Raw genomic sequence first — 57,671 nt, 5'->3', positions numbered from 1 at the left:
CTTATTTGCCAAAGGCGCAAACGTCGGCGCCCCGCCAGACCCCTGGGCTGAAGCCGGTCAGAATTGGGGGTTGCCAGCGCTGAATCCAATTAAAATCAAACAGCACAACTACGCGTATTTTCGCTCACTGGTGCGCAGCAACATGGCATCATTTGGTGCGCTGCGTATTGATCATGTGATGGCAATACGACGTTTATGGTGGTGTTTTGAATCGCAGGGTAAGCAGGACGGGTGCTACATCTATTATCCCTTTGAACATTTACTGGCGATTTTAAAGATCGAATCTCATCTGAACCGGGCCATGGTGATAGGTGAAGATCTTGGCATAGTGCCGCCGGAAGTCTCTGCTGCTATGAGTGATGCCAATCTCTACGGCAACATTTTAATGTATTTTGCCAAAGATCACCTGGGTCAGTTTAAACCAGTCGAGCAGTATCGTGCAGATACCTTACTAATGGTTGCTAACCATGATGTGGCACCGTTTAGCGCTTGGTGGTGCCATACTGACATTAGTCTCAAACAAGATTACCAACTGTGCAGTGAACATGAAGCAAAAGAGATGATCAAAGCGCGCGAAGATGATAAGGCCAGGTTGCTTATCTGGCTGGGGCTAGGTGGTGCGCATGATGCACATCAGCTCAGTGATGCAAACAATATTTACGCTGCCATAGTTAAAAAGCTTGCGGCAAGTCCGAGTAAATTGCTGGCAATCCAGTTGGATGATCTGGAGCAACAGCAGTTACCAGTGAATATTCCCGGTACAGATCGTGAGTACCCCAACTGGCGCCGTCGACTGGCAATCCCGGCTGAGCAGACTTTAGAACAAAACAGTCATTTAATGAAAGAGATAAAAAGGATCAGAGAGCAGGCATGAATTCAGCAAGTAAATCGCCCATTATTACCCATGACTACGCAGCACAAATTTCGGCCCTGGATAGCGGGTGTTTTCGTGATCCCTTCTCTTTTCTTGGTCTGCATAACAGCGCAGAAGGCTCTGTTATTCGTGTATACATGCCCGGCGCACTGACAGTATCAGTCAATGTTGACCACCAAACCAGCGCCATGCAGCGAATTGGTGATTCAGCTTTGTTTGAGCTGGCGTTCAGCACTAAGGTGTCCTCAGGGTACCATTTGACGATTGAATTTCCCGATACTGTCATTACTACACGCGATGTCTATGACTTTAGTAGTGCGCTGGACGAGTCTGCGATGTACTTGTTCAATGAAGGATCGCTTGAGCATGGTTACTTGCATTTTGGGGCTCGTCCGCTGACTCACCAGGATTGCGAAGGCACGCAGTTTTGCGTCTGGGCACCGAATGCGCGCAGTGTCTCTGTGATTGGCGAGTTTAATCATTGGCAGCCGTGCCAGCACTTTATGCGTTTTCATCCCGCCAGCGGTGTGTGGGATTTGTTTGTGCCGCATCTCAAGGCTGAGCAAGGCTACAAGTACGCCATCGTCGGTGTGGATGGTGAGGTGACTGAGCGTGCCGACCCTTATGCGGTTAAGATGCAGCAAGCCCCCGGTACCGCCAGTGTGATCCAGCCGGCTCAACAGAGCATGCCGCTGAGTGATGCCGAGCAGACACGGCGTCGTCAGCGCAATGCGATTGATGCGCCCATTGCCATTTATGAAGTGCATTTGGGCTCGTGGAAGCGCCGGGATGATGAGGATAACCGCTATCTGACTTATCGTGAGCTGGCAGATGATTTATTACCTTATGTTAAGGCGCTGGGTTTTTCTCATGTGCAGCTGATGCCGATCAGCGAGTATCCCTTTGATGGTTCGTGGGGATATCAGCCTGTGGGGCTTTTTGCGCCGACCAGCCGTTTTGGCTCTTTGGAGGACTTTCGCTATTTCGTAGCTCAGTGTGCAGAGTTAGACTTGGGCATTTTGATTGACTGGGTACCGGGTCACTTTCCGTCAGATCCCCATGGCTTGCATCGCTTTGACGGTACGCACCTGTATGAGCACGCGGACAGTCGCCAGGGCTATCACCCCGACTGGAACACATATATTTATAACTACGAGCGCCCGGAAGTAAAAAGTTACCTGCTCTCCAATGCCAACTACTGGCTTGACGTGTTTAAACTGGATGGCTTAAGAGTCGATGCGGTTGCCTCTATGCTGTATCTAGATTACTCGCGCAATGATGGTGAATGGATCCCCAACCAGTTTGGCGGCAGAGAAAACCTTGGCGCGATAGACTGTATCAGAGCAGTTAATACCCGCAGCTATGGTCGCCATCCGCACATTATGATGGTCGCAGAAGAGTCTACAGCCTGGCCAGGAGTGACTCAGGCGGTGGATCATAATGGATTAGGATTTGGCTATAAGTGGAACATGGGCTGGATGAATGACAGCCTGAGTTACATGCAAAGAGATCCCATTCACAGAAAGTATCATCATCATGAGATGACCTTTTCTATGGCCTATGCTTACTCAGAAAATTATATTTTGCCCCTGAGCCACGATGAAGTCGTGCATGGCAAGGGCGCGCTGCTGAGTAAAATGCCAGGTGACGACTGGCAACAGTTTGCCAACCTGCGCGCTTACTATGGTTTTATGTACGCACATCCGGGCAAGAAGCTGCTGTTTATGGGCAGTGAGCTTGCGCCACGTTCTGAGTGGGATCATAACCGGGGGTTGGACTGGTCTTTGCTTGAGTCGCCGCCACATATGGGGGTTTATCAGACAATCAAGACGCTCAATCACCTCTACCGTGATACACCGGCTTTGTATGAGCTCGATAACTCACCATGTGGTTTTCAGTGGATTGATTGTCACAACGGCGAGCAGTCGGTGTTGAGTTTTGCCCGCTTCGGCAAATCCAGCAATGACTTGCTGGTGGTCGTTAGCCATTTTACCCCAGAGGTTCTGCACAGCTATCGTATTGGGGTACCCCGTGGTGGTATTTATCGCGTGGTGTTTAACTCCGACGACAGCAATTTGTATGGCAGTGGTACAACGCCGGTTGCACACCAACAGCAAATGGTCCAGAGCAAGGCCATCGCCAGCCATGGTTTCGAGCACAGCATTGAAATCACCATCGGGCCATTGAGTACCATCTATTTGCAATATATGAGTGCAGACGCCTGATGTTAACATCACACCGGGGTCAACCTTCACCACTGGGCAGCTCACTGCATGATCAGGGAGTTAACTTTGCTGTCTATGCCCCAGGGGCAAAGGAAGTGCAGCTGTGCCTGTTCGATCAAAGTGGCCATAGTGAAATAGCCAAAATCACTATGTATCGCCATGAGGGTGGACTGTGGTCTGTGTTTGTCTCGCCTCTGCGCGCTGGTGCTTTGTACGGATTTCGCGCCGCAGGCCGGTATGCGCCCGAAAAGGGCCAGTTATTCAATCATAATAAGTTGCTGTTAGACCCTTATTGCAAGGATTTTCATGGTGAATTTACCTGGAGTGAACGGCATTTTTGCCATTTACCAGTAGGTACACTCAACTCAAGTGACAATGCCGTCGATATGCCCAAATCTTGCGTTACGGATATTGCCCGATATGAAGGTGCCAGGCCGGACATACCTTGGTCAAAAACCTTAGTCTATGAGTGCCACGTCCGAGGAGCCACGAAACAATGTGAGTTTGTGCCTAAGCCCCTGCGTGGCAAGTTTCTGGGTCTGAGTCACAGCAACTTTATAGCACACCTGGCCAGTTTAGGTGTGACAACCATTGAGTTATTGCCTTGTCATACCTTTATTTCAGAGCAGTTTCTGACAACCAAGGGGTTGAAAAACTACTGGGGTTATAACTCTTTGAGTTTTTTTGTACCGCACAAAGACTTTCTGGTCGACGGGAATATTAGCGAGTTTCAGCAAATGGTTCGCGAGCTTCATCGCGCCGGGATTGAGGTGATCCTGGACGTTGTCTACAACCACACTGCGGAAGGGGGCCTCGATGGACCCACTTTGTCGCTCAAAGGGCTCAATAATACGGGTTATTATCGTATGGTGGGTGAGCAAGCCCAATACATAAACGACACTGGTTGTGGCAACACCCTCAATATTGACGACCCCTATACCCTGAAACTGGTGATGGACAGCCTGAGGTACTGGGTCGAATTTATGGGCGTCGATGGCTTTAGATTTGACCTGGCAACCATACTGGCTCGCACTGAGCATGGCTTTAATTCGCAGCACAGCTTCTTACAGGCAATGGCACAAGACCCCGTACTTAGCAAGGTTAAGCTAATTGCTGAGCCCTGGGATGTGGGTCCCGGTGGGTATCAGTTGGGCGGATTCCCTTCTCCCTGGCGGGAGTGGAATGACAAATACCGGGATACGGTAAGACGCTTTTGGCGTGGCGACGCCGGTACTTTGTCTGAGCTTGCGAAACGCGTTCATGGCTCTCATGAATTATTTGAACATAATCAACGCGGGCCGCTCAACTCGGTCAACTTTCTCACCAGCCATGATGGCTTTACGCTTGCTGATTGGGTGAGCTATGAGCAAAAACACAACTTTGCCAATGGTGAAGACAATCGTGATGGCCACAGCGAAAACATTTCATTCAACTGTGGTGTAGAAGGTCAAACTGAGCATCAACACATACTGGCATTAAGGCACCAAATTCAAAAAAGTGCGCTCATTACATTAATGATGTCTAAAGGGGTGCCTATGTTAGCCGCGGGTACGGAAATCGCGCACTCGCAGCAGGGCAATAATAATGCGTATTGTCAGGACAATCAGATCAATTGGCTGACCTGGCCTCAGAGTATCTCTGAGCGTTGCAGCCAAAACCGAAGCGCAAAAGGCGGCTGGGGCAGCGACGAAGCAAGTACCTTGTGCGCCTTAATTGCACGGCTTCAGGAAATACGCTGCCAGTACGCGATATTTCATCACCCGTTTTATATTCACACTCAGGATGAGCGGTTCAATATCAGCTGGTTTAACAAAGACGCACACCCAATGACTGAAGGGGACTGGCACGACAGCCACAATAAAACCCTGATCTATATGTTGACCGACACGCTAAGAAAGCAAAATTTGCTGGTGATTTTACATGCTGGCAGTGACGATGTGGCTGTGAAATTACCTGTGATAGCGGGGATTGTCTGGAGGCTAACACTTAGCTCTGCGCCCCCCACAGAAACCATTGAAGAAGGCCACCAGACCCAATCTCTGAGTGCGCATAGCGCCTGGGTATATCAATCTCATAATGAGGATCTTAAGAATGACTAAGAAAACGTCAAATGTGTGTGTTGTAAAGCATTGGCAGGAAGCCCCAAAACTGGATGAAAGCACGCTGGCTGATGATTTAATGCGGCATTTTTACTACACCCTGGGGCGCGACAAGGTTGGAGATTCTAAACATTATTTGTTCCAGGCACTGGCGTTGACGGTCCGGGATCGTCTAGTTGCAAGGTGTAGGGCAACCAATCAGTATCTGGCTGACAACCAATGTAAACGGGCGGCCTATTTATCCCTTGAGTTCTTAATGGGCAGGGCTTTGGGCAACGCGGTACTGAGCCTGGATCTGGAAAAGCAAACCCGAGAAGCGCTCAAAGAGTATTGCACTGAGTTTGAATACGTCGAGCAGGCTGAACATGATGCGGGCCTCGGTAATGGTGGTTTGGGTCGTCTGGCAGCCTGTTTTTTGGATAGCTGTGCAACACTCGGATTGCCTGTTATTGGCTATGGGATCCGCTATGAATACGGCATGTTCAATCAGTCGCTGGATCAGGGCTTTCAGGTCGAGCAGCCAGATAACTGGTTACGTGAAGGACACCCCTGGGAAATGCCGGCACCAGAGCAAGCCAGAGTGATCAAGTTTTTTGGTCAGGTTGAGGCGCATCAGGACAAACAGGGTCGTACTCATCGTATGTGGGTGAGTACGCAGGATGTGCTGGCGGTACCTTATGATGTGCCTATTCCAGGGTATCGAAATGGCGTTGTGAATACACTCAGATTGTGGAAGTCAGAGGCGACGGACGAGTTTAATTTGAAGGAGTTCAACGCCGGTAGTTATTCCGAAGCCGTTGCGAAGAAAAACCTGGCCGAGCAAATCACTATGGTCTTGTACCCCAATGACAGCAGTGAAAATGGTAAAGAGCTAAGACTCAGACAGCAGTATTTTCTGTCCAGTGCCAGCTTGCAGGACATACTACATCAGTGGGTTGAGCAGCATGGCTCGGACTTTAGTGGTTTTGCTGACTTGCATGTTTTTCAGCTCAACGATACGCACCCAAGCATAGCAGTCGCTGAACTGATGAGGCTGCTGGTGGACGAGCATGAGCTTGAGTGGGAGCAGGCCTGGACTATTACGACCTCTACTATGGCATACACCAACCATACTTTGCTGCCTGAGGCACTAGAAAAATGGTCTGTGTCTTTGTTTGCCCGTCTGCTGCCGAGATTATTAGAAGTCATCTACGAAATTAATGCGCGCTTTTTGTCGGAGGTGGCACTGATGTGGCCCGGAGATATGGAAAAGCAACGTGCGCTGTCTTTGATAGAAGAAGGCGACCATCCGCAGATCCGCATGGCTTATCTGGCAATTGTAGGGAGCTTTTCGGTCAATGGTGTGGCGGCGCTGCACACTGAGTTACTTAAATCGGGGCTGTTCCATGATTTTTACCAGCTCTGGCCTGCCAAATTTAACAACAAAACCAATGGCGTTACCCCCAGACGCTGGCTAGCTTATTGTAACCCTTCTCTGGCGCAGTTAATTACCAGCAAAATTGGCGAGACTTGGCAAGCGGATTATGCCGAAATCAAGGCGCTGCGGCGTTATTATGATGACAGAGCTTTTCAGAGCCAGTGGCAAGCAGTCAAGCAGGGTAATAAAGAAAAGCTCGCAAAACTGGTGCAGGCACGCTGTGATGTGGAGTTCGACCCCAGCATGATGTTTGATGTTCAGGTCAAGCGCATCCACGAATACAAACGCCAGCTGCTTAACATCCTGCATGTGATTTCATTGTACGACCGTATTCGTCGTGGTGAGACCCAGGGCATGGTACCACGCTGCGTCTTGTTCGGCGGCAAGGCGGCCCCCGGCTATGCCATGGCCAAGCTGGTCATCAAGCTGATTAATAACGTGGCGAACGTAGTCAACAAAGATGCCCAGGCCAGAGCGCTTTTGAGAGTCGCATTCTTCCCAAACTACAATGTCACCGCGATGGAAACCATCTGCGCCGCAACCGATCTGTCTCAACAAATCTCGACAGCAGGTAAAGAAGCCTCAGGTACGGGTAACATGAAGTTCATGATGAATGGGGCACTGACCATAGGTACGCTGGATGGCGCTAACATTGAGATTAGAGAGCAGGTGGGGGCGGATAACTTTTTCCTGTTTGGTGCCACCGCGCAACAAGCCGACGAAGTACGTCAGTACTATGATCCTAATGCCATTATTCAATCCAGCCAGGCACTAAGCAATACCATGGCGCTGCTGGAAAGTGGCCACTTTAATTTATTTGAACCCGGAATTTTCAACGACATCATTGCCGCCATTCGTAGCCCTCACGATCCCTGGTTGGTTGCACACGACTTCGACAGTTATCTCGAAGCGCAACAACGTGCCGCAGAAACCTATCAGGATCAGTCCCAGTGGTTGCGTATGAGCATACTTAACACGGCCGCTAGTGGCAGTTTTTCTAGCGATCGCACTATTCAACAATATTGTGACGATATTTGGCGCTTAACCCCAATGCAGTAGATCGTAGATAGACTTTTTAATGGAGATAATGAATGCCCAGTTATGCAAACCGATATATTAGTAACCTGACCAGAGAAACCTATGCACTGATCCTGGCGGGTGGTCGTGGTAGCAGGCTGCATGAGCTGACCGACTGGAGAGCAAAGCCCGCGGTATATTTTGGAGGCAAACACAGAATAATAGACTTTCCGTTATCAAATTGTATTAACTCGGGTATTCGCCGGGTTGGCATAGCAACACAGTACAAGTCACACTCTTTGATCCGCCATGTTAATCGCGCCTGGGGTCACTTTAAGAAAGAGCTGGGAGAATCGGTCGAAATTTTGCCGGCCTCTCAGCGCTATGGAGATGAGTGGTACTGCGGTACCGCAGATGCGGTATTCCAGAACATGGATATCATTCGTCACGAGTTACCTAAGTACGTCATGATCTTGTCCGGTGACCATGTCTACCGAATGGACTACGGTGCGCTGTTGGCTAAGCATGTCGAAACCGGTGCGGATATGACGGTATGTTGTATTGAAGTGCCCTGTGAGGATGCGGCAAATACCTTCGGGGTTATGACCGTTGATGAAAACAAGCGGGTGCGTCGCTTTGATGAAAAGCCAGCAGCACCGAGCGAAATCCCAGGTAAACCGGGGGTATGCCTGGCGTCAATGGGGAACTATGTTTTCAATACCGAGTTTCTATTTGAACAGTTGAAGGAAGACGCCGAGCGCGAAGGGTCTGGTCGCGACTTTGGCCATGATATCATCCCGGCTATTATTGAAGAGCATAATGTATTTGCATTTCCGTTTCGTGATCCCAGCCATCCGGGCCAGCCTTATTGGCGGGACGTTGGTACCATAGATTCATTCTGGGAAGCGAATATGGAGCTGGTGTCGCCTCAGCCTCAGCTTGATTTGTACGATCCGAGCTGGCCAATCTGGACCTATCAGGAGCAATTGCCGCCAGCAAAATTCATTTTTGACGACGACGAGCGTCGCGGCATGGCGGTCGACTCTACCGTCTCTGGTGGGTGTATTATTTCAGGCTCCAGAGTACGTAAATCTCTCTTATTTTCAAATGTTCACGTGCATTCGTACTGTGAAATTGATGGGGCAGTTGTGCTGCCTGGTGTGGTGATAGAGCGTCATTGTCGGATCCGAAATGCGATTATTGATCGTAGCTGTCATATTCCTGAAGGAATGGAAATAGGCTATGACCAGGCGAAGGATAAAAGAAACGGTTTCAGAGTCTCTAAAAACGGCATAGTGCTGGTGACCCGTGATATGCTAGCTGCATTAGAAAAGCAACAGCAGCTGTTGGCGGGTCAAAACCAGGAAACGGCGTAAAGGGACAAACATGCATGTAGTTATGGTGGCAGCGGAAAACGACCGTCTGCCAAGTTGTAAAGTCGGTGGTGTTGCGGATGTGATCCGCGACATTCCTTATGCACTGGCAGAGCAGCAGGTCCGCTGCTCTGTGATTGTGCCAGATTATGGTCAGTACGCGCTGAACCGCGAATTTGTTGCAGACATTGCGGTGCCATTTAAGCAGCACTTAGAAACAGCAACTTTATGGCGGGTGGCCAGCGACTCAGGTGTTGAACAATATGTGGTCTCTCACTCATTGTTCTCGCACCACGGTGGGGCTATTTATTGTAATGATGGCGACCAGCCGTTTGCGACAGATGCGAATAAGTTTGCACTGTTTTGCGCTGCGGTGAGTGAGCTGTTAGAACATCATATGATAGGGCCGGTTGATATACTGCATTTGCACGACTGGCATGCGGCTGTGGTGGCGGTACTGAAAACCTTCAGCCCCCGGTTTGTGAATCTAAAGCAAATTAAAACCGTCTATACGGTACATAATCTGGCCTTACAGGGGATCCGCCCGTTTAAACATGATGACTCCAGTCTGGAATCCTGGTTTCCTACTTTGAGCTATGACGGCAGCCGGATCTGCGACCACATCTACCCACATTGCTTCAATCCAATGCGCGCAGCAATCAACCTGGTCGATAAAGTACATCTGGTATCGCCCACCTATTGCGAAGAAGTACAGCACAGTAGCGACCATGAAAGCGGCTTTTTTGGCGGTGAAGGGCTCGAAAACGATATGCAGGCAGCTGCCAGGTCAGGCAGGCTGGCAGGGATCCTCAATGGCTGCATCTATCCGGGCCATGAAGAATCACAAGCGCTTACCTTAAGCGAATATTGTGATTTGGCTGAGCAATCGTTATTTGTCTGGATGTCTAACGGGGGAGCGCTGAAGCCGGCTCATTATATTGCCCATCAAAGGGTCATTCAGTGGCGTCAGCAATCGACGTTTCGCCGTCCACTGGTGACCAGTGTCGGGCGTTTGACGGATCAAAAAGCCCTGCTACTGAGACAGCCAAAAGATGGTCAGCTCATTTTAGATAGTGTAGCGGCCTTAGTTAATGAGTACGGCGGGGTGCTGGTTATTTTGGGCTCTGGTGATCCACATCTTGAGTATCTGTTTACTCAGGTTATGGCAAGAAACGATAATGTCTTGTATTTACAAGGGTATGGACAGGCATTGGGCGATCATTTGTATGATCTTGGTGATTTGTTCCTGATGCCCAGCTCGTTTGAGCCTTGTGGTATTAGTCAGATGCTGGCAATGCGTGCGGGCCAACCTTGTCTGGCCCATCAGGTTGGTGGACTTAAAGATACCATTGACCACGAGCGCACCGGGTTTTTGTTTGCTGGCAGGACGCTGGAGGAACAAGCGCAGCAGCTGCTGGAGAGTTTACGCCAGGCGCTCAATATTCACCGTAATGAGCCCCAAAGATATCTTGAAATTAAGGCCAATGCGGGAGCGCAGCGTTTCAGTTGGGATACCATTGCCAGCCAGTATATCGAAAAATTGTATGGGTAGGTGTTTGCCTGCTCGCTCAGCTATCGACTATTCTAATACATTAATGTTTTAGTTTGATGTTTTTTCTAATGAAATGTGGTTAAAATATTCCCCATTAAGACAAACTAATAAAACAAAAGTGCTATTAATTGAGCAGTAGATAGCTGGGAGCAGTGATTTGAAAGTGTTTGTGGCAAGGCAGGCCATCTTTAATCGGAAGAAACAGGTGGTTGCGTATGAATTGCTGTTTCGAGATGGTAAACAAAATTGCTTCCCCAACATTGCTGATGATGCCGCAACGGCGCGACTGATTATGGATAACCAGCTTAATCTGGGTACACGTTATCTGACATCGGGTAAAAAAGCCCTGATCAACATAGGCGAAGAATCGCTTAACCAGGAGCTTGCCCAGTTTTTGCCCAGCAGTGATGTGATCCTGGAGCTGCTGGAGACCATTCCCCCGACAAAAGACAATTACGAGCGGGTCAGGGCACTGTTCCATAATAATTATCGCCTGGCCCTGGACGATTTCACTTACTCGAAAGACTGGGAGCCGTTTCTTAAGCTGGTGCGCCTGATCAAGTTTGATTTAGTCGAGAGCCCGCTGGAGACAATCGCGCCACTGGTGGAGCAGCTAAAAAAGCGCAAAAACCTTAAGTTATTGGCCGAAAAAGTAGAAACAGAAGACGAGTTCATCGAAGCGAAAAAAATGGGGTTTACCTTTTTCCAGGGGTATTTTTTCGCCAAGCCAACTATGATCTCGCAGCAGGACATTGAAATAAACTACGCCATTGTCATGCTAATTTATGCTGAAGTTTTGAAGCCACACATGAATCTGGGGCGGATCTCTGAATTGTTTGCACAGGACACCGCGCTTGCTTACAAGCTACTGCGGCTGATCAATTCCGGTGTTTTCCCTATTAAGAGTCGTATCGAATCCCTTAAGCAGGCGCTGGTCTATCTGGGTAATGAGCGCGTACTAAAGTTCGTTAATCTGATCATGACAGCCCATGTTGCCACCAATAAGCCCACGGAGCTGACCCGCCTCAGTATTGTTCGCTCGCGGTTTTGTGAGTTAATTGCGCAGCAAATTGCCCCTGGGGTTGCCAGCATGAGCTTTTTGGTCGGGCTGTTTTCTTTGCTCGACGCCATCCTCGATAAACCGATGGAGCTGCTGGTTGGTCGACTGCCTTTCCCTGAGATTATCCATGATGCACTGTTGGGTAAGTCCAATACCTTGTATTACATTTTGAATGTGGTCAGGGCTTATGAAAGCGGCAGCTGGTGGGCACTGCAAGAAGCCTGTGCCTTGCTGAACATGGAGGATGACAATCTGCCCGAGTTTCACGCCTCTGCGGTAACCTGGGCTGATATGTACCGTGAACACGTATATTGATGGTAAGAAACCCGTATATAGACAGCGTCAGGGGCTTTGCATTACTCGGCCTGACCCTGACGAATCTGTTTTTTATGGCCAACTTTGCCTACGGTTATGTGCCCCCGGTTAATCAGGATTGGCTTGAATCTGGCTTATCGCTTGTGACCACTGTGTTTGCCGATGGCCGTTTTCGTACCTTGTTTTGCCTGGTGTTTGGTGCTGCGCTGGTAATGCAATACCAGCAGTGGCAAAAGGGCGATGACGCGCTCTTTATGATAAAATCCCGACTGTGTATTTTGGCTGTGTTTGGCGTACTGCACGGATATTTACTGTGGCCCGGAGACATTTTGCTCAATTATGCCTTGTCCGGGTTATTGGCATTGATGTGGCTCAACGCCAAACACAGGTTACTGACAGCAGCCTTACTGACTTTGCTACCCGTGGGTTTGCTGGTGGTACTTAGCCTGCTTGTTCGTGAGCCGAATATTGACCGTGCCAGCGCCGAGTATGCCACTTTGATTACGTCGATGCCGGTTAATTATGCCGAGCTGCTGAGCCAAAATGTCAGCCACTTTAACATGATGATCTTGCTTATCCCACTCGCGACTTTGTGGAATACCTTAGGGTTGATGTTATTTGGTATGGAGCTCTATGAGCGAGGCTGGTTCAGCGGACAACGCGCTCTGCCGGCAAAATGGGTGTGGATACTGTGGTGTGCGAGTGCGTCTGTGTCGCTGCTGCTGTGGCTCAATCGTGATACAACCACAGGTCAGGTGTTGGAAACCATTAACTGGTTGGCGGCTCTCCCTATGGCGCTGGGTTATCTAATGCTGTTGCAGGCTATTACTGCCAATCTGCCTAGGGTTAGCAAAATACTGGCCATCGTTGGGCGCTATTCTTTGTCGCTCTATTTACTTCAGTCTTTGATTGGTATTGGGGTGTTTCATTTTGTTTTTCCTGCTGCCCGTGTCTTATTCACGCGCCCGGAGTATTTTGTGTTTTTTCTGGCTTTGACCCTGGTTCAGGTGATCTTAGCTATACTGCTTAACAGGGCTAAAAAAACCGGCCCTGCCGAGTTTATATTGAAACGTTGCGTGCGGCATCTTAGCCGTGTGTGACATAACGAAAGGCTGTGTATCGTGAAGTTGTTGCAGTGTGTTTTGCTAACCTGTCTGTTGTGTTTTGCCCCTCTGAGCTGGGCAAAGGCCGATTTTTCAGTACTTTTGGTTAATCCGTCTGTGTCAGGCGAGCCGTTTTGGCAGAAGGTTGAGTCCATTGCCAAAGCTGCCAGTAAACAGCTCAATGTTAAGCTCGATGTGATTTATGGTGACGGTAGTCGCTACATCCAGCTGGCAGAGCTGCAAAAATATTTGGAATATCGCGCAACTCCGGATTATGTGGTGTTAATGCTCTATCCGGGCAATGCCGAGCAACACCTGGATCTGCTGGAAAAGTACGGGATCCAGTATCTGACCTTAGAGCAAACCATTAGCGGCCCGGAGCAGTCTGAGATTGGCAGACCCGCACAGAGATACAAAAACTGGCTGGGTGAAATTTATTTTGACAATTTTCGGGCCGGTGCCGATCTGGCACAGGCGTTAACAGAGTCATTACGCGCGAACAATCCTGGGGCCAAACCCCAGTCGATAGCAATCAATGGTCACTATGGCAGCGAGTCTGATGCGCGCAACCAGGGGGCGCAATCGTATTTTGGTAGTCAGGGGGTTGCCCTGCAACAGTCTATTTATGCCAGCTGGTCCAAAACACAAGCGATGGAGAAAACCCAGCGACTGCTGAAACGATATCCGGATACTAATATCATCTGGAGTGCGTCAGACCTTATGGCCATGGGTGCACTCAGTGCGGTAAAACAGCGTGCCGCAAAGGAGCAGGCCTTTGTTGCGATAGGGGGCTTCGACTGGTTGAGTGACACGCTCCGGCTCATAGAGCAAGGCGAGTTACAGGCGTCTGTTGGTGGACATTTTATTATGGGCGGCCTGGCTATTTTGTCTTTGTATGACAGGTTTCACGGTCATTCCTACTGGCAGACTCACCAGTCTATTACGTATCCACTGGAGGTTATCAGCCAGCAAAATGTGCATCGCTACATCTGGCTGGCCGACAAAACTGACTGGACAGGGGTGGACTTTAGCCAATTCAGCCTGCTAAAAAACAAACAGGCGCAATACCTGGTGTCACCAGCATTTTTAGCCAAAGACAATCCCTAGGTTAACCCCACAGACTGGGCGCTGCGAGAATCAGGCGCTCTTAAGCCCCACAGGCGACGATGAAACATTTCTACTGGCGCAGAAAGTTTGTTACCATGCGCCCCCTGTAACTTGCCTGATAGATAAGCACACCGCACTTAAGCCAGAGTGCCGGGGATCGGGCATTTGATTATATGCACAGGAACAGATAAGTGCCCCTTTATGAATGAACTTAAGCGATTAAACAAATACATCAGCGAAACCGGATTTTGCAGCCGCAGAGAAGCAGACACTCTGATCAGCGATGGCCGCGTCTCAGTCAACGGAGAAGTTGCCGAAATGGGTCTCAAAGTGAGCGATGATGATACTATCCTGGTTGATAATAAGCCGCTCAAAGCCAAGCCAAAGCGCGTTTATATCGCTTATAACAAGCCGGTTGGCGTAACCTGTACGACCGAGCGAAAAATAAAGAGCAACATCGTCAGTGCGATTCAGTATCCCGAACGCATCTTTCCTATTGGGCGGCTCGACAGGCCCTCAGAAGGGCTGATATTCCTGACCAATGAAGGCGATATCGTTAACAAGATACTGCGTGCTGGCAATAATCACGAAAAAGAATACGTAGTTACCGTCGACAAGCCTGTTACTGATGCATTTATTAATGGGATGCGCTCGGGCGTGCCAATCCTCGGCACTGTGACCAAAAAATGCTTTGTGAAGAAAACCGCTGCGAAGCAATTCACCATTATCCTTACCCAGGGTCTCAATCGTCAGATCCGACGTATGTGTGAGTACTTTGATTATGAAGTACAAACACTTAAGCGTGTGCGGATCATGAACGTTAACCTCAATGGTTTACGACCCGGACAGTGGCGTCACCTCAGTGAATCTGAGATGGCAGAGATTAATGCGTCGATTGAAGGGTCATCTAAAACCGAAGAAGCTTCAGTGGATCAGCGCAAACGCCCGCAGCGCCAGACGGCAAAGCCGCGACAAACAGAAGCGGATTTAACCGACAGACGTTCCGGCAAAAGAAGCGAACATGAGCACAAGCGTGCACGGGGCACTAAACCAGGTGCTGATAAAACTGCGCAACGGGGTAAACCACAAAACCGTTCGGGCGCTAAGCCTAAGGGCAGAGTAAAAGGGACCTTGTCTTTGAAAAAATAACTCAATAAAGAAAAAGGCCGCTCAATGCGGCCTTTTTGCTATTTGGGGGCTGTTACTTTAAAGAACAGACAATATATTACCGGCAGCACTATCAGTGTCAGCACGGTGGCAAAACCGAGGCCAAACATGATCGTTACGGCCATCGATTTAAAGAACACATCGAACAGCAGCGGGATCATGCCCAAAATTGTGGTCACGGCCGCCATAGACACAGGTCGCACACGGCTTACCCCGGAATCAAATACAGCCTGGTAGGGGTCTTTGCCACTATCCAGCTCCAGATTAATTTGATCCATCAGAACGATTCCATTCTTAATCAACATGCCCGATAGGCTTAATAACCCAAGCAGTGCCATAAAGCTAAACGCTGCCTGGAAAACTACCAGACCTGCGGTTACGCCAATGATGGCAAGTGGTACTGTACTCCAAATAACCAGTGGCTTACGGACCGAGTTAAACAGCAATACAGTGATCATAAACATCGACAAGTAGCCCAGCGGTAACGAGCCAAAAATGGCTTTTTGTGCTTTACTGGACGACTCAAATTCGCCACCCCACTGCATTTCATAGCCCTGCGGCAGCTCGATTGCTTCGATATCGGCGCGTACCCGGTTAAACAGTTTGGCCGGAGTTTCGTTGCCGATCACGTCATGATCTGCCATCACAGTAATGGTGCGTTTTCGGTCGCGACGCATGATCAGGCTGTCTTCCCAGACTACTTCAACGTCATCGAGGATCTGGCCAAGTGGCACATACACATTGAGCACTGGGCTAAAAATTTGCAGATCAACCAGGTTTTCAACGCTGCGTCGTTCAACTTCCGGTGCTTTGGCTACGATAGGCAGCATTTTGGTGCCATCTCGATACAAACCTACCGTATTGCCCGACACGCTGGTCAGTAATAACTGGTCGAGGTCGGATTTGCTGATCCCAAGTCGGCGTGCCTTCTGCTCATTAAAAACCGGCTCCAGTACTTTGGCACGCTGACGCCAGTTGTCACGAATATTAAATGAGCCCGGGTCCTGCGCCAGAATATTTTTGGCCTGATCTGCCAGCTGTCGCAGTACGACCGGATCTGGCCCAGAGAAGCGAGCTTCAATTTTGGCATCGGTAGAAGGACCAATTTCCATGCGCTTCACTTTGAGTTTGCCATCCAGCTCGTTGTGCGCAGCAAAGTCTCGTACTTTCGCAATCATAGTGGCCACCGCATCCCGGTCGCTAACCCGAATGATCAGCTGGCCATAAGAGGCATACTGTTTTTCCGGACTATATGTGAGCATAAAACGCGGTGCACCTTGCCCTATGGTGGTGGTTATCTCTTCAACCAGCTTGTCTGCTTGTAAAAAGGCCTCCAGCTTCTCCAGGTTCTCTGCGGTGCTGCGAATGTCTGCGCCCTGATAATGCCAGTAGTCGACATAAAACATCGGTGTATTGGACGCAGGGAAGAAAGATTGCTTCACTGATTTGAACCCAACCAATGCGCATCCCAGCAATGCCAGCATGGCGATGATGGTGGCCCAGCGGAATCTCAGGCACAGGCTGAGCAGGGCCTTGTACGCAGTAAAAATAATGCCCTGATAGGGATCGTCAGTTTCTTTGCCTTGCTGGATCTCTTCTTTGAACAACATGTTAGCAAAGTAGGGTGTCAGGGTAATGGCGGTAACCCAGCTGAGCAGCAAAGAGATCAGCAATACCCAGAATAAAGACCCGGCAAACTCACCACTGGCATCCGAACTCAGGCCAATTGGTGCAAAGGCGGTAATGCCAATCACGGTCGCGCCTAACAAGGGCCATTTGGTTTGTTCCACAATATTGACTGCAGCTTTGACTTTGCTTTGTCCGCGCTTGAGGTTGATCAGGATCCCTTCAGTAACAACAATGGCGTTGTCGACCAGCATACCCAGTGCAATGATCAGCGCACCCAGGGAAATTCGCTGCAAGTCGATAGCGAACATTTTCATAAAAATGAAGGTACCGAGCACGGTGAGCAACAAGATACCTCCGATAAGAATACCGCTTTTTACACCCATAAAGATCAGCAGTACGATGATCACGATAGCCACGGCCTCGAGCAGGCTGACAATAAACCCGTCAACAGACTTTTCGACTTCCTTAGGCTGGTTGTACACCGTGTGAACAGACATGCCCAGCGGGCGCTGATACTCCAATGACGCCAGGTGGCTGTCTATCGCCTTACCGACTTCTACCACATTAACGCCTGAGCTAAATGAGATACCAAGTAATAAAGACTGATCACGATTAAAACGCGTAATGTGTGTTGGGATCTCGGCATATTCACGCTTTACCGTGGCTACATCGCCAAGGTAAATCAGCTCTTTTGCTCCGGGCTTAGAGATCAGCAAGTCTTCCAGTTCAGACACCTGATTAAACTCGCCCGTAGGGTGAATTCGGATGGATTCATCACCGACACGGATTTTACCAGCATTGGAAACACTGTTCTGGGTTTGCAGCAATGAGAAAATGCGGTTATGCGATATGCCCAGCTGCGACAACTTTTGACTGGAGATTTCAACGGTGACCTGGGCCTGCTGCTCACCAGCGATAGTAACTTTACTCACGCCATCGACCAGTACCAGCTCTCGTTTGAGGTAATCAACGTATTCTTTGAGTTCCTCATAGGAGTAGCCATCACCGGTTACGGCATATAAGACACCATATACGTCGGCGAAGTCATCCATTACCTTTGGCGCATAGACGCCAGGTGGCAAATTGGGTTTCAGGTCGTTTATTTTGCGTCTGAGTTCATCCCAGATCTGCTTTAAATCTTCTTTGCGGTAGGTGCTTTTCATCTCTACGGTGATCTGCGACTGACCGGGTGAAGAAATAGACGTCACATAATCTACGTACGGCAAACTCTGGATGGCGTTTTCAATGGGATAGGTGACTTCCTCTTCAACCTGTTGCGGAGAAGCGCCCGGATAGACTGTGATCACCATGGCTTTTTTGAGCGTAAATTCAGGGTCTTCCAGTTGCCCAAGTCCAAAGTACGACACCGTGCCCGCCAAAAACAGCAGCAGAGCGAACATCGCACTGATCACTTTATTTTCAATCGACCATTTGGCAAGACTCATTATTACAGGCCTCGCTCTTTAGTCCATGGGCGTACCTTCAGGCCCTCTTTTAGGTGATGAACACCGGCAGAAACGATGATATCGCCAGGCTTAAGGCCGCTTTGGATCTCAAAGCCTTGCTGGCGTAACTGACCCGGTTGAACCGAGCGTTTTGAAACCAACTGAGTGTCAGGGTTATAAACCCACACATAGTGGTTGCCCGCAGCCTCCTGAGTTTGTTCTGAGAAGACGGCTTCATTAGGCACAATGATAGCTGACGTACTTTGATTCGTGATCTTACTCGGGTCGACATAGACATGGCCAGTCATTCCGGCCAGCAAGTTAAAGTCTTGCGGAATTGGCAGCGAGAAAACCACTTTGTAGGTTAGCGTAACCGGATCGGCCTGGGTATCCCACTCTTTGATGTTCAAAAGATAAGATTTGTCTGGGTAGCCATCAAATATCACGGTCGGATGATAGTCGAGATCTTTATTTACCCGGGCAACCAGTTTTTCCGGCACCTGAATGACCACGTCCATACGGTCGCGCGTCTCCAGGCGTAAAATATTCTGTTTGGCGACAATGTTCTCAAAGTTCTTCACAAACACCTTGGCAATGGTGCCGTCGAAAGGGGCTCTGAGTTCACTGTTTTCAAGATTGGTCTGAGCGATTTTAAATGCAGACTCGGCAACTTGCTTGTTTGCCAGCGCCTGATCATATTCGGCTTTACTGGTAATCGACTTTTCATACAAAGATTCGATCCGGTTAAGCTGAGCCACCGCCAGTTCGAATTGGGCTTTGCGCTGCTGATACTGAAGCTCGAAGTCTTCCGGGTCGAGTTTTGCCAGTAGTTGACCCTTTTTCACTTCCTGACCGGCTAGCACCGGAAACTCCATCAGTTCGCCGTTGACCCGAAAGGCAAGGTAAGACCCCTGGTTTGCGACGACTTCGGCAGGAAAGCTGCGTAACTGGCCGGCCTGTGGATCAGCAACGGTATGCAGTTTTACTGGACGTATGACCTGGCTTGTCGTGGTTTGCTGCACAGCGTCCTGACAAGCTGACAATAACAACAAAGCTGGAAAAAAGAGTGCGAGTTTATTCACCAAAATTACTCCCTCAGACTAAAATTTAGTGCAGGATAATGAATTTAGGCATAAAATAAAAATTATTAAAACTTTGGTATAAAATAAATTTTATTTATGAAGTTGGCAGATATTCAGGTACTCGATGCTGTGGCAAATGCACAAAGCCTGAGCGCAGCGGCAAAACGATTATATAAGTCACAACCGGCTGTCACGCAAGCCTTAAAAAGGCTGTCTGATGAATTGGGTTTTGCGCTGGTGACGCGCGAGGATTATCGTATTCGTCTGACCGAGCAGGGAAAGCGCTTTCATCAGCATGCTCAGAAGCTGCTGGAACAGCATAATCACCTAAAAATTTTGGCGGATGAGTTTTCTCAGGGTAATGAGGCAAAATTTCGCATTTGTTATGAACCTATGTGCCACCAGGAAACGTATAACACGCAGATTAGTAGCACCTTTAAGCAATTTCCTTCGACTGAATTGGTGATTTCCAGCGGTCGGCGCTTTGTCGCGTTGGAGCAGGTAAACGCCGGTGCCGCCGACTTAGGGATAGGGCCCTGGTTTGATTTGTTTCACGCCACCGGTGAGCTGGAGTCCATCGCCATCGGAGAAACCAAATTGGGCGTTGTTGCTAAGCGCGGTCTGTTGCCAAAGCGCATGTACTATGATGAATTGAGCTTATATCCTTGTTTGGCCATGGTTGAGAGTGGCTTCGACTTTGACAGCGAACGTTTGGCCTATTCCCGTGGACTCCATGTCATGAAATTGGATGACGTCAGCACCATTAAGCTATTCTTATCACAGGGCGTTGGGTTTGCACTGACCAGTCTTAATACCTGTCGTCAGGAGCTTGAAAGCGGAGAGCTGGAACGCATTGAGATCATCGACCGTCAACATGAGTTCACGGCGGCCATTCACGCTTTTCGACGTCATCAGAGTCATTACGGCCCGGTAGCGCGACATTTATGGCAACAATTCTCGGCATTAGGAGCGCAGTTTGCAAACGGAAACTAAAGAAGAGTTTAGAGTACGGGTATTTACCCTGATTGGTGCAATCCCCGAGGGAAGCGTCGCCACTTATGGTCAAATTGCGGGGCTTGCCGGTGCGCCTAAACACGCGCGAGCCGTTGGTTATTTATTAAAGCACTTGCCGGCAGGCTCAAGTCTGCCGTGGCACAGGGTAATTAATAGTCAGGGAAAAATTTCTTTTCCACCCCAGAGTGAAAAGTTCAGACAGCAAAGCGAATTATTACGCTCGGAAGGGGTGCAGGTACAGGGTGGCAAGATTGCCTTGCGCCAGTACCAGTGGTGCTAAATCTATCCGTCATTTTTAAGTTATGGAGAGAGCAATGATAGAGCAAGCTTTTAGTTTCAATTCCCCCATTAAAATAGGTATCAGTGCCTGTCTTGCTGGTGACAAAGTGCGCTTTGACTCGGGGCACAAACGCAGCAACTTTTGTATGGACGAACTGGCCGACTACGTGGAATACGTGCGTTTTTGTCCTGAGGTGGCAATAGGTTTGCCCATTCCCAGAAAAACCATTCGTCAGGTGAGGGTTGAGGATGTCATTAAGGTTGGGCCGGCGCATGGTGATGAAGATTACGCACCGGATCTTGCTGAATATGGCAAGAAAGTATCTGATGAACATGGTGAGCAATTATCTGGTTATATTTTTTGCGCGAAAAGTCCCAGCTGCGGCATGGAGCGGGTAAAAATCTACAACGAAGCTGAAACTGGCAATACCTCTGAAGGGGTGGGCATATTTGCAGAGCAGATCATGGCACGCAACCCTTTGCTGCCGTGTGAAGAAAATGGCCGCCTGAATGATATGCATCTGCGAGAAAACTTTGTGATGCGTGTTTATGTCTATAAAAGCTGGCAGGAGCTGGTCGCCACTCAACCTGGGTTACACGAACTGACTAATTTTCATGCACGTCACAAGTACTTGCTAATGAGTCATAACTATCAGGCGTATCGCGACTTGGGCAGGCTGCTCGCTGAGGGTAAAGGAACACCACTGGAGGAACTCAGAGCGAATTATATCAGCGGCCTGATGGCTGCTCTGTCGCGTCCCGCCAGACGCAAAGATCAGGCGAACACGTTATCCCATTTACAGGGCTACTTTAAAAAAGTACTGGGTAAGGTTGAGAAGCAAGAGCTGTGCAGGGCGATTGATGACTATCGGGTCGGTCAAGTGCCGTTGCAGGTCCCGTTGACCCTGCTTCGCCATCATCTGATCATGCATCCAAATGACTATCTTATGCAGCAAGTCTATTTCCATCCTTATCCGAACGAACTTAAGCTGAGGTATGCAATTTAATGTCTGCGTTATTCTGGTTTCGCCGCGATTTAAGGGCCTATGGCAACGAAGCGCTTATCGAAGCGGTTGAAAATGGGGCACGTGATGCGCTCTTTATATTGTGTGAGCAACAATGGCAACAGCACAATGCTGCGCCTGTGCAAGTAGATTTACTGAAACGCCGGGTAGTCTGGTTGGGCCATAAGCTGGCCGAGTTGGGGATCCGACTACATGTGCTTGATGCTGGTGACTTCACTAAGGTGCCAGCTCTGCTCGCCCAGTTCTGTCAGGAAAATGGCCTGCAACAGGTTTATGCTAACCGGGAATACGAAGTGAATGAGCAGGCCAGAGATCTCGCGTGCCTGGAAGCCGGCATAGAGCTGAAGCTGTTCGACGGTGATTTAATCGCGCCACCCGGCAGTGTAACAACGGCCAGTAACGAAATGTATAAAGTGTTTACGCCATTTAAAAAGGCCTGGCTTAAACAGTATGAGCAACAACACTTTTATCTGCCGGGCTGGCCCGAGCTTGACCTGTCGCCGCAACAGTGGCAAGCACCTGAGCAGCTTCAGGGTGACGCATGCTCCGAAAAATGGCCGGTCGATGATGAAACGCTGGTAAAAGTCGTGCAGACGTTTATTCAGGACAAAATGGCTGATTATAAAGACAACCGCGATTTTCCGGGCGTCAAGGGCACCTCCGGGCTCAGCCCGTACCTGGCGCTGGGGATAGTCTCGGTTAAGCAATTACTTGCTGAAATTCAGCTGCATTTTCCTGAGCTATTGCAAATGACCAGCGCACCGGCGTTTAGCTGGGTCAACGAATTGATTTGGCGCGAATTTTACCGCCACCTAATTTGCGCCTATCCAAAGTTGTGTAAAGGATTTAATTTCAATGAAAAGTACAATGACGTTCGTTGGCGCGAGGACGAGGTACAGTTTAAAGCATGGTGCGAAGGAAAAACGGGGTACCCGATAGTGGATGCGGCAATGCGGCAGCTCAACCAAACAGGCTGGATGCATAATCGCCTGCGAATGATAGTCGCAAGCTTTTTAACCAAGCACCTGTTGATTGACTGGCGCAAGGGTGAGCATTACTTTATGAGCAAGCTGATAGATGGCGACCTGGCGAGCAATAATGGCGGTTGGCAATGGGCGGCTAGCACCGGGTGTGATGCACAACCTTATTTCCGGATTTTTAATCCAATTAGCCAAAGTGAAAAGTTTGATCCGCAAGGGGACTTCATTCGCAAATATGTCCCCGAGCTTAGTGATGTACCGGCGAAATCGATTCACTTTCCCCATGATTATTTGCAGGCATTTACCATTGATGGCTATGTTGATCCTATCGTCGAGCATAAGGCGGCGCGTGAAAGAGCCTTGACGGCGTTCAAGGTTTAATCGATAGGGCGTTTGCCTCTCAGGCTCAGGCCTGGTGCGGGCTAAGGTGCGGTGGCTAAAAAGCAAACAAAAAGTGTGTGTTTTTGTGCCTGTTATGTTTACACCCGCGTCAGATAAGGCGAAATAGCGCAAATATTTTAGTTAAAACGGGATTTTAGGCTTGCACAAAGAAAAAAAATGGATAACCATAGAATCCGCTTCGGCAAATTATAAAAACATAGGAATTATACAATGAATAAAGCTCAACTAGTTGAAAAGATGGCGGCTGACGCTGAGATCTCAAAAGCTGCAGCGACTCGCGCGCTTGAAGCATTCACTGGTGCTGTAACTCAGTCTCTTAAAGATGGTAACTCAGTGGCACTGGTTGGTTTTGGCACTTTCTCTGTAAAAGAGCGTTCAGCACGTACGGGTCGTAACCCGCAAACTGGCGCTGAAATCCAAATTCCAGCGGCAAATATCCCTTCATTTAAAGCGGGTAAAGGCCTTAAAGATCAGGTTAATCCTTAATAAAAAAAGGGGCTTTAGCCCCTTTTTTTAACCACTCGTTTTATCATCCCCTGAGCGCTTTATCGCCTCGCCCAATACCCACAGTACCAGAACGCACCATCTCAATAATATCGCTTTCGTGTCTGAGCATATCCAGAAATGACGCAATTTTATCGCTGCTGCTGGCAAGCTGCACCGTGTAGCTACGCTTGCCCATATCCAGTATCATGCCGCCAAACACATCGGTGACACGCGTTACAGAGGCTCTGGTTTGTTCATTGCCAGCAAATACTTTGACCAGTAACAACTCCCGTTCAATATGACTGGTTTCGGTCAGGTCAATGATCTTGAGGACATCAACCAGCTTGTTAACTTGTTTCGTTATTTGTTCCACCACTCGGTCGTCACCCTGGGTGGTAATGGTGATACGAGACAGGGTTGTGTCGTCTGTGGTGCCCACTGTCAGACTATCAATGTTATAGGCACGCTGAGAAAATAAGCCCACAATGCGCGACAATGCGCCCGGTTCGTTTTCCAGTAAGATGGCCAGTATTCTGCGCATTATGCTTTTACTCCCTTTTTCAGCCACATCTCATCAATGGCCCCTAATTTAATTTGCATTGGATAAACGTGTTCATTTTCGTCAACGCGGATATCCAGAAACACTAGTCTGTCATTGATAGCAAATGCGCGCGCCAGTGCATCGTCCAGTTCATCGGGATGATCAACACGGATCCCAACATGGCCATAGCTTTCAGCCAGTGCCACGAAGTCGGGTAGGGATTCCATATAGGAGCTAGAGTGACGGCCGCCATACATCATATCCTGCCACTGACGTACCATGCCCAAAGAGCGGTTGTTTAGAGACACGATTTTGACATTCAAGCCGTACTGTAAGCAGGTAGAGAGTTCCTGAATGTTCATCTGTATCGAGCCGTCTCCGGTAACGCATACGACGTCGGAGCCAGGGTACGCCACTTTAACGCCCATCGCCGCAGGCAGACCAAAGCCCATAGTACCCAGGCCTCCTGAGTTGATCCATTGTCTTGGGTGTTTGAAAGGGTAGTACTGCGCCGCAAACATCTGATGCTGACCAACATCAGAGCAGATGTATGCGTCTCCCTGGGTAACCTGATAAAGCTTCTCAATGACCGTTTGCGGCTTTATTTTGTCATCTTGTGTGTCATAAGCCAGGCAGCGTTGTTCGCGCCACGCTGTAATTTGTTGCCACCAAGATTCTTGTGCAGCGCGGTCAATACGCAGTGCGCTTTTTTCTATCGCATGTTGCAGCTGTGCAAGGACTGTGTCCAGGCTGCCAACAACCGGAATATGAGCCTGGATTGTCTTGGAGATAGAAGTTGGGTCAACGTCCACATGAACTATGGTGGCGTCTGGGCAAAACTTCTTCACGTTATTGGTGACCCGATCATCAAATCGCGCGCCCAATGCCAGGATTACATCGGCATTGGCCATGGCCTTATTGGCTTCGAGAGAGCCATGCATACCCAGCATGCCAACAAAATTGGGGTGTGTGCCACTGATCCCGCCAAGTCCCATCAAAGTGTTGGTGATAGGCGCGTTGAGTGTTTCAACCAGCTCCGTCAGTTGCTCAGAGGTGTTTGACAATATGATACCGCCGCCAGAGTAGACGACCAGCCTTTTAGCGCCCAAAATAGCATCTACCGCTTTTTTAATTTGTCGTGAGTGACCCTTGGAGCTTGGGTTGTAGGTGCGCATCTCAATACGTGTGGGCATGTCATAATCAAACTTGAGCTGCGGATTAAGTATATCTTTTGGCAACTCAACCACCACAGGACCTGGTCTGCCCGAGTTGGCCAGGTAGAATGCCTTTGCCAGCACGGTTGGGATCTGTCTTGCATCACGACAGTTAAAGCTGTGTTTAACAATCGGCCGCGAGCAACCGACTATGTCTGTTTCCTGGAAGGCATCATCACCAATCAAATTGGATGGCACCTGACCTGACAGGACGACCATGGGGATACTGTCCATGTAGGCGGTCGCAATCCCTGTTACACAGTTGGTTGCACCAGGGCCCGAGGTTGCCAGTACAACCCCCGTTTTGCCGGTGCTTCTGGCATAGCCATCGGCCATATGGGTGGCAGCTTGTTCATGGCGGACCAGAATATGTTCAATGTCATTTTGCGCAAACAACGCATCATACAAGTCCAGAACAGAGCCGCCCGGATAGCCAAAAATATACTCAACGTCCAGCTCGGTCAGCGCCTTTACTACCAGCTCCGAGCCATTAAATTGCTCACTCATTACCTCATTCCTCAGCAAAATTTAAATTAAAGGCAAAAAAAAACCCCGCTGGTGCGGGGTCTGTGCAAACATTCGCTCACAACGGCCCCGCCGGACTTAGCACTAAGACCAGTACGAGTACCACAACTGTGAAGAATAATGTTTGCATGTTTAATATCTGCGTAAAAGTTTAATCTGATGCTCTTATTTAAAGGTGAATCCGTGAATGTGTCAAGGCTCAAAAATGTCCAAAGTGCATTATTATGCCTATTTGGTATTTTAAATATTGAAACATAGTGTTTCATGGTGGCAATTTTGAGTTTGGGTGAATAATTAATGCATTTTTAGACGGTTTGAGCGAGTTTAGAAATATACTCATCAACCTGCTACTATCGTCGCTATCAACAAATCGGGTAAATCAGCATGAAATTCAGCCTTTTAGTTCTTCTTTTTGCCGTTATTGCAAATCCGGTGGTGGCTTTGCAACTGGATCAACAGCAACTGCGTTTCTGGCTTGAAAAGCAAGCCGGGCGGAGCTTTTCTGACTATGAGGCCAGACAGCGGATCTCGGCGTATTTATCAGGGTCCTACGGACCTGCAATCAGATCCCCGTACACAGGCAAACCGCCGAGGCAGCTTATGTCGCTCAGAGGCTATCAGGGCGCGTCAGCACTGCCAATGCAAGGCGCTAAAATACTGGCGATCCTTATCGATTTCCCTGATCTCCCTCATGACGATAACCGCCTCGTGCAGGGCGATTCGGATATGTTTTACCCCAAATATCCAGCTAACCATTATCAGCAGCTCATTTTTTCACAGCAGGGTTTTGCAGCCCCTGACGGCACACTTTTGAACAGTGCAAATCAGTACTACCAACAGGCGTCTGGTGGCAGCTTTGCTTTGTCGGGAGAGGTATTTGGTTGGTTAACCGCGGCACAGAACGCAAGCTATTATGGACAGAGAGTCGGCAACCGGCGCGATAATAAGGCTGCAGAGCTGGTCAAAGAAGCTGTCGAGCTGGCGGTAGAGCGTTATGCTATTAACCTGAGTGACTATGACCTCACCGACTTAAACGACCGCGATGGCGATGGCATTTTGAATGAGCCTGATGGCGTTGTTGACCACATTATGCTGTTTCATTCAAGCATTGGTGAAGAAGCCGGAGGAGGTGTTTTGGGCACCGATGCTATCTGGTCACACCGGTTCTTGGTGGCTGACGACGGTTATACGCCTGTTAGCATTACAAATAGCGACACACGGATCCACAACTACACCATTAATCCAATCGATGCGAGTGTGGGGGTGGTGGTTCACGAGTTCGGTCATGAGCTAGGCTTAATAGATGAGTATGATCTCAACAATGGCACGATTGGAGAGCCTGTCGCAAACTGGTCGGTGATGTCCAGCGGTAATTGGTTAGGTCCGCTGCGGGGCGCTCAACCCGTCTCTTTCTCACCCCGTAATCTGGTTAGGCTACAAAACAAGTTTGGTGGCAACTGGGTTAACCAGGTTGAAGTCGACGTCGCGCAGTTGCGTGATGGTTATCAGGCCAGCCTCAGTCATGTAGGTGAGTTCTCAGGGCAAACCGATCAGCTCAAAGTAACACTGCCTGCCAGCCTTGAGTATGTCGGAGAGCCAATATCCGGGCAGTATCAATACTATTCTGGCCAGGGAAACAACACATTGAATCTGGCGAGCATGACACTGGCGTTGCCGGACTCAGAAACGTTGACCCTGAACATGCGGGCCCGATTTGACATTGAACGTGGCTACGACTATTTCCAGATCAGAGCAAATCAGCAGCCACTTGTTGGTAACCTCACTCAGACACAGCATCCGCTGTATCCCACAGTGATGCACTATATCGATGGCCACAGTGGACAAACTGCAGGTGGCGCGAACGGGAGTCAGGTTACTGAGCTCAGCTATTCGCTCGCGGCGTTCGCCGGAGAAACTATTACTCTGGAATTCCTTTATCAAACCGACAGTGTGGAATACGGACTTGGGGTCTTACTGGATGATATCACCATCTCGGACGAAGAAAATATTATCGTAATGGTTGATGGAGAGTCTGCTGAGCAACTGTCTTTGCATGGCTTTAGCAGAATAAGCCGGTATCGAGAAGGACTCGAGCAGGCCTACTATCTGCAACTCAGGTCGCACCATGGCATAGACGCGGGATTGCAAGGCGCCAGCTATATGCCAGGCGTACTAGTTTGGTATGCCAACGAGAATTTCGACAATAATTCAACATCATTACATCCGGGCGAAGGTAAAATATTGGTGGTAGATACTGATCAGGGCATTATACCCAGGACCACCAGCGAGACTCCTGCTGCTACCCGGATCCAACTCAGAGATGCCGCACTGAGGTTGGAGGATCAAAACCCCGGGCTTGGTGATAATCAGCTACAAGCCATTTATACGTTCAGTGATGCGCAGGACTATAGTCACCCTCAGCAGCCTGTTTCTGGTGTGACCTTGCCCGAGCATGGTGTAACCATTGAGCTACTTGAGGTCACCGATCAGTACAGGCAAGCACAATTACAATTGACGGCTTCACCCAAAGCAAAAATTCGTACAGCTGTAGATGGACTTACCGTGAGCTTCTCTGTTTCAGGACTAACCTTAAATACGTCTGATACCTTTGAATGGCACTTTGGTGACGGCAATCGTAGTGAGTTGCTTGCGCCTTCTCATCAATACAATAGTCGAGGCACTTACACCGTGACATTTACCCGCAAAAACGCCGCTGGTGAAACGCAATCGGTTGAACAGCAGTTCACGCTGGCCGCGCCATTAGAGCTGCTAGATACCAGCATCAAGGGTGAAGACGGTAATATTATTGCCAGTGCGCAGTTTCAGGGTGGAGCTGCGCCTGTAACCGTGCGCTGGGAGATGGGAGACGGGACTCAACTAGAAGGGACACAAGTTCAGCATCAATACAATTTATCCGGGCTCTACCGCATAGTCGTGTTTCTGGAGGATGCCAATGGTAGCAAGGTAAGTAACACGATTGAGAAAAGTGTCACTGTTCCTTTGAGCGGCGAGATCACCGCTGCACAAAGTGGTTTGACTGCCAACCTAAGCCTGTCGATGCGCGGTGGCTCGGGTAATTACGCGGTTAGCTGGGCGTTTGGGGATGGCCAGAGCGCAAATGGTGATGCCGTCAGTCATACCTATCAGGGCGCCGGGCGCTATCAGGTGACAGCGACGATGACTGACTTGAATGACAATCAGCAGGTGATGGTGACCAAGGATATATCAGTGTCTGAGACAGCCAGCTCAGGGCAGGAGGGATCAGCAGGTAGTTTGTTTGGATTAAGTATGTTGCTAATGTTGTTAATCAGGATAAGAAAACGCCCTGCATAAGCAGGGCGTTGGTATTCAATCAGACCGATTGATATTACAGGCGCTCGATAACCGCTTGTGTAAAGTCAGTCGTGCCGTGGTTACCGCCTAAGTCGCGAGTAGTACGGTCACCTGATTTGATCACATCAGCAACGGCGTTGCGGATTTTGTCTGCTGTCTCACCCATGTCAAGGTATTCAAGCATTTGAATAGACGCCAGGATCACAGACGTTGGGTTTGCCAGGTTTTTACCAGCGATATCTGGCGCACTGCCGTGTACTGCTTCGAAAATTGCCGCGTTTTCGCCGATGTTCGCACCAGGCGCCATGCCCAGACCACCTACCAGACCCGCACACAGATCAGAAATGATGTCACCAAACAGGTTAGTTGTTACAACAACGTCAAACTCTTCTGGCGTCATAACCAGTTTCATACACGTTGCGTCTACGATCATTTCCGCAGACTCGATGTCAGGGTAACGCTCGCCAACTTCACGTGCTACTTTAAGGAACAGGCCAGAAGTTGACTTCAGGATGTTCGCTTTGTGTACCGCAGTTACTTTCTTACGGCCTTCACGCTGTGCCAGATCGTATGCAAATGTTACGATCTTCTCTGCACCTTCACGCGTGATTTTAGACATAGCTTCTGCTTCGCTGCCATCTTCAGAGACAACCTGCCCCAGACCAGAGTACATGCCCTGAGTGTTTTCACGTACAGTGATGATATCGATATCGTCGTAACGCGCTTTAGTGCCTTCGAAAGATTTAACCGGACGCACGTTAGCGTACAGGCCGAAGTGCTTACGCAGTGTTACGTTGATAGATGTAAAGCCTTCGCCAACTGGAGTTGTAAGCGGGCCTTTCAGCGTGATTTTGTTGCGTTCAATGGCTTCTAACGTCTCAGGAGGCAGTAGCTCACCGGTTTTTTCCAGTGCTGCCAGTCCTGCGTCAACGTACTCGTAGTCGAATTCGCAGCCTGCTGCATTTAAAATTTCAATTGCCGAGTCGATGATGCTTGGACCGATGCCGTCGCCACGGATCACCGTGATAGTTTGCTTAGCCATTTATGTTTCCTTTATCAAAAGTAAATTCACATCTGAGAACAATTCTAACCAAGTGTAGTAGAGCTGTTCGGGTGATGTTGGATCGCTTGAAAATTTAAGCGCGTTTTATAGCAATTTATTCCTTTATATTCCAGTCAGGAATGGATAAATGCCATAAATATAGTGAATGCTCGGTATGCATTATATTTATCGTGTAAATATCACTCAATCAAATTATACAAACCAAGAGATTGCAGATGTGCCAGCAGCGCGTTAAGACTTTGCCAGTCATGGAGCTTAGCCTGATCATCCAGTACCTGTCGTTGCCAGGCGGAGGTTTGGAAGTTGGCGTCACTGATTTGTAAAGTCAGGATCTTTACTGCGGTAAAGGTCAGAGACAGGCCTTTGAGCTTTGATTTTCTGTACAACTCGGACTGTTCAAAAGCGCGGTGTGCGTCGCTATTGGCAAAGTGATTATGGAAGTAGTGCTTAAACGCCTCTTCATCAAATGCCACAAAACCATACAAGTTTGCCAGAGAAACAGGGTGAGGGTTATCTGCACACTCGCTTGTGTGCACAAAGCGTTTTATGTCTACGCTGTGATGTTTAAGCATAAAAGCGATGGCTGCACTGACCGGTGAAAGTATATGCTCATAGTGATGACCATAATTTTGCTGTACGAGCGCAGCCAGGACCTGGGCAAATAACTGGTATTTGTGCCAGATATCTTTGGCGAAAGGGTGCTTTAGTTGCACAATGAGCTGCTCAACCAACACGCGCTGACAAAGCAGTGCCGCAGCGTCCAGACCAACCATTGTCAGGCAGTGGCGTAAGTTGGCGCCTTTTTGCGCTTCCCGGTTGTAGAGTCTTGCAGCTTGCGATAAAGCCGTTTCAATTTCTCTAAATGGGGCGATGGTTTTTTCTATTGCTCTGAAGCTACTAAAATTTTCCCCGCCCAGTTGTTCGACTACATGCAGCGCTTCCGTCATTTGATCTGAAGTTGTTGCAAGGGGCTGGGGCGGGATACGCGACCAAACCCGATACAGCAGTTGTGCATCAGACACCCGGACTGCCTGGTAGCGTTGCGGGTGACGCCTTTGTGTTTTAATTAAACGGGTGATCTTACCTGACTCAATAATGGCCAGAATGGCATGCTTATCCTCTTCGCAAAGTAGCAGCGCCTGGTTACCTTGATGCTGTTGTACGGCGCCGGCCGGGTAGGCAGCTAGCTGACGAGCGACCAGTTGTAAGCTGGCCTGCACAAAAGTATGGGTATTGTTCAAATATAATTGTTTGATGACAGCGGGCAGGGAAGCGCGCTGATGCTTTTTCATCAAAGCATTGGCAATTTGGGTCGCGATGGCAACCAACAATGTAACATTGTCGTACAGTGGGGTGTTGCTCTTGCGACTGATGGACAATTCATAGCCACTGAGCCGGGCCAGGATCCGCGTTATCTGGGGCGACTTTAGCTGACCGGCATCAAGTACCTTAACTGCGAGCTGATGGCGCAGCTTGAGTTTTTGCGATTCTACCTTAGACAATGGCTTATCGGTTGCCTGCTTGTCATATTCGCGATTGGCGCACAGCACGCTTGCAAAGCCCGCGACTAACAGCTCATGGATCATCTGCTCAGTATAACCATGGGCATACCCAAGCATACATAGCACAACAGACTGCTTCACAAGCACATTGGTTGAGTGACGAAAGGGGACAGAGATAAAATGCAAATGTGCATGCAGGGCATTGGGAGCCTGTCGGTAAAGGCGGGTAAATTGCTCCGCCAGCTGAGACAGTGTTACGTCAATTTTAGGCCAGCTGCTTTTGTCATAGTATAGCGACAATACTGACTCAGACTGAGTCAGGAGTTTGTGTAGTTGTCTTGCTATATCCTCATTGACCGTCATTCAAAAGCCTTGTCATACGCCACAATTGCGCCTGCGCCCCAAAGCGTCAGCTTACCATTTTCAAACAGCAGGCCTGTGCACTCATCTTGCGTGGTGATCCCATCCGGTTTAACTAGCTGTGTTCTGTAAAACACGATTTGTACGACACGATCGCCCTCTGATTTGACATAGGTCAGGTCCGGACTGCCAAGCGTTTCCAGCACTTCATCCAGTTCGATTAGCATATCGGGTTTAAGTTTACTGATATAACGCTTGTTAAAGGCTTCCCTGTCTTGCCAGATCATCGCTTGCGGGTCATCCTTATAAAAATTAATGACCAGATAGACTATGACCCCATATACGGCAAGGCCGAGAAAAACGTATTGTAAAACCTTTTTAATCATTGAAATACACCAAATACTCCCGAAGCTAGCGTAACGGAAGCGCTGCAACACAACAAGCTATTTGCGCTCAATAACCCTGAGTTGACTTAAATTAAAGCCAAGATTGATGTCAGTTTGTAGCGAAACGAGTGTTTTACTTAAAATAAAGTTATCCAGGTCCTGTTCCAGTTTACGCCGCGTTGCGCTCGCAAGTGTTGTTGCATTGAGTGCATGCTCAACCTGACCAAATTCTGAGATTAACTCAATAGCGGTTTTCTTTCCGATGCCTTTTACGCCAGGAATATCATTGGTCTTATCCCCCATCAGTGCCCACAGCTCAGTCAAAGCATGGTAGGGAACTGAGAACTTCTCTTCAATCTCTCTGTGACCGGTGAAAGACTTCGAAAAGTAATTATAAATGTCGATGTTTTCACAGCACAGGGGTAAAAACCCTTTATCGGTCGACACAATGACCGAGTGAACCTGATTATTGCTGGCTTTGCTCGCCAAAGTCGCAATGACGTCATCTGCTTCATCCTGCTCCGGGAAAAACGCAGTGATACCGCATTCTTTAAATCCTTGTGCAATAAACGGCAGATTTTGTTTTAGCTGTTCAGGCATGGGTTTTCGGCTGTGTTTGTAATCAGCATAGTAATGATAGCGCCAGCTGCGTTCACCATCAAAAACGGCAATTGCATGACTGGGCTCGATGCGCCTGAGCAGCTTACTGCAGGCATTGTGGACTCGGGCTTTGCAAGATTGCATGATCTGCTGCTCACTCGCACCCTGATCGACATCAATTGCATAGATCCGACGGATCAGGTTCAGTGCATCAATAAGAAGTAATTTTGCCATGTAACTCTTTAGCGGTATGTCATAGAAGTTTAGTGTGTCGGGGTAAGGTTAACCCTTACCCAGCACAGGTTAAGATTTGATTTGATAGCAGGGAACGTAAGCGCTGCCCGGTAATTTCATTCTGCCTTGTGCGACAAAAGCGCGTAGCAGTTTGTCCATATCAGTCATTAGCGACGTGTCACCGCTCAGTATGTAAGGGCCTTGCTGTTTTATGGCTGCGATACCTTGCTCTTTTACATTACCGGCCACAATACCGGAAAATGCCCGGCGCAGATTGGCTGCCAGATTCTGTGTAGGTTGCGCCAGATGCAAATCTAGCTCTGCCATATTGTCGTGTGTGGGCTCAAATGGGTGCTGGAATTGCTCTTCAATTTTCAGCGTCCAGTTAAAGTAATAGGCATCGCCCTGCGTTTTACGATATTCACGTACCTGCTCCATGCCGTGGCTTAGCTTTTGCGCAACTAACTCTGGTTGATCAACCAGCACCTCAAATTTACTCAACGCTTCTTTGCCTAAGGTTTTTTCGACAAAGTCACAAAGTTCATCAAAGTAAGCCTTAGATGAGCCAGGGCCAGTCAGAATAACCGGCAACTGTTGTTTGGCGTTTTCGGGGTGCAACAGGATCCCAAGTAAATAAAGCAGCTCTTCGGCCGTGCCGGCACCGCCAGGGAAGATAATAATGGCATGTGCGCTTCTGACAAAGGCTTCGAGGCGCTTTTCAATATCAGGCAGGATCACCAGTTCATTGACAATTGGGTTTGGCGGCTCGGCCGCAATGATACTCGGCTCAGTCAGGCCGAGATAACGATTGCTGGTGATCCTTTGTTTGGCATGTCCTATGGTGGCGCCTTTCATCGGGCCCTTCATGGCGCCTGGTCCACAACCTGTGCAGATATTTAGACCGCGCAGTCCAAGCTGGTAGCCAACTTCCTTGGTATATTTGTATTCTTCTTCATTAATGGAATGGCCGCCCCAGCAGACCACCATATTTGGGTCTGTATTGACTTCGAGTGCGCCGGCATTGCGCAGCATATCGAAGACCATGTGAGTAATTTGTCTGGGGTCGGTGAGTTGTTCTTCGTAACGCTGGCAAATAAACAAGATGTCGCGGATCACAGAGAAGATATGTTCGTGTATCCCCGCGATAATTTTACCGTCTACAAACGCAGATTCTGGCGGGTTGGTCAGCTCTATTTTTATGCCGCGCTCACGTGCCAGGAGTTTAATATCAAAGTCCCGATATTTGTTGTAGATTTCGTAGCTTGAGTCGGTATGACTGCCTACATTAAGTACCGCTAAAACACAATTTCTGAACAGCCTGTATTTTTCAATGGTCGATGTCTGTTGCAGCAGATCAACTTCCAGTTTAGAGAGTAAATTAAGTACGCCTGTTGGGTTTAACTGGACATGCATAGGCAATCTCCTTGTTATTCACGCAAGCAAAGTTTGTCTCTGCCGCTGTTTTTAGCCTCGTATAGCGCTTCATCCGCACGGTCAAAGGCGGTGAGCTTGGAGTCGCCTTCTTTGAGTTGTGTCGCGCCTAACGAGATAGTGATCCGCACCTCTTTGTCTTTAAAGCGAAATGGGATCGATTTAACGGTTGCACGGATTTTTTCAAGCGGTGCATAGGCTGCTTCAATAGGCATGCCCGGCATTAGGATCACGAATTCCTCGCCGCCATAACGCGCTATAAAATCGGATTTACGAATAGACTTTTTCAGCGCCCGGGCAATCACCTGCAGTGTTTTATCGCCCGCACTGTGGCCATATTTGTCATTAATTGATTTAAAGTGGTCGACATCCACCACGACTAAAGTGACATCGTTGCCCTGGATTTCAAACAAATGAAACTCCTGGCTGTAGCGATCGTCAAAGGCAGAGCGGTTAGGCAGTTTCGTCAGGCCGTCGAGCAGGCTTTTGAATCTTTGTTCATTGAGCCGCTTTTTATAGGTGTTCACTTTGTTTTCGAGCACATTAATGCGGCTGTTGATGGTATCAAAGCTCTCAAGCAGGGCTTCTTTATCACGTCGCTCAATGTTTTCTCGCTCCACCAGATCTTTACTAATCTGCGCCAGTTCGTCATCGACCAACCCTTTAAGCTCAGAGATAGACGAAGCCTTTTGGGTGTTTTCTGTCAGTCGTTTAATTTTGGCCTCAATGCGCTCATTCAATGCATTGAGCTCTTTGTTGATAGACTTAGAGTGACTGGTGGTATCAACGATGGATTTGTGGAGCTCTTCAAGCGTTTGGTTTAGCGATACCAAAAAACCCTGAGCGGATTGTCTTTCCCGCGCAATGGATTTTGCAAAAATGCGAATAACGGCGATGGCATTGCCCAGCAATGAATCGATACTCGAGTCGGTAGAAATGCTGTGCTTGATGGCCGTGACCTCATCGGCCACGTCGTCCTCAAATACTAACTCGTTGGTCAGGCCCAGTAACTCAGTTGCCAGCTCCGGATCGTTTTGTTGCGCCTCGCTATCAATCTCGTACTTGGCATCAAACACTTGCAGATAGAACTGCAATAACTTATCCAATAAAGGCACGAACTCTGGGATAGCATCAATATCACCGAGTTCATGATCCAGTAAATGACGTAATTTACGGCGTGTATTTTCAGGCACACCGCGCAGCTTTTGGAGTTGTTTTCCGGCGCTTTGGATGTGGGTTACCAGATCGCGTTGATTTGCAGAATTAGTGCTATCAAGCTGCTTTAACTGAGCACTGGTATTTTCTATTAAAGGGGCAAGATGTTCAAAGTCCATGCCCTTTGCCAGTGCACTGCGATACTTTGCTAGCAGATTATCCAAAGACACATCCTGCCCTTTACAGCCAAGCGTAAGTTTAGCCGCAAACTCCGACAGGGTATCGACCTGCTGCTTTCTCGCTTCTTCCAGCGCCTTTCTTGCTTCAATCGCTTGTGATAGTTTTTTCTCTAATCGCGCAGTTTTATCAGTCACAGAAACCTAACATCTATTGTTTTAACCTACTCATTAGCAAGTCTACATCAAATTACTGATAAATGTGGAAGATTTTAGGCCGTGGATCCACCTATTTTGAGCGTTGACTCGTCGTGTTTGAAGCGCAGGGATCAGACTTTTTTGTTAGTTTAATCCCATATTTACATTTTTATCGAACCATTATGAAAAAAATCTGTTCTCTGCTCTTTGCATTGAGTGCTTTCCCAGCATTGTCGGACGTCGAGTATACCCTGAAAATAACCCAGCCAGAGCACCATCTGGGTGAAGTTGAAATTACCTTTCCTAAAAGTGCTCAGGCGCACTTGGACATTAAACTGGCCGACTGGCGAACAGGGCGCTATGAAATCCTTAATCTGGCGAACGGGATCCGCGCCTTTGATGCAAACGACGCCGAGGGCCGCGAGCTGACCTGGCACAAAATAGACAAAAGCACCTGGCGTGTTCATTTGGATAGCCCGACTGAGGTGACGGTTAATTACCAGGTTTACGCCAATGAGCTTGGCCTCAGGGCGAGGCATATTGATGATAGTCATGCTTTTGTTGATGCTTCTGGCTTTTTTATGTTCAGCGAGTCGTTTCGCAATGAACCTTTAACCGTTGAGATGCAAGTACCCGGGCAGTGGCGCTCTGTATCGGGAATGGACTTTGCTGGCAGCGAGCACCGCTTCAGTGCTGCAAATTTTGACGTGTTAGTCGATTCTCCCATCGAATCTGGCATAAACCAGCTTCATAAATTTCGTGTAGACGGACGGGATTATGAACTGGTTATCTGGGGAGAGGGCAATTACGACGTTGATTTGATGCTGAGCGACCTGAAAAAACTGGTCAAGACCGGCAGTCTCATCTGGCAGGGTTACCCTTATGAGCGGTATGTATTTATGGTGCATGCGACCAGTGGTGCCAGAGGCGCAACCGAGCATCTTAATTCGACGATTATCCAGCGTCACAGAGATGCTTTCGCCAAACGTGATGATTACATCGGGTTTATTGCTACCGCGGCACATGAATTTATCCATACCTGGAATGTAAAAAATTACCGGCCTGCCGGGTTAGTCCCTTACGATTATGTTAATCCTAACTACAGCGATTTACTTTGGCTGGCGGAAGGCTCGACCAGCTACCTTGAGGGTTTCCTGTTGTTAAGTGCCGGTATTATTACTCATGAGGAGTATTATCAAGGCCTGAGCAAACGCATTAATCGCCACCTAAAGACGCCGGGCAGAGAAATACAGAGTGTGGCACAAACCAGTTTTGATAAATGGATTAATCAGGGCGGCGACCATGGCAAAAATTTCAGTACTAATATTTATTCAGAAGGCGCTTTGGTGTCGATGATGCTGGACATTAAGCTGTTAGACGACAGTGATGGAAAGGTGAGTTACCGTGACGTACACGCTCTATTGGCAAAGCGTCATGCGTTGCCAAACTCGTTTAATAGCCAGGATGTGTTAGATATCCTAAAAGAGATCAGTGGTCAGGATTACACCCAGTGGTGGGCAAAGAACATTGATACGCCGTTTATTCTGGATGTGGATGCGTTGTTCGAAAAAGTGGGACTGACTTATCAATATCCTGCAGGCAGCGAGGTTATTGCCGGCTTTGACGGCCAGGCAAAATCAAACGGCGAGTTGCTGGAGTTAAGTCATGTGGCGCGCAACGGCAACGCCTGGCAGGCAGGATTAACAAGTGGCGATAAACTGGTTGCGTTTAACAAGCATCAGGTGAGAAACACACTGGACAAAACGATGGCACTGTTTGAGCCTGGGCAAAAGGTGGTTGTTGACTTTATTCGTCGCGATAAACTGATGTCCACAGAAATGACACTCAGCGAAGTACAATCAAAACCAAAACAGGTCACAGCACTGTCGCAGCCTACGCAGCGTCAGCAGATCTTGTATCGCGCCTGGATGGGAGTAGCGCATCCTAATGCGGGGCAAACAAGCCAATAAGCACGACACAAAAAAGGGAGCCGAGGCTCCCTTTTTTAAATCGATTAAATTACATAATTCTCGAGAAGAAGCGTGACTTCTTCGTGCTGGAGCGGTTGCGACGCATAGAAGAGCGGATCTGAGAGCGCGTGCCAGCCAACCAGCTTTCTCGGTCAACTTTTGCGGCATCACCACGGCGCGCTTCTTCAGTTGCGCGGAAACCACAGAACTGACGATAAGCACTTAAATCCAGCGACAATTCCTGCAACACCAGCTCAATCATGATGGCATCATCAATGTAACCCAGCACAGGCACATTGTCTGGCACTATATCTTCAGGCTCACTGAAATAGGCCAAAGACAGCATGATTTCGCGCTTTTCATCTTCAGGCATTTGCCATTCTTCGTCCTGTACTGCATCAATCAGTGCGGCAAGTGACATCATGCGCGTGCGCACGAACTCAGGTAAGTTAGACTTTTCCATGTTGTTGACCAGCTCTTTGGCCTTGCTGATGATTTCGTCGTCGCTCAAACCCTGGCTTTTTTCGATAGTCGCATTCATCATGCTACGAAAATGCGCTAGATCGGCATCGGATAATTCAAAGTTGATTTCAATTGACACTGGATTCTCCCTGAGGATTTTAATTTTTTATTTTGATGTCTGAAGTTAGGTGGTTATTGATAAGTTGTCAAACCCACCTTAACTGCTAACAACACTATGCCACTTTAGGTACTAATAATTAAGAGCGGATCAAAGATTTATTAAAGAATGGGGCGTGTTTGTTGTCAATTTAGACAAAAGTTGGGCAGATGGTAGACACCTGCCTGTGATGCTGCTATTGGGAAATTTCCAATGAGATAACCCAAGGCGTTTTTCGATCCAGACTCGTCCCCTGACTAAGGGTAATTTTTGCATCTATAGCGCTACTGGTATAAAGCAGGGAATGGGTTTTTATTTGGCTATGTTGCCATGAAGATCCCAGGCAGGCATTTAATTGCTGTTCGACGTTGTTAAACAGCGCCGTCGCGTCAGCTTCGTTACTGAGCGATTTTGTACATTCGTAGGCGACACGCCCGCTGTTGTACTGGTTGATCTGGCAACTGTTGGCTATCAAGTGGGCCTTTGGTTGCCATGCGCTCATCAGTGGTGAGCTGACTTCGCTGCCTTTAAGTTGGGCAAAGTCATCCTGAGTTCCGCGTGTCAGGGCAAGTACTTTGTCACAGTCACTCATTGTGTCGACGTGGTTTTGTACGTCGGCAGGCAATTGTTGGCATGCGGTGAGTGATAGCAGCGCAATAGGGAGAATAAACTGGCGATGATTCATGGCTATGTCCTTCATCTTAATTGTGGAGCCAGTCGAGCCTGAAATGACTCAACTGGCCTGAGCATAGCATGAAGCAGGCTGAGTTCGCAGAAAACTCAGCGTTATTTATGACGTTCGCTCAGTGTTTCTACAACTTGCTCAAGGGATAAACCACTGCGTTGCAGCAATACAATCAAGTGGTAGAGCAGATCTGCAGATTCGTTGCGCAATTCCAGTTGGTCTTGCTTCATGGCGGCCAGTGCCACTTCAACCCCTTCTTCACCAACTTTTTGGCAGCTGCGGCTGAGATCTTTGGCAAACAAAGAGGCCGTGTAACTTTGTTCTGGATCGGCGTCTTTACGCTCGCAAATGACGCGCTCCAGCTCAGACAAGAAGCTAATTGCCGGACGCGCGTCGGCAAAACAACTTTGTGTGCCAAGGTGACAGGTTGGTCCGGCAGGGTTTGCAAGCAGCAGCAGGCTGTCGCGATCGCAATCTGTGTAAGCTGAAACCAGCTTTAACACATTGCCTGACTCTTCACCTTTGGTCCACAGCCGCTGTTTCGAGCGTGAGTAGAAGGTGACCAGGCCTTTTTCAAAGGTTGCGTTGAGTGCAGCCTGATCCATAAAGCCCTGCATCAGGATAACGCCGCTTTGTGCGTCCTGAACGATGGCGGGGATCAGCGCCATTTTATCAAAATCTAGAGTTGTGAGGTTGTCCGGAGTGAGTATCATAATCTGCAAGGCACCTTGTTAGCCGCTAAATATTGTTTAAGCGCATCAATTTCAATGAGTTGTTTGTGAAAAACGCTGGCTGCCAGCGCGCCGTCGACATCGGCTTGCTGAAAAACATCAACAAAGTCCTGCATAACGCCCGCGCCGCCAGAGGCAATCAGTGGTACGTCACATTGTTTGCGAATGTTGCTCAGCTGTTCAATGTCATAGCCTTTTCGTACGCCATCCTGGTTCATGCAGTTGAGGACAATTTCCCCGGCTCCAAGTTCCTGAACACGCTGTACCCATTCACTGGCTTTATAGCGTGTCTGGCTGGCGCTGTTAGGGTCGCCGGTTAACTGGTACACCAGATATTCGCCGGTGTTGGCATCAAAAAAGCTGTCTATACCAACGACCACGCATTGTTTGCCAAATTCATCGTGCAGCTCTTTAATGAGTTCGGGCCGCGCGATTGCCGGGCTGTTAATGGAAATTTTATCCGCACCTTGTTCCAAGACTTTTGCGGCATCTGCCACCGACTTAATGCCACCAGCGACGCAAAAAGGAATATCGATATGGCGGGCTATGTCCCTGACCCAGTTAACATCCAGCAAGCGTTTCTCAACGCTGGCACTGATCTCATAGAACACCAGTTCGTCAGCTCCGGCCTGACTGTAAAGCGCGGCAAGCTCAAGGATCTCGCCAACGATTTCGTGTTGTTTAAACTTAACGCCTTTAACAACCTGACCATTTTTGACATCGAGGCAGGGGATTATGCGCTTTGATAACATGCGATTGCCTCCTCAACAGTAAATGCGCCATCCAATAACGACTTACCCAGAATAATTCCACTTACGCCCAGTTCAATCAACTGACGAATATCATCTAAACTGCTGACCCCACCCGAAGCCTGAACTCGCACGCCTGGACTGTGCGCGACGATTTCCTGATAGAGTGCAAAAGAGGGGCCTGTCATAGTGCCATCTTTACTGATGTCCGTGCATAAGAAATCATACACGCCCAGCGCCAGGTAAAAATCAATGAGTTCAAACAGGCTTAACTGAGACTCCTCGAGCCAGCCATGGGTGGCAACTGCCCAGCCCGATGCGCTGCGTTTTACATCCAGTGCGATGACAAAGCGCTCGGCACCAAATTCTTCAATCCATGCGGCGACTTCTTCTTTGCTATCTACGGCCATGGAACCAATCACAACTTGTTGTGCACCCGCTTTAAGCCATTGCTTCACGTCTTCATAACGACGGATCCCGCCGCCGACCTGATAAGGGGCCGTCAGTTCAGCAGTGGCTTGCTGGATCTGTTGCCATTGTTTCTTTTTTGGGTCGCGCGCGCCTTCCAGGTCAACCAGGTGTAATTTAGCGGCGCCCGCATCCTGATACGATTTTAAGCGACTTGCCAGTTCGAAGGGGTAGAACTGCGCGGTGTCATACTTGCCCTGATACAGGCGTACAATCTGGTTTTGTAATACATCTAATGCAGGAATGATCATTATCTTGTCCTTATAATTGCCAGTTCAGGAAGTTATTCAGTAATGTTGCACCGACTTTGGCGCTTTTCTCCGGGTGAAACTGCATACCGGCATAATTGTCTTTGGCAACCACGGCAGAGAAACGTGTGCCATATTCGCTTTCGACCAGTGTGTTGGCATTGCTGGCGTGGGCAAAACTATGGACAAAATACACCTGATCGTCTGGGTTAAGCCCTTGGGTCAGGGGATGTGCATTGCACACAGACAAGGTATTCCAGCCCATGTGCGGACTGGTTAACTGACCGGTTTCAAGGTAGCTGACTTTGCCGGGAATTTGGCCCAGACACTGAACGTTCCCTTCTTCGGTTTCGTCGCACAGCAGCTGCATGCCAAGACAAATGCCCATGAGCGGATTCTGATACTCAGCGATGGCGGTGTCCCAACCCTGGTCGCGCAGGCGTTTCATTGCCACAGAGGCGTGTCCGACGCCAGGTAACACCGCTCTGTCAAATTGCTTTAGCTGTGCCGGGTCGCGGATCACTTCCGGATTCACACCCAGACGTTCAAAAGCAAAGCGTACCGAGTTGATATTGGCACAGCCCGTGTTAATGATGGCAATCATAAGCACCCCTTAGAGCTTGCGGTTTGCTGGCTGGCATCTTTGGCGATGGCCATACGCAGCGCTCGCGCAAAGACTTTAAACAAGCCTTCCACCTGGTGGTGGCAGTTACCTTCGCTTACCGACAGGATCAGACTGATGTTGGCGTTATCTGCCAGCGACTTAAAGAAGTGCTCAACCATTTGCACATCCAGGTCACCCACTTTTTCACGACTAAAGTCAGCGTTCAGCACAAATGATGCCCGGCCAGATAAGTCCAGCTGACACTCAGCTTTGCATTCATCCATTGGCAGAGCAAAGCCATAACGGGCGATCTGTGACTTAGTACCGAGCGCCTGTTTCAGTGCCTGGCCAAGGGCAATGCCAATATCTTCTACCAGGTGGTGCTCATCAATGTGCAGGTCGCCGCTGGCTTCTATCGTCAGGCCGATGTTTGCGTGAGTGCGAATTTGATCCAGCATGTGGTCAAAAAAGCCAAGGCCTGTGCTGATAGACCCGACGCTATTTTGGTCCAGGTTAAGTGCCAGATTGATTTGCGTTTCTTTGGTATTACGTTGTACTGATGCCTGACGGTTTTGGGTCGTCAGCCGGGTGACAATTTCTGGCCAGTTATCGTCATAAAGGATACCTTCAATACACAGATTGTTAGCCAGTTCGACATCAGTTTGTCTGTCACCAATCACATAGGAGTTTGCAAGATCAACTTTGCCCGAGCGCATCAGGTTGGTCAGCAAACCCGTTTTAGGTTTTCGGCACTGACAGTTGTCTTCGTCAAAGTGTGGGCAAATCAACACCTCTTCAAAACGGATCCCCTGACTGGTAAAAATCGCCATCATTTGATTGTGGGGCAGGGCGAAGTCTTCCTCTGGAAAGCTATCGGTGCCCAGCCCGTCCTGATTTGAGACCATGACCAGCTTGTAGCCGGCGGCTTGCAGCGACAGTAAAGCCGGGATCACGTTGGGCAGCAAGGCCAGTTTTTCCAGGCTGTCTACCTGTTTGTCCGAAATGGGTTCTTCAATTAATGTGCCATCCCGGTCGATGAATAAATAAGGTGTGCTCATTGTTATTGTTCTGCCTGTGGTTGTGTCAGCCAGCGTCTGACTTGTTCTAATTCCTGCTCGCTACCAATTGAAATGCGTAACCAATTATCTTCACCGAAGAGGGTAAAGGGACGCATGATAAGACCTGATTGCATCGCCTGTTTAATATCGTTTACCTGTCGTACCTGGACTGTAATAAAGTTGCCTTCGCCAATCATGACTTTGGCAATTTTTTCCGATCCTCCAAGTACCTCAGTGAGCTTTTCTTTTGCTTTATTGAGAATACTGACCTGACGACGCATCTGGGTAATGGCATCCGGAGTCAGTGCTTCCTGTGCTATTTGCGCCACTACAGCAGACACCGGATAGGGGGCGATAACCTTGCGGATTGGTGCAAGCACGTCGGGCGAAGCCAGGGTAAACCCGGTTCTGAGCCCGGCCAGGGCAAAAGCTTTTGACAAGGTTCGCAGTACTACCAGGTTATCGAAATCCGATAACAGGCTCGCTGCGGTGAGTTGTTCACAAAACTCAATATAAGCTTCATCGACAACGACCAGTGCCTTGCCTTTGAGGGCCGCTGCAAATGCAGCAATTTTATCTGTACTTACTGTTGCGCCGGTTGGGTTATTGGGATTACAGATAAATACCAGCTTGGCGTTGCCAACAGCGTCTGCTATTTCTGCGGCGCTGCCTTGTTGTAACAGGCTCTGCTCAAGTGCTGTGATCCCGACATTGTGGGTATCTGCCGTTACTTTATACATGCCGTACGTGGGCAGGAATAAAGCAATCTTGTCTTGTCCAGGTGTACAATAAGTACGCACTAACAGCTCGATGCCTTCATCAGCGCCACGTGTCATCAACACCTGCTCTGGGCTAAGGCCCGCATAGCTTGCGTAAGCGTTGATCACCGCTTCGGGTTGTGGGTCCGGATAGCGGTTAAGTGCTTCAAAGTTGAGGCTCACGCTTCGTGAATAAGGGCTTTCATTGGCATTAAGCCAGGTTGTGCCGGTGAGCTTTTCGCTCTTAGCTGAACTATAAGCGCTCAGTGAGGCGATATTTTCAGGTAATTGAATTTGACTCATGCGTTATTCTCCAGCCTTATTTTGACAGCATTGGCGTGGGCATCCAGGCCTTCCGCCTCAGCCAGGGGTAAAATAGCCTTGCTTAGCAACTGTAAACCCCCTTTACTGATTGTCTGTTGCGTGTAAGTGCGATAAAAGTCGAGCAGATTGAGGCTCGAATAGCAGCGGCTGTAACCATAAGTTGGCAATACATGGTTAGTACCCGACGCGTAATCACCCGCTGACTCAGGCGTGTAGTCACCAACAAACACAGAGCCGGCATTTTTAACTAAAGGCAGATAGGGCTCTGGTTCACCGAGCTGTAATATCAGGTGCTCAGGTCCATACTCGGCGCTAACCGCAAATGCTTGTTCAATATCTTCGACCAGAATAAGCGTACTATTTTCAAGCGCTTGTTTGGCGATGTCTGCGCGGCTTAGGTGCAACAACTGACGGTCCAGCTCGCCCTGGACCTCTTTAATAAGCTGTTTGCTGTTACTGAGCAGCAGTACCTGAGAGTCGGGGCCATGTTCGGCTTGCGATAGCAGATCAGCTGCAACGTAAGCCGGATTAGTGCGTTCATCAGCAATGACCAATACTTCTGAAGGTCCTGCGGGCATATCAATGGCAAATCCTGGCAGCGATTGCGACAATAGTTGTTTGGCCATAGTCACAAAGGCATTTCCCGGTCCAAATACTTTGTCTACTTTAGGCACGCTTTGGGTACCCAGTGCCATCGCAGCAATTGCACCGGCGCCACCGCTTTCAACAATTGTGGTAATGCCGCACTTTTTCGCTGCATATAAGATGGCGGGATCGATACCTTGCTCGCCGTTTACCGGGGTACACAATACAATTGTTTGTGCCCCTGCCAGTTGCGCACAGACCCCTTGCATCAATACAGAGGAGGGCAGTGGAGCACTGCCTCCCGGAACGTACAGACCAACCGCTTCAATGGCTTGATACTTAAGTTCGCACATAACACCAGGTTGTGTTTCGAGACGTTTTTCTACAGGCACTTGTAGTGCGTGAAAAGCGCGAATATTACTGTAAGCCTGGTCGATGGCCTGTTTAAGTTCCGCTGAAATAACGCCTTCACTGGCCTGAATTTCTTCAGCGGATACCAGTAACCGAGGCTGAGCACGTTTGTCGAACTTACGGGCATATTCCAGCAGTGCTTCATCACCGTTTAGCTCGACTTCTGCAATGATTTTTGCAACCACTTTTTCCAGCTCATCACTGATAGTTACGGCCGGGCGTTCAAGTGTTGCCTTTTGTTGAGCCCGGTCCGCCTCATTCCAGATAAACATGCGTCGTTACTCCATCATTTTTTCGATTGGCATAACAAGAATGGAGTTTGCGCCAAGCGCTTTGAGCTCTTCCATGGTTTCCCAGAACAGGGTTTCGCTGCTGACCATGTGCAGAGCAACATATTCTTCGCTTCCGGCCAGAGCAAGCAGGGTTGGTTGACCTGTCCCGGGCAATAACGCACAGATCTCATCAAGTTTCGCTTTTGGCGCGTGCAACATAATGTATTTGCTTTCTTTTGCTTGTTTAACACCACGCAAACGGGGCATCAGTTTGTTGATAAGTGAGAGCTTATTGTCGTCACTGAGGTTAGCGTTTTGGATAAGGCAGGCGTTCGATTCTAAAATGGTGTCGCCCTGCATCAGGCCGTTTGCTTCGAGCGTTGCGCCGGTTGATACCAGATCGCAGATTGCATCGGCAAGACCAGCACGAGGTGCAACTTCTACAGAGCCCGTTAGCATAACGACACTGGCATCGATCTGTTCTTGTTCGAGGTACTGCTTCAAAATTTCTGGGTATGTGGTTGCGATGCGTTTGCCGTTGAACCAGCTTTTATCCTGCATACCCAGCTCCTGCGGCCAGGCCAGTGCCAGACGACAATAACCAAAGTCGAGTTTTGCAAGCTTGCTGACTTCGCTGGGCTGCCCGTTGCGTTGGCGTTCAGCCTGCGTTTCAACCAGCACGTTTTCACCTACAATGCCCAGGTCGCATACACCATCCATCACCAAACCCGGAATATCGTCATCACGGACTCTCAGGACATCGATTGGCATATTGGTAGAGTGGGCGATCAGGCGCTGTTCGCGCAGATTTAATTTAATTCCAAGCTGTTTGAGCAGTGACTGACAATCCTTAGAAAGGCGGCCAGATTTTTGAATTGCAATTCGTAAACGGTTGTTGGTGTTCATAATTTATTTCCTAAGTTTAAAAACTAAAAGCCCCGAGGGAACCTCAGGGCGAAAATAAATTATGTTGAGTGCTAGTTCGCCGGAGGTTCCTTGAAGGAATAACCCACCAGCGAAATACCTGACAGGTTATCCCGGTGTATGATGGTGATGATGGATAGCTGTCAGTGTAATAAGCATGTCAGATTCTCTTGTTGTTTATCTAAAACGTGACGCGCATCAGGCGCACAAAATGTATTTATAGATAAACACAGGAGAGGAATTGCGTGCAAGTACTTTTTTGCATAAATTAAAGAATAAATTATAACTGTCGATAATAAAGGCATGAAATACCACGAAATGAGGTGGATTATGGATGCATTTAAGCCGTTCCTGGCGCCGATAGTTCGGTTGCAGGTGAGTCATGATGGCCCGTTTAAAGTTGCGGGAGTGCTCGACAATCGAACCGAAAGGATTAAGCGTAAAAAGCACTTACTGGAGATGGCGCAGCAAAAGCACAAAGAGGAAGATGACCGCAAAAAAGACGAAGATGATAGTGAAATCGACGACGAAGAGCAACACTTAGATACCTGGGCCTAAAATTCTCTCAGGCCCGGGTATGGCAACTTATTTGCGCTTGCCACGCTTTTATCTTGGGGGATCTATCTTACCCGCAATCGAGGTATTTACCCTGAACCAGCCTGCAACAGAGTATCTGTCCCGTTTAGCGGGAAGTACTTCATGAGGAAACTCTTCACTCAAAAACAAGGCAAGTGTGCCGTGCAAAGGGACCACTTTTATGCCTTCAAGGTCACTATCATCCCGATAGAGTACCATTTCGCCCCCATCATCATGTCCCCACCCAGGGTTCAGATAGGTAACCAGTGACAGGATGCGGTTGGTTTCACCTCTAAACGCGTCGTAATGACGCTTGTAATAACTGCCGCTGGCGTAATGAGCAAAATGACTTTCAAAAGAAAACAGGCCCATAAACAAGCGACGGTTTAAAAACTGTTGCAACCGGCAGGTCCAGTCAAGCCAGTGTTGTCCGGGCTCTGACTCGCCGTTTATCCAGCAAATTTCGTCTGTACGTACAAAGTCGTTATGTAAGAAATCACCGCCCCGGCCAATGCCGGCATGTTCATACTTTTGCGTACTTAAACTGTGCTGATAGGCCAGTAAATCGTCTGCCAGGTCGCACGGGAGTGCGCCCGGGCGAATGCTATAACCCTGGCTCAGTAAATCATCAGCAATAAGTGAAAACAGTGTCTCGTCTGTGGGGGAGTCGCCGTGCGCTGCACGAAAATGAACTAAAGCGGCCAACCTGATTTCCTAATAGTAAGTAGTATCAAAATCAAAAAGTGTGTCATTAAAGCAAAAGAGAAGAAGTACTCTTGACCTCGTGGCTCTGGGCTTTATGGCTTGCTGCCTGCTTTGCTGCGCGCATCATAGTCATTTTTTATCCGCTGGCAAGCAAAATATCTCAGCTCATGTCTAATGGGGTATAATGCTTTAAAAGTGATTGCGGAGTTGAATGATGAGTGTGAACAAAGAGGCGAAACCCACCCAAAATAACGCTGTGCAGGTCGCATCACCCTGCATTCGGCATTGTTGTCTCGACAATAACGATATCTGTGTTGGGTGTAAGCGTACGTTGCAGGAAATCATTGACTGGCAATCTTTTGACAACGAACAAAAAAACGCCGTAATACGAGCCTGCCAGAGTAGGAAAGCGTGCTGACTTGCGCTTACTCTCTATCCACCATAGAATTGCGTCGCCCAGTCATTATGCAGTGCTTTAATTTTGTCTATCACACAGTATTTTTCAGAAAACGGTCCCCTGGCTCACCATTTTAGCGGTTATCAGCCAAGACAGCCTCAAATCGATATGGCCGAAGCCATAGATCAGGTGGTCAAAGAGGGTGGACAATGTGTGGTGGAAGCAGGCACAGGTACGGGTAAAACGTTTGCTTATCTGGTCCCGGCGCTTTTGAATGATAAAAAGGTCATCATTTCGACCGGCTCCAAAGCATTGCAGGAACAACTCTACCACAGAGATTTGCCTGAGCTACTCAAAGCGCTTGGCAAAGGTCGCAAAGTTGCCTTACTTAAGGGGCGGGCGAACTATCTGTGCACTTATCGTTTGAATGAACATGTGGCGCATGTACCCAGTGACGATCCTGACGTTATGCACCAGCTGGCGATGGTGGCTAAGTTTGCTACAGAAACGCAAAGTGGCGACCTGGCTGATTGTGTGGGCATTGAAGAAGATGCCAAAGTGCTACCTTATGTTAATTCCACAGCGGATAACTGTTTAGGGAAGGACTGTCCTGACTTCTCTGAGTGTTATATACGCAAGGCGAGGATCAAGGCAGCTGAAGCAGACCTCGTAGTGATCAATCATCATTTGTTTTTTGCCGATATGTCAGTCAAGGAATCAGGCTTTGCTGAGTTGATGCCAACCGCAGATAGCTATATTTTTGACGAGGCGCACCAGCTGGGCGAAATTGCATCGGATTACTTTGGGGAGTCCATCAGTACCAAGCAGCTACAGGCGCTGATCAATGATTTAAGGCTGATTTATCGCAGCGATATACCAGATATGCTGCAGCTGGGCAAAACGCTAAACAAGCTGGAGACCAGTGTGGCCGATCTGCGACTGGTGTTTGGTAGCGATGGTGCCCGGGGAGATTGGCGGGAAAAGCTGCAGGATAAAGTGATTTGTGATGCGCTGCACAGAGTGATCAGCAATCTGGATTTTTTGTACCAGGTGCTTAAGTTGTGCCTGGACCGCTCTGATAAAATCGAGCATCCGCTTGAGCGGGTGTTGTCCTTTAAAGGGCAACTCGACAGAGCCTTTGACGTCAGTCTGCCGGGCTTTAGCTATTGGTTTGAAACCACCCGGCGCTTCTTGACCATACACATTACGCCTCTGGATGTATCGAACCGCTTTAAAGACATGATGGCTAAAAGTGAGGCTAGCTTTGTGTTTACCTCGGCTACGTTGTCGGTAGACAACAGCCTGGCGCACTTCAATGCCAGCCTGGGCCTTGAGCCTGATCATCAGGCCATAGTCGATAGCCCATTCGATTATGAATCGCAGGCGGTGCTTTGCCTGCCTCGTTACCTGCCCGAGACCAAAGATGAAATGATGCCACATGCCTTGGTAAAAATTGCGAAGCAAGTGATCAATGCCGCAAAGGGGCGTACGTTTTTACTCTTTACCAGTTACCGCGTTATGCATCTGGTCTACGAAGGTTTGAGCACCGCGACCGAATATCCGGTATTCATGCAGGGACAGGCGTCAAAGCGCATCATTCTGGAGCAGTTTGTTCGCCATGGTAATGCGGTACTTATGGGCACCGCTTCGTTCTGGGAAGGCGTTGATGTGCGCGGCGATACGCTCAGTTGCGTACTCATAGATAAATTGCCGTTTACCTCACCGGATGATCCGTTATTACAGGCTCGAATGAAAGATGCCCAATTGCAGGACAAAGAACCGTTTGATGAAATTCAGCTCCCCCTTGCCGTGATTGCGCTAAAGCAGGGCGTAGGGCGCCTCATTCGGGATAAGAAAGACAAAGGTGTGCTAATTATTTGCGATAATCGTCTGGTTACGCGAAAATACGGTGAAACCTTTATTAAAAGTTTGCCTCCCATGTCGCGGACCCGTGATTTGGATAAGGCCTTGTCATTTTTAGAGAATATTGACCAGCATGAAAACTAATTTGCTTGCCCTGGATGCTTCAACAGAAGCTCTGAGCCTGGCGTTGTCGTTTAACGGCAACCTTTATCGTCACTTTGAAGAGTGCCCTCAGCAACACAGTCAGAAAATACTCCCTTTAGTTGAGCAGCTGTTTTCTGAGGCCGGTTGTCAGCTTAAAGACCTGGATGGTCTGGTATTCGGTCGTGGACCGGGTAGTTTTACCGGGGTGCGGATCGGGGTGTCTGTTGCACAGGGGCTGGCGTATTCGGGTAATTTGCAGCTGGCGGGGGTTTCTACCTTGCAGGCCATGGCGCAGCAGGCTTTTGCACAGACGGATGCCAAGCAGGTCCTGGTTGCCATCGATGCACGCATGGGCGAAGTGTATCTTTGTCATTATACCCGCGGAGAAAACAATCAGGCAGTTGCTTTGGGTGATGAAAGCGTGATCAAGCCTGAACTCATTGAAGGAGATTTTGCAGGCGTGCTGGCCGTGGGCACTGGCTGGCAGACTTATTCAGAGGTTGCGGAAAAATTAGCACTCGAAGTACACGACGCTATCACCTTACCGCATGCCGAGTATATGCTTGAAATTGGCGCTGTGCAGTTTGAATCCGGGCAGGTTGTTAATGCCGCTGACGCTCAGCCGCAGTATGTCAGAGATACTGTCACCTGGAAGAAGTTGCCCGGGCGCGAATAACAGGCTAATCTTATACTGATGTGTTGGGTTTTTAGTGATATTGACTGATGAAAATCAACCAGCTTGTTCAGAATCAGGATACTTATCAGCTCAGGCAGTCGGTTGCTAAACCTGCTGCCAGTGAGCCAGTCACGCCTGCCCAACCTGCTGCGCAGCTAAAGTTTTCGGAAGCCGGCGTAGCGCTTGCGCAGCAGTACAATGCAGATAAGCGCGACGTTATCTACGACCAGCCAAGTTACAAAAACAGTGTTGCCATGCAAGCCTATAACGCTATCCAAAATCAGGAGCGGCGCAGCGAAGTGCAGTCATTACTTGGTGTCAGCATTTACGCCTGATCTCCCACTTCTCAATGCTATTTTTTCAAGTAGGGCCTGAGTATTTGGTCGCTTGAATATTTTTCAGCAAAAATTTAGTCAATTGATTTGTTTTAATCTGCTTTTGGAGTAATGTTAAAAGAAAATAACAAATTATGGTTACGAGTTTGCTGAACAGATTCAACCAGTTTGCACTCAAACTTTCTTCAAATACGGTTGTTTTGTCACTACGCGAAGGCTACATCGCGTTGATCCCGTTTTTTATCGTTGCGTCTGTGATCACTTTGCTCAATCAGTGGCTTGGAGAAGACTTACATAAATTGAAGTATCAGGCACTGGGGGACTTTAACACCCTGGTATGGGGGATCTTTCCGCTATTAACGCTGATATCTTTTAGCTACTATCTGTCGAAAAACCTTAAGATCCACACCATAGCAGGTCCAGTTCTGGTGCTTGCCTGCTTCACAGCAACCACAGGTTACATCGAAATTAATCAGGGAACACTGAGCATAGTGCACCGCGATGGCATGTTGTATTCATTGCTTATGCCAGTCCTTTGTTGCTATCTACTCGCTTATATTGAGCGAATACGCTGGCTAAGACTGGTTGGGATAAGCTCAATCAGTCTGTTTTTGCGTAAACACCTCAACCTGATCATCCCGTATATACTGGTTACTGCGATAATTTTGTTAGTGATCCCGATTTTAGATCATTTCGCAGGTCAGCTTCACAGTACCCTAAAACTACTGAATCCGACCTGGAATGTGTTCGAGAAAGTGTCCGCACAACTGATTTTCTCACATTTACTTTGGTTTATTGGTGTCCATGGTGATAACACCTATCACCTGTTAGTATCTGGGGAGCTAACCGATTATCAGGTGTTACCTCAGTTATCGAGTTATGCCTTTTACACTTGCTTTGTAATAATTGGTGGTACGGGCTGTATTTGGGGACTGATCATCGCCTCAATGCTGCTTAAAAATGCACGCCACGAGCGCAGCATCGCCATGATAGCGTCGCCGCTTGCGCTGTTTAACATCAGTGAGGTCATGCTCTATGCTTTACCCATTGTGTTTAATCCTTATCTGCTGATCCCATTTTTGCTTAGCCCGTTGTTAAATGCATTGATTGCGTACGGGTGTATTTCTGCAGGGATGATTACTTTGGATCCCGCGATGGATATTCCCTGGTTCACACCTGTGTTTGTCAGCGGCTGGTTACTGACGCAGAGCTTCAGTGGTATTTTACTGCAGGTTATATTAATCGCGCTTAATGCGGCACTTTACTATCCGTTTTTAAGATTTAACCGGGATCATAACTTATCCGGAAAGGCGCTGGATGTGTTACTTAAGCGATTTACCACTGGCAGGTTGATAGAAGCGGGAGCTGAAAGCTCGTATACCCGCACGCAGCGCGAGGAACAGATCAATGTGCACAGCCTCAAGGAAGTTACTGATGCGCTGAACAGTGGCGAACTGATGCTTTTTTATCAGCCAAAGATAAACCCATACACTAAGCAAGTGGTTGGTTTTGAGGCCTTATTAAGGTTAAAAGACACAGATGGCCGGGTTCAGGGCCCCTGGTTTCTTGCCACGCTTGAGCAACACGGGCTACTCCACATCATAGATAATTTTGTGATTGACCAATTAGAAGTGGACCTGGAGCATTTTGCACGGGAAGGGTTCAGGCCCAAAGTGAGCTTTAATATCTCGCCACAAAACTTGCTGACCGGCGGATATAAACGCATTGTGAAAGCTTTTTCGGATTATCCCGGGCAGGTTGAGGTTGAATTGCTTGAATCCAGTTATATTGAGGATTTTAATCGCACGGTCGATGTGGTTAATCTATTACGCGCACATCATATTGCCTGTGCAATGGATGATTTTGGTACCGGGTATTCCTGCCTGTCTGTGTTATCCAAGTTGAATATCGACACCATTAAACTTGACAGAAGCCTTTTGCCCGACAACTACAACTGCAAATCTGTGTCTTTGTATACCAATCTGTCAGAGATGATAGCGAAGCTCGGCTTCAGGCTGGTAGCAGAAGGAGTAGAAACAAAAGAAGAGGAGAATCTGGTAAAGCAGTCGCAGGTTGATTGTGTGCAAGGGTTTTTATACTACAAAGCCATGCCAATAGAAGAGGCAATGACATTATTACAGAGCCAGACAGAATCGAGTCAGCAGCATAATGCCGCCGACTCATCGGTATAAAAAGGCGGACCCCATGTTTGACCCGCCGTGTAGTTGATTACTTCTCGATGTAAGAAATCAGTTTATCTGCAATCTGGGTATTGTTTAAGGAGCCAATGAACGAATCGCGTCCTTTCCCGTAGGCAAAAATTGGTACGTCAATCGCGGTATGACCTTTGGTTGTCCAACCCGTAAAGCTCGCATCATTGATGAGTTTATTGGCCGCTTTGTACAGCGCCTCTTTGGAGTCTTTTTGTGCTCCTGCCAGTGCTTTTTTAGTCTCTTTATCAAAAGGTAAACCCGTAAGTTGCGTCCAGGTTTTGCCCATTTGGTCCGCTTTCATGTCAAACAGGGTATTAGTCAGCTCTTTGACTGAGGATTTGGCCTTTGCAACAACCTCTGTTTTCCACTGATACACGCCATTACTACCTAAAGTCAGACCACCCGTAGAGTGGTCGGCGGTAACAACCAATAATGTGTCTGGGTTTGCATCAATATATGCTTTGGCGACTTTAATCGCCCCCGCAAAATCGTCCATTTCTTTCATTGCGCACGCGATATCATTAGCATGACCACACCAGTCAATCTGACTGCCTTCGATCATCACAAAAAAGCCTTTCTCATTTTGCTTGTCTAATAGCTCCAGTGTTTTATTGGCCATCTTTGTCAACCGTTTTGGCTCATCACTGTCGATTGCATGCGCAAAGGCGACATCAGCGAACAGGCCTAGTGCGGGCAGGCGGTTTAATGAATCCAGGTTGTCGAACTGATCTGTATACTGATAACCGGCTTCTTTAAATTCGCTAACCAGGTTGCGGTCATCACGAATAAAGTACTTAGTACCACCGCCGAGCATTAAATCAACAGGTAACTTACCGGCAATTTTGTTATCAATATAATCGTCGGCGATTTCATCATAGTTGCGACGCGACTCATTATGTGCGGCAAAGCTGGCCGGTGTAGCGTGGTTGATCTGTGATGTGGCGACCAAAGCTGTGGTCATGCCTCGTTCTTTGGCAATCTCCAGCATGGTTTTAAGCGATTGTTTGTGTGTATCTACCGCAATTGCCCCGTTATAACTTTTCGAGGCTGTGCTGAGTGCCGTGGCACCTGCTGCGCTATCTGTGACTACCGTATCATCGTCCGGGTAAGTGTGTGCCATCCCAACCAGGATTGAATCAAATACTGTTGGCTCAACCATTTTGGTTGTCTTATCATCTTGCATATAGCGATAAGCCGTGGTGAATGCCGGCCCCATGCCATCTCCAATCATATAGATGATATTTTTCGGCGCCGCGAATGCAGAGTTTGACAAGGTACAGCCCAGGGCAAATGCGAGGGCACTTAGTTTTCGTGTCATAGTTGATCCTTAATGTTCCCGTATGTTTGCTCGTCTTTGTGCATGGTAAATCATTGTAAGCTGTGTGATTTATGCTTTGCACCCGAGCCAGAATGGGTAGAATATTAAAGTAATACGTACAATAAGAATATGAATTTATGTTGACTGCTAATAAAAATAAGATAAAACAAGGGGAAGCAAGTGGTTTTGCCTATCAGGAACTGGGCCACGGCCCACAAACGGTGTTGATGCTGCACGGCTGGCAGGATAACAGCAATAGCTTTATGCCCATTTTGGATAGTCTGAGCGATAAAGTACTGCAAACGCACAGATTTATTGCGTTAGACTTTGTTGGTCATGGTAAGTCAGCCTGGCGAAGTGCTGATGCACATTATTACTTCGTCGAATATGTTTATGATATTTTTAGCTTTCTTCGTACCATGGAGATTGCACGATGCGACATTGTCGGCCATTCTATGGGGGCGCTGGTGGGCGGCTTATTCACCAGCTTATATGCAGAAAAAGTAAATACTCTGACATTAATAGATGGTATAGGTTTGCTTTATCAAAGCGATAAGCATGCTAAGGAGCAACTGCTCAAGGCGTTTATTGCGCGAGAAGTGACTGAACAAACAAACAGCGCCAGTGTGCGGCTGTTTGCCGATAAACAGGCTATCATCAAAGCACGAGTTAAAGTGAGTGACTTCAGCGAAGAAATTGCTGCTATATTAATGGAGCGAAACATTGAAGAACTTGAAGAGGGCGCGCGTTTGACGACAGATCCTAAATTGAAACTGCCGTCCACAATGCGCTTTTCACGTGCTCAGGCACTGTCTCTGTTGCAAGACGTGGCGACACCCACGTTGGCAATCATGGGCTCCTCAGGCTACGCGCAAATGAAGCACAGTTTGGGGCAGTTTTCTCAATGTTTTAAAGAGTTTACAAGCGTTGAAGTGGCTGGAGGGCACCATTGTCATATGGAAGAGCCAGAGCAAGTTTTGACAAAGATCTTAACGCATATATCGCATCCGGACGTTTCCTGATTGTATATTTGTGTTAAATGTGGGACTATCCTAGCTTTAGAGTATTTACTCAATTGTTTGTGTGCCTTAAGCATATTAAGGTAAGACCAATATAAAAAATAACGAGAACACAGGAGCTAAGAGTGGAAAAAATCTGGTTAAAGCGCTACCCCGAGGGGATGCCTGAAACAATCGACCCAGAACACTACAACTCGCTGCTTGAATTATTCGACAACAGTTTTAAAGAGTTTGCCCAGTTACCAGCATACAGTAACATGGGTAAAACAATGACTTACCAACAAGTTGATGAAGCAACCAAGGCAGTCGCCGGTTATATCCAAAACACCCTTAAGTTAGGCAAAGGGGACAAAGTAGCGGTGATGATGCCAAACTTGCTACAAACCCCCGTAACCATCTTAGGTGTGCTGCGAGCCGGTTGTACGGTAGTCAATGTCAACCCTTTGTACACGGTACGAGAGCTCGAACATCAGCTCAATGATTCAGAAGCGAAAGCAATCTTCATATTGGCCAATTTTGCACATACACTCGAGAAGGCATTGCCTACGACGGGTGTTAAACATATCGTCGTAACACAAATTGGTGACATGCTGGGTGGCGTCAAAAAGCATTTGGTCAACTTCGTTGTTAAAAAGCTGAAGAAAATGGTGCCCGACTATAGTTTGCCTAATGCAATTCCATTTGCTAATGCTATCAAGGCTGATCCGGGTCAGTATAAGGTACCTGAGATTGACCTCAATGATCTGGCATTTTTACAGTATACAGGTGGTACCACGGGCGTATCTAAAGGTGCCATGCTGACCCATGGTAATATGGTTGCCAACCTGGAGCAGGTATCTGGTTGCCTGGATAAGGTGCTCGACAAAGGCAAAGAAGTCGTTATTACGGCGCTGCCGCTGTATCATATTTTCGCACTGACAGCGAACTGCCTGACTTTTATGAAGTATGGCGGTCACAATATTTTGATCACGAACCCGCGGGACATGCCTGGCTTCGTTAAAGAACTGGCAAAATACCCGTTTACGGCCATCACAGGCGTAAACACCTTATTCAATGGGCTGTTAAACACACCAGGATTCTCAGAGCTGGACTTTTCCACTTTGAAGATGTCATTAGGCGGTGGTATGGCGGTGCAGCGCCCGGTTGCTGAGCGCTGGCAGAAAGTGACACAAAGTAAACTGATGGAAGGCTATGGCCTGACTGAGTGTGCGCCTCTGGTTACAATATGCCCCTGGGACTTGGATGGCTATAACGGTTCTATCGGCTTACCGGCACCAAGCACAGACTTGAAAATCATTAATGATCAGGGCGAAGAAGTACCAAAAGGCGAGCCCGGTGAGCTGTGTGTTAAAGGACCGCAAGTCATGGCTGGCTATTATAACCGCCCGGACGCAACGGCAGAGTGTTTGCAAGATGGCTGGTTCGCCACCGGCGATATCGCCATTTACGACGACGAAGGCTTCTTCTATATCGTAGACCGTAAGAAAGACATGATCCTGGTATCTGGTTTTAACGTCTTCCCTAACGAAATTGAAGAAGTGGTTGCGATGCACGATGGTGTACTAGAAGTTGCTGCCATTGGTGTGCCGCACGATGTAAGTGGTGAACAGGTTAAAGTTTTTGTTGTAAGAAAGGATCCATCTTTGACAG

At 48.4% G+C, this 57,671-nt stretch carries 47 protein-coding genes (2 of these 47 running past the window's edge); 25 read left to right on the top strand and 22 right to left on the bottom strand.

From position 1 onward, the window contains the following. From malQ to rluF, 10 genes are all read left to right on the top strand, one after another. Positions 1-874 carry the 3' end of a 4-alpha-glucanotransferase gene (gene malQ, locus TW77_RS12255; RefSeq protein WP_046005264.1) on the top strand. It extends 1,109 nt beyond the left edge of the window, so 874 of the gene's 1,983 nt are visible here — the last part of the coding sequence; its start codon lies beyond the left edge, outside the window; its stop codon occupies positions 872-874. Continuing rightward, entirely contained in the window at positions 871-3,099 is a 2,229-nt protein-coding gene (gene glgB, locus TW77_RS12250) for a 1,4-alpha-glucan branching protein GlgB (protein ID WP_046005263.1), read from the top strand. Before malQ ends, glgB begins: the two co-directional genes overlap by 4 nt. After that, positions 3,099-5,198, top strand: coding sequence for a glycogen debranching protein GlgX (gene glgX, locus TW77_RS12245; protein WP_052713164.1), 2,100 nt, complete (start codon positions 3,099-3,101; stop codon positions 5,196-5,198). Before glgB ends, glgX begins: the two co-directional genes overlap by 1 nt. Then, positions 5,191-7,674, top strand: a complete 2,484-nt coding sequence (locus tag TW77_RS12240; RefSeq protein ID WP_046005262.1) for a glycogen/starch/alpha-glucan phosphorylase — start codon at positions 5,191-5,193, stop codon at positions 7,672-7,674. Before glgX ends, TW77_RS12240 begins: the two co-directional genes overlap by 8 nt. Before the next feature lie 32 nt (positions 7,675-7,706). Next, positions 7,707-9,008 (top strand): glucose-1-phosphate adenylyltransferase, encoded by a 1,302-nt coding sequence (gene glgC / locus TW77_RS12235; protein ID WP_046005261.1) that lies wholly within the window; start codon positions 7,707-7,709, stop codon positions 9,006-9,008. 10 nt (positions 9,009-9,018) lie between these two features. After that, on the top strand, positions 9,019-10,557 hold the full coding sequence (locus tag TW77_RS12230) for a glycogen synthase (RefSeq protein ID WP_046005260.1): 1,539 nt from the start codon (positions 9,019-9,021) through the stop codon (positions 10,555-10,557). A gap of 157 nt (positions 10,558-10,714) precedes the next feature. Continuing rightward, entirely contained in the window at positions 10,715-11,932 is a 1,218-nt protein-coding gene (locus tag TW77_RS12225) for an EAL and HDOD domain-containing protein (RefSeq protein WP_046005259.1), read from the top strand. Beyond that, complete coding sequence (locus tag TW77_RS12220; protein ID WP_052713163.1) at positions 11,932-13,032, top strand: DUF418 domain-containing protein; 1,101 nt, start codon at positions 11,932-11,934, stop codon at positions 13,030-13,032. Before TW77_RS12225 ends, TW77_RS12220 begins: the two co-directional genes overlap by 1 nt. Before the next feature lie 21 nt (positions 13,033-13,053). Next, entirely contained in the window at positions 13,054-14,142 is a 1,089-nt protein-coding gene (locus TW77_RS12215) for an ABC transporter substrate-binding protein (RefSeq protein ID WP_156158658.1), read from the top strand. Between the two features lie 201 nt (positions 14,143-14,343). Next, positions 14,344-15,291, top strand: a complete 948-nt coding sequence (rluF, locus tag TW77_RS12210; protein WP_046005257.1) for a 23S rRNA pseudouridine(2604) synthase RluF — start codon at positions 14,344-14,346, stop codon at positions 15,289-15,291. Between the two features lie 38 nt (positions 15,292-15,329). Here rluF and TW77_RS12205 read toward each other — a convergent pair whose 3' ends face one another. After that, positions 15,330-18,383, bottom strand: a complete 3,054-nt coding sequence (locus TW77_RS12205; protein ID WP_046005256.1) for an efflux RND transporter permease subunit — start codon at positions 18,381-18,383, stop codon at positions 15,330-15,332. A 2-nt stretch (positions 18,384-18,385) separates the two neighbouring features. Next, complete coding sequence (locus tag TW77_RS12200; RefSeq protein WP_046005255.1) at positions 18,386-19,471, bottom strand: efflux RND transporter periplasmic adaptor subunit; 1,086 nt, start codon at positions 19,469-19,471, stop codon at positions 18,386-18,388. A gap of 90 nt (positions 19,472-19,561) precedes the next feature. Here TW77_RS12200 and TW77_RS12195 point away from each other — a divergent pair, with 90 nt between their 5' ends. The 5 genes from TW77_RS12195 (at position 19,562) to TW77_RS12175 (ending at position 23,651) form a co-directional block, all read left to right on the top strand. After that, a complete protein-coding gene (locus TW77_RS12195; RefSeq protein ID WP_046005254.1) occupies positions 19,562-20,458 on the top strand; it encodes a LysR family transcriptional regulator in 897 nt (298 codons plus the stop codon). Then, entirely contained in the window at positions 20,442-20,759 is a 318-nt protein-coding gene (locus TW77_RS12190) for an MGMT family protein (RefSeq protein WP_046005253.1), read from the top strand. The genes TW77_RS12195 and TW77_RS12190 overlap by 17 nt, the downstream gene beginning before the upstream one ends. Positions 20,760-20,793: 34 nt before the next feature. After that, the gene (locus TW77_RS12185) at positions 20,794-21,765 is read left to right on the top strand and encodes a YbgA family protein (RefSeq protein ID WP_046005252.1); all 972 of its coding nucleotides are present in this window, start codon (positions 20,794-20,796) and stop codon (positions 21,763-21,765) included. Continuing rightward, positions 21,765-23,144 carry a deoxyribodipyrimidine photo-lyase gene (gene phrB, locus TW77_RS12180; RefSeq protein WP_046005251.1) on the top strand — a complete coding sequence of 460 codons (1,380 nt, stop codon included), beginning with the start codon at positions 21,765-21,767 and terminating at the stop codon, positions 23,142-23,144. The genes TW77_RS12185 and phrB overlap by 1 nt, the downstream gene beginning before the upstream one ends. 231 nt (positions 23,145-23,375) lie before the next feature. After that, positions 23,376-23,651, top strand: coding sequence for an HU family DNA-binding protein (locus TW77_RS12175; protein WP_046005250.1), 276 nt, complete (start codon positions 23,376-23,378; stop codon positions 23,649-23,651). Positions 23,652-23,694: 43 nt separating this feature from the next. Here TW77_RS12175 and ilvN read toward each other — a convergent pair whose 3' ends face one another. Both ilvN and TW77_RS12165 read right to left on the bottom strand, forming a co-directional pair. Further along, positions 23,695-24,192, bottom strand: a complete 498-nt coding sequence (ilvN, locus tag TW77_RS12170) for an acetolactate synthase small subunit (protein ID WP_046005249.1) — start codon at positions 24,190-24,192, stop codon at positions 23,695-23,697. Then, a complete protein-coding gene (locus TW77_RS12165) occupies positions 24,192-25,913 on the bottom strand; it encodes an acetolactate synthase 3 large subunit (RefSeq protein WP_046005248.1) in 1,722 nt (573 codons plus the stop codon). The genes ilvN and TW77_RS12165 overlap by 1 nt, the downstream gene beginning before the upstream one ends. A gap of 402 nt (positions 25,914-26,315) precedes the next feature. Here TW77_RS12165 and TW77_RS12160 point away from each other — a divergent pair, with 402 nt between their 5' ends. Beyond that, positions 26,316-29,264, top strand: a complete 2,949-nt coding sequence (locus tag TW77_RS12160) for an immune inhibitor A domain-containing protein (protein WP_046005247.1) — start codon at positions 26,316-26,318, stop codon at positions 29,262-29,264. 34 nt (positions 29,265-29,298) lie between these two features. On the opposite strand, the gene TW77_RS12155 is transcribed toward TW77_RS12160, so the two are convergent. From TW77_RS12155 to TW77_RS12130, 6 genes are all read right to left on the bottom strand, one after another. Continuing rightward, entirely contained in the window at positions 29,299-30,306 is a 1,008-nt protein-coding gene (locus TW77_RS12155; RefSeq protein WP_046005246.1) for an isocitrate dehydrogenase, read from the bottom strand. A gap of 200 nt (positions 30,307-30,506) precedes the next feature. Next, positions 30,507-32,192 carry a hypothetical protein gene (locus TW77_RS12150; RefSeq protein ID WP_046005245.1) on the bottom strand — a complete coding sequence of 562 codons (1,686 nt, stop codon included), beginning with the start codon at positions 32,190-32,192 and terminating at the stop codon, positions 30,507-30,509. After that, positions 32,189-32,575 (bottom strand): DUF3192 domain-containing protein, encoded by a 387-nt coding sequence (locus tag TW77_RS12145; protein ID WP_046005244.1) that lies wholly within the window; start codon positions 32,573-32,575, stop codon positions 32,189-32,191. The genes TW77_RS12150 and TW77_RS12145 overlap by 4 nt, the downstream gene beginning before the upstream one ends. 57 nt (positions 32,576-32,632) lie before the next feature. Next, a complete protein-coding gene (gene xni / locus TW77_RS12140; RefSeq protein WP_046005243.1) occupies positions 32,633-33,409 on the bottom strand; it encodes a flap endonuclease Xni in 777 nt (258 codons plus the stop codon). Positions 33,410-33,478: 69 nt separating this feature from the next. Beyond that, complete coding sequence (ppnN, locus tag TW77_RS12135) at positions 33,479-34,822, bottom strand: nucleotide 5'-monophosphate nucleosidase PpnN (protein WP_046005242.1); 1,344 nt, start codon at positions 34,820-34,822, stop codon at positions 33,479-33,481. A 14-nt stretch (positions 34,823-34,836) separates the two neighbouring features. Continuing rightward, the gene (locus TW77_RS12130; RefSeq protein ID WP_046005241.1) at positions 34,837-36,369 is read right to left on the bottom strand and encodes a GGDEF domain-containing protein; all 1,533 of its coding nucleotides are present in this window, start codon (positions 36,367-36,369) and stop codon (positions 34,837-34,839) included. A gap of 182 nt (positions 36,370-36,551) precedes the next feature. Between TW77_RS12130 and TW77_RS12125 the strand changes: the two genes are divergently transcribed. After that, positions 36,552-38,339: a M61 family metallopeptidase gene (locus tag TW77_RS12125; protein WP_046005240.1), complete on the top strand. Its 1,788-nt coding sequence runs from the start codon at positions 36,552-36,554 to the stop codon at positions 38,337-38,339. 49 nt (positions 38,340-38,388) lie between these two features. Here TW77_RS12125 and TW77_RS12120 read toward each other — a convergent pair whose 3' ends face one another. The 10 genes from TW77_RS12120 to hisG form a co-directional block, all read right to left on the bottom strand. Next, positions 38,389-38,940 carry a YkvA family protein gene (locus TW77_RS12120; RefSeq protein ID WP_046005239.1) on the bottom strand — a complete coding sequence of 184 codons (552 nt, stop codon included), beginning with the start codon at positions 38,938-38,940 and terminating at the stop codon, positions 38,389-38,391. A gap of 214 nt (positions 38,941-39,154) precedes the next feature. Then, positions 39,155-39,643 carry a hypothetical protein gene (locus tag TW77_RS12115; protein ID WP_046005238.1) on the bottom strand — a complete coding sequence of 163 codons (489 nt, stop codon included), beginning with the start codon at positions 39,641-39,643 and terminating at the stop codon, positions 39,155-39,157. Positions 39,644-39,744: 101 nt separating this feature from the next. Continuing rightward, a complete protein-coding gene (gene hisIE, locus TW77_RS12110; RefSeq protein ID WP_046005237.1) occupies positions 39,745-40,356 on the bottom strand; it encodes a bifunctional phosphoribosyl-AMP cyclohydrolase/phosphoribosyl-ATP diphosphatase HisIE in 612 nt (203 codons plus the stop codon). Continuing rightward, positions 40,353-41,126 carry an imidazole glycerol phosphate synthase subunit HisF gene (gene hisF, locus TW77_RS12105; RefSeq protein WP_046005236.1) on the bottom strand — a complete coding sequence of 258 codons (774 nt, stop codon included), beginning with the start codon at positions 41,124-41,126 and terminating at the stop codon, positions 40,353-40,355. The genes hisIE and hisF overlap by 4 nt, the downstream gene beginning before the upstream one ends. Next, complete coding sequence (hisA, locus tag TW77_RS12100) at positions 41,108-41,842, bottom strand: 1-(5-phosphoribosyl)-5-[(5-phosphoribosylamino)methylideneamino]imidazole-4-carboxamide isomerase (RefSeq protein ID WP_046005235.1); 735 nt, start codon at positions 41,840-41,842, stop codon at positions 41,108-41,110. Before hisA ends, hisF begins: the two co-directional genes overlap by 19 nt. A 10-nt stretch (positions 41,843-41,852) precedes the next feature. Continuing rightward, entirely contained in the window at positions 41,853-42,443 is a 591-nt protein-coding gene (gene hisH / locus TW77_RS12095) for an imidazole glycerol phosphate synthase subunit HisH (RefSeq protein WP_046005234.1), read from the bottom strand. Next, positions 42,440-43,501 (bottom strand): bifunctional histidinol-phosphatase/imidazoleglycerol-phosphate dehydratase HisB, encoded by a 1,062-nt coding sequence (gene hisB, locus TW77_RS12090; protein WP_046005233.1) that lies wholly within the window; start codon positions 43,499-43,501, stop codon positions 42,440-42,442. The genes hisH and hisB overlap by 4 nt, the downstream gene beginning before the upstream one ends. A gap of 2 nt (positions 43,502-43,503) precedes the next feature. Then, positions 43,504-44,562, bottom strand: a complete 1,059-nt coding sequence (gene hisC / locus TW77_RS12085; protein ID WP_046005232.1) for a histidinol-phosphate transaminase — start codon at positions 44,560-44,562, stop codon at positions 43,504-43,506. After that, positions 44,559-45,851: a histidinol dehydrogenase gene (gene hisD, locus TW77_RS12080; protein ID WP_046005231.1), complete on the bottom strand. Its 1,293-nt coding sequence runs from the start codon at positions 45,849-45,851 to the stop codon at positions 44,559-44,561. Before hisD ends, hisC begins: the two co-directional genes overlap by 4 nt. A 6-nt stretch (positions 45,852-45,857) precedes the next feature. Next, positions 45,858-46,757 carry an ATP phosphoribosyltransferase gene (gene hisG, locus TW77_RS12075; RefSeq protein ID WP_046005230.1) on the bottom strand — a complete coding sequence of 300 codons (900 nt, stop codon included), beginning with the start codon at positions 46,755-46,757 and terminating at the stop codon, positions 45,858-45,860. Between the two features lie 348 nt (positions 46,758-47,105). Between hisG and TW77_RS12070 the strand changes: the two genes are divergently transcribed. After that, positions 47,106-47,333 (top strand): hypothetical protein, encoded by a 228-nt coding sequence (locus TW77_RS12070; RefSeq protein WP_046005229.1) that lies wholly within the window; start codon positions 47,106-47,108, stop codon positions 47,331-47,333. 48 nt (positions 47,334-47,381) lie between these two features. On the opposite strand, the gene TW77_RS12065 is transcribed toward TW77_RS12070, so the two are convergent. Beyond that, positions 47,382-48,056 carry a 2OG-Fe(II) oxygenase gene (locus TW77_RS12065; RefSeq protein WP_046005228.1) on the bottom strand — a complete coding sequence of 225 codons (675 nt, stop codon included), beginning with the start codon at positions 48,054-48,056 and terminating at the stop codon, positions 47,382-47,384. A gap of 211 nt (positions 48,057-48,267) precedes the next feature. On the opposite strand from TW77_RS12065, the gene TW77_RS24795 reads away from it, so the two are divergent. From TW77_RS24795 to TW77_RS12040, 5 genes are all read left to right on the top strand, one after another. Then, a complete protein-coding gene (locus TW77_RS24795; protein ID WP_342626732.1) occupies positions 48,268-48,474 on the top strand; it encodes a DUF1289 domain-containing protein in 207 nt (68 codons plus the stop codon). Between the two features lie 63 nt (positions 48,475-48,537). Next, on the top strand, positions 48,538-50,460 hold the full coding sequence (locus TW77_RS12055; RefSeq protein ID WP_046005227.1) for an ATP-dependent DNA helicase: 1,923 nt from the start codon (positions 48,538-48,540) through the stop codon (positions 50,458-50,460). Then, positions 50,450-51,136, top strand: a complete 687-nt coding sequence (tsaB, locus tag TW77_RS12050) for a tRNA (adenosine(37)-N6)-threonylcarbamoyltransferase complex dimerization subunit type 1 TsaB (RefSeq protein ID WP_046005226.1) — start codon at positions 50,450-50,452, stop codon at positions 51,134-51,136. Before TW77_RS12055 ends, tsaB begins: the two co-directional genes overlap by 11 nt. A gap of 47 nt (positions 51,137-51,183) precedes the next feature. Then, positions 51,184-51,471 (top strand): hypothetical protein, encoded by a 288-nt coding sequence (locus TW77_RS24275; RefSeq protein ID WP_052713162.1) that lies wholly within the window; start codon positions 51,184-51,186, stop codon positions 51,469-51,471. Between the two features lie 134 nt (positions 51,472-51,605). Continuing rightward, positions 51,606-53,663: an EAL domain-containing protein gene (locus TW77_RS12040; protein WP_046005225.1), complete on the top strand. Its 2,058-nt coding sequence runs from the start codon at positions 51,606-51,608 to the stop codon at positions 53,661-53,663. Between the two features lie 37 nt (positions 53,664-53,700). Here the strand turns inward: TW77_RS12040 and TW77_RS12035 are convergent, their stop codons facing one another. Then, complete coding sequence (locus TW77_RS12035; protein WP_046005224.1) at positions 53,701-55,002, bottom strand: alkaline phosphatase; 1,302 nt, start codon at positions 55,000-55,002, stop codon at positions 53,701-53,703. Between the two features lie 137 nt (positions 55,003-55,139). Between TW77_RS12035 and TW77_RS12030 the strand changes: the two genes are divergently transcribed. Both TW77_RS12030 and fadD read left to right on the top strand, forming a co-directional pair. Further along, positions 55,140-56,024 carry an alpha/beta fold hydrolase gene (locus TW77_RS12030; RefSeq protein ID WP_046005223.1) on the top strand — a complete coding sequence of 295 codons (885 nt, stop codon included), beginning with the start codon at positions 55,140-55,142 and terminating at the stop codon, positions 56,022-56,024. Between the two features lie 122 nt (positions 56,025-56,146). Then, positions 56,147-57,671: the 5' portion of a long-chain-fatty-acid--CoA ligase FadD gene (fadD, locus tag TW77_RS12025; protein WP_046005222.1), read on the top strand. 125 nt of this gene lie beyond the right edge of the window; only the first 1,525 of its 1,650 coding nucleotides appear in the window; it begins with the start codon at positions 56,147-56,149; its stop codon lies off the right edge, out of view.

The organism is Pseudoalteromonas rubra (assembly GCF_000967655.1).
In the GTDB taxonomy this organism is placed as follows: Bacteria; Pseudomonadota; Gammaproteobacteria; order Enterobacterales; family Alteromonadaceae; genus Pseudoalteromonas; species Pseudoalteromonas rubra_A.
The sequence above is the reverse complement of the archived record's forward strand: the minus strand, read 5'-3'. Positions and strand labels throughout refer to the sequence as shown.

Coding starts and splice junctions, on each gene's coding strand:
- glgB (WP_046005263.1), top strand. CDS start 871: ATGAATTCAGCAAGTAAATCGCCCATTATTACCCATGACTACGCAGCA.
- glgX (WP_052713164.1), top strand. CDS start 3,099: ATGTTAACATCACACCGGGGTCAACCTTCACCACTGGGCAGCTCACTG.
- TW77_RS12240 (WP_046005262.1), top strand. CDS start 5,191: ATGACTAAGAAAACGTCAAATGTGTGTGTTGTAAAGCATTGGCAGGAA.
- glgC (WP_046005261.1), top strand. CDS start 7,707: ATGCCCAGTTATGCAAACCGATATATTAGTAACCTGACCAGAGAAACC.
- TW77_RS12230 (WP_046005260.1), top strand. CDS start 9,019: ATGCATGTAGTTATGGTGGCAGCGGAAAACGACCGTCTGCCAAGTTGT.
- TW77_RS12220 (WP_052713163.1), top strand. CDS start 11,932: ATGGTAAGAAACCCGTATATAGACAGCGTCAGGGGCTTTGCATTACTC.
- rluF (WP_046005257.1), top strand. CDS start 14,344: ATGAATGAACTTAAGCGATTAAACAAATACATCAGCGAAACCGGATTT.
- TW77_RS12205 (WP_046005256.1), bottom strand. CDS start 18,383: ATGAGTCTTGCCAAATGGTCGATTGAAAATAAAGTGATCAGTGCGATG.
- TW77_RS12195 (WP_046005254.1), top strand. CDS start 19,562: ATGAAGTTGGCAGATATTCAGGTACTCGATGCTGTGGCAAATGCACAA.
- TW77_RS12185 (WP_046005252.1), top strand. CDS start 20,794: ATGATAGAGCAAGCTTTTAGTTTCAATTCCCCCATTAAAATAGGTATC.
- phrB (WP_046005251.1), top strand. CDS start 21,765: ATGTCTGCGTTATTCTGGTTTCGCCGCGATTTAAGGGCCTATGGCAAC.
- TW77_RS12175 (WP_046005250.1), top strand. CDS start 23,376: ATGAATAAAGCTCAACTAGTTGAAAAGATGGCGGCTGACGCTGAGATC.
- ilvN (WP_046005249.1), bottom strand. CDS start 24,192: ATGCGCAGAATACTGGCCATCTTACTGGAAAACGAACCGGGCGCATTG.
- TW77_RS12165 (WP_046005248.1), bottom strand. CDS start 25,913: ATGAGTGAGCAATTTAATGGCTCGGAGCTGGTAGTAAAGGCGCTGACC.
- TW77_RS12160 (WP_046005247.1), top strand. CDS start 26,316: ATGAAATTCAGCCTTTTAGTTCTTCTTTTTGCCGTTATTGCAAATCCG.
- TW77_RS12155 (WP_046005246.1), bottom strand. CDS start 30,306: ATGGCTAAGCAAACTATCACGGTGATCCGTGGCGACGGCATCGGTCCA.
- TW77_RS12150 (WP_046005245.1), bottom strand. CDS start 32,192: ATGACGGTCAATGAGGATATAGCAAGACAACTACACAAACTCCTGACT.
- TW77_RS12145 (WP_046005244.1), bottom strand. CDS start 32,575: ATGATTAAAAAGGTTTTACAATACGTTTTTCTCGGCCTTGCCGTATAT.
- xni (WP_046005243.1), bottom strand. CDS start 33,409: ATGGCAAAATTACTTCTTATTGATGCACTGAACCTGATCCGTCGGATC.
- ppnN (WP_046005242.1), bottom strand. CDS start 34,822: ATGCATGTCCAGTTAAACCCAACAGGCGTACTTAATTTACTCTCTAAA.
- TW77_RS12125 (WP_046005240.1), top strand. CDS start 36,552: ATGAAAAAAATCTGTTCTCTGCTCTTTGCATTGAGTGCTTTCCCAGCA.
- TW77_RS12115 (WP_046005238.1), bottom strand. CDS start 39,643: ATGAATCATCGCCAGTTTATTCTCCCTATTGCGCTGCTATCACTCACC.
- hisIE (WP_046005237.1), bottom strand. CDS start 40,356: ATGATACTCACTCCGGACAACCTCACAACTCTAGATTTTGATAAAATG.
- hisF (WP_046005236.1), bottom strand. CDS start 41,126: ATGTTATCAAAGCGCATAATCCCCTGCCTCGATGTCAAAAATGGTCAG.
- hisA (WP_046005235.1), bottom strand. CDS start 41,842: ATGATCATTCCTGCATTAGATGTATTACAAAACCAGATTGTACGCCTG.
- hisH (WP_046005234.1), bottom strand. CDS start 42,443: ATGATTGCCATCATTAACACGGGCTGTGCCAATATCAACTCGGTACGC.
- hisB (WP_046005233.1), bottom strand. CDS start 43,501: ATGAGCACACCTTATTTATTCATCGACCGGGATGGCACATTAATTGAA.
- hisC (WP_046005232.1), bottom strand. CDS start 44,562: ATGAGTCAAATTCAATTACCTGAAAATATCGCCTCACTGAGCGCTTAT.
- hisD (WP_046005231.1), bottom strand. CDS start 45,851: ATGTTTATCTGGAATGAGGCGGACCGGGCTCAACAAAAGGCAACACTT.
- hisG (WP_046005230.1), bottom strand. CDS start 46,757: ATGAACACCAACAACCGTTTACGAATTGCAATTCAAAAATCTGGCCGC.
- TW77_RS12070 (WP_046005229.1), top strand. CDS start 47,106: ATGGATGCATTTAAGCCGTTCCTGGCGCCGATAGTTCGGTTGCAGGTG.
- TW77_RS24795 (WP_342626732.1), top strand. CDS start 48,268: ATGATGAGTGTGAACAAAGAGGCGAAACCCACCCAAAATAACGCTGTG.
- tsaB (WP_046005226.1), top strand. CDS start 50,450: ATGAAAACTAATTTGCTTGCCCTGGATGCTTCAACAGAAGCTCTGAGC.
- TW77_RS24275 (WP_052713162.1), top strand. CDS start 51,184: ATGAAAATCAACCAGCTTGTTCAGAATCAGGATACTTATCAGCTCAGG.
- TW77_RS12040 (WP_046005225.1), top strand. CDS start 51,606: ATGGTTACGAGTTTGCTGAACAGATTCAACCAGTTTGCACTCAAACTT.
- TW77_RS12035 (WP_046005224.1), bottom strand. CDS start 55,002: ATGACACGAAAACTAAGTGCCCTCGCATTTGCCCTGGGCTGTACCTTG.
- TW77_RS12030 (WP_046005223.1), top strand. CDS start 55,140: ATGTTGACTGCTAATAAAAATAAGATAAAACAAGGGGAAGCAAGTGGT.